Below are 57671 nucleotides of genomic sequence, written 5' to 3' on the forward strand. Positions count from 1 at the left end.
CGTACCTTTGTGCCGTCATATGACACGGAGGCCATGTTTTTTTCCGTTAAGACAGTCTCCTTTTTGGAGCTCTGTCTGAGTTGTTCGCCATATACTTGTTAAGTATAAAAGAGGTATTATTTTTTTATATCTCGTCTTTTAAAAGATTCATTTCTTTTTCATGATTGCTCTTCATCGAACTAAGAGTAAAATGTATTTATTATCAAGTTGATTGAACAAGAAGTAGGTCTACGATCGAACTCAACTTTAGGGATATGTTTGTGTTATTAAAAATAACATGAATGTATTTGCTATTTAAAATATGCCCAATGTGACGTGACAATTTGTTTCATATCAAAAAAAATAAAAATGGATAAAAACAGAAAAGTTAAGATAAAAGTTGAAGACTTGACAATTGTGTTCGGTAAACAAAAGAAGTTGGCTCTAAAATTACTGGGTGAAGGTTGTACAAAAAAAGAGATTCTAGAAAAAACCGGTTGTACGATCGGTATTAATGAAGCTAATTTTGAGATCTATGAAGGAGAGTTTTTTGTCATTATGGGACTTTCTGGAAGTGGTAAATCGACTTTACTAAGATGCCTGAACCGATTGAACGAGCCTACCATGGGTAAAGTTTTTATCAATAATGATGATATCACCAGTAAGAATAACAAAGAGCTTTTAGAAGTGCGGAGAACTGAAATGAGTATGGTCTTTCAGAAATTTGGATTATTGCCTCATCATACCGTTTTGACCAACGCTGCTTTTGGTTTAGAAATTAGAGGCGAGGACAAAATGTCTCGTGAAGCGAAAGCTCAAAAAGCGCTTGACATCGTCGGTCTGAATGGTTTTGAACAGCAGTTTCCAATCCAGCTGTCGGGTGGGATGCAACAACGAGTAGGCTTGGCTCGCGCTTTGGCAAATGATCCGGAAGTCTTGTTAATGGATGAAGCATTTTCAGCACTAGATCCTTTGATCAAAACCGAGATGCAGGATCAGCTATTGGACCTTCAGGATACTTTGCAAAAAACTATTGTATTCATTACGCATGATTTGGATGAAGCCATCAAGCTTGGTGACCGTATCGTGATTATGAAAGATGGTATAATTGAGCAGATTGGTACGGCAGAAGATATTTTAACCAACCCTGCGAGTGATTATGTGAAAGCTTTTGTGGATAAAGTCGATCGAAAATCTATTATCACTGCGGGTTCATTGATGACTGAGAAGCCGACATTGGTCAGATTTAAAAAAGATGGCCCTGAAGGAGCGCTCCGTAAGATGAGAACAACTGGATTGGAAATATTACCTGTAGTGGATATTCATGATACTTTCTTAGGCTTTGTCAATATTAATGAGGTTATTCAAGCTGCCAAGCGTAAAGATCCAACTGTAGAGTCTATTATTCATATGAATGTGCCGTCTGTATCAAAAGATGTGACGGTGGAAGAGATGTTGCCATTGATTTCTGAGACACGATCTCCAATAGCGGTGGTCAATGATCAGAATAGATTGTTGGGCATAGTGACACAAACGTCGCTCATTATCGAAGCAACAAAGTTTAACGAAGAGGAAATTAACGAATTAAAAGAAAAAGCAAATAATCAATAACAATGAGTAAAATAATAGATATAGGTCAATATATTGAAGTTGCAATTAATTGGCTTACAGAAAATTTTAAGCCTTTATTCGATTTTATAAAACATACCGGTAATTCATCCATTATCGGATTAGAGTGGATATTTTTAGCGATACCATTTTTTGTGGTGATTGCACTTTTTACAGGTTTGGCATGGTGGAAATCCGGCAAAGGAGTTGCGATCACAACTTTATTAGGACTGACGCTGATTTACATGATGGGGTTTTGGAAGGAGACGATGGAGACTTTATCATTGGTTTTGGTTGCAACGGCTACAGCTTTGATACTTTCTGTTCCCTTGGGTATTTGGGCTGCAAAAAATAAACTAGCTGCGAAGATTATCCGCCCCATGTTAGACTTGATGCAGACGATGCCTGCTTTTGTTTATCTGATACCGGCAGTGTTATTTTTTAGTATCGGTAAAGTTCCTGGAGCATTTGCGACTATTATTTTCGCTATGCCGCCAGCTGTTCGTTTGACGACTCTGGGTATCGATGCTGTGCCAAAGGATATTGTTGAAGCAGCACGTGCTTTTGGAGCTACCAATCGACAAATCTTGTTTAAGGTGGAACTGCCTTTAGCGATGAAAACTATTTTAGCAGGTATAAACCAGACTATATTATTGTCCCTATCCATGGTCGTGATTGCCGGAATGATCGCAGCAGGAGGTTTAGGAGAAAAAGTACTTGAAGGAATCAATAATCTGGATATAGGACTTGGATTTGAAAGTGGTTTGTCTGTCGTCATCTTAGCCATTATCTTAGATAGGATAACACAGGGTTTTGTACAGAATAAAAAATAATATGAAGAACATGAAATTAGCGTTAATCTGGGGCATTGTCTTATTGCTAAGCGCTTGTCAGCCAGATGGCAACAAAAAATATATCAATGTAGGTATGGTGGATGGCTGGGCAGAAGGTGTTGCCATGACCTATGTTGCAAAGGCGGTTCTAGAAGAAATGGATTATCAACTGGTGATCCAGCGCGCTACACCCGATATGATATTAGCATCCATGAACAATGGCGATACAGATCTTTATATGGATGTTTGGCTTCCTTTGACTCATGGTTCTAAAATTGCAAAATTTCCCAATCTTGTTGATATCGGTACGAGTTATGCGCATGCCAGAAATGGTCTGGTTGTACCCGATTATGTGCCTATCAATTCGATAGAAGAGTTAAGAACACACGAAGGTCAATTTAATCATCAGATCATGGGTATTGAAAAAGGAGCTGGTATCACGGCTGCGGTAGATCGTACCATAAAAGACTATGATTTAAACTATCGACAGGTCAATTCATCCACCGTAGCGATGATCACTGAATTGCAGAATGCGATTAAAGAAAAACGCTGGATTGTCGTCGCGGCATGGCAGCCACACTGGATGTTTGGCAAGATGAAGTTGAAATTTCTAGAAGATCCGAGAGCATCTTTAGGAACCGCAGAGCAGATCAAGATTTTTACGCGCAAGGAATTTCCTGCTGAGCAGCCCGAGTTGACACGTTTCTTTTCTCAGGTTCATTTTGATATGGGCACTATGGCCAATTTATTGATGAAAATGGAAGAAAGTAAAGATAAAGAATCTACCGCAAAACAATGGGTTGCAGACCATCGATCTTTGGTCAATAGTTGGTTGCGATAGTGAATATCTTGATGATTTTAATGGACTGAATTTTGTTTAATCTTTGGATTTTTGAATTTCATATAAAAAGCAAGTACTTTCGTATAATATTAAAATTTCTTCCTACCTTAAAGACTAGATTTGTTTAGCAGCATCGTTAATGTATGATGATTAATAATGCGGTATGGTTATATCTTAAATTAAGAATAATGATGGTCAAGCAGGTATTAATTTTTAAAAGCTCAGTAAAAACAAACGAAAAGAAAAACTTTTTAATGCAGATCTTAAAGGTTAATATGCCGGAAGTACAATCTGCAACCTTGGATCTGGATGACGAAGATTCTATCTTTCGTATAGAAACCGAAGGATGTTGTATGGATCGATTAATAAGTCTTCTACAAATTCATGACATTAAAATTGATTTCTTGGATCGATTTATAGTTGAAAATAGGAAAGCTGATACGGCATAAGGATACTTTTATGGTGTTTTCGCATAAAGATCTTTTTGTATGAAGATTGGATTTTCATTATTAATGCATAAAAATGCTTATTTTGTATTCGTATTTTTTTATTGGATAGTATTAAAACATAGAGGCTGCACTTTGGCAGCCTCTATGTTTTAATACTAAAAACGGTAGGCGATACTACCTAAGATATTTCTTGGCATTTGCGGATTGACCGTTGTCCAACCTTTAAAGTAAGTTTGGTTGGTCAGATTATTTGCTTTAACAGCAAACTCCATATGTTTGTAACCATAAGACAGGCTGGCGTTCAGTAATGTATAAGACGGCAGTACAAAAGTTCCTGTAGGGACACTGTTGGTAATGATATTTTCACTAGCGTGATTAATTCCAAAACCAATACCTATACCTTTTAACGTTCCTTGTTGTAAAGTATAATTTGCCCAGATATTCGATAGATTTTTTGGGCCAGCTTCAGTAGGACGAAGGTTGTTCACAGTAGCTGCAGCTTTTGTTGTTTTACTATCGTTGAAACTATAGCTTAAGATGACATTTAACCCTTGAATAGGAGCTGCGGTTAAGTCCAAGTCAACACCACGACTTAAACGTGTTCCATCCTGTACACTGATGTTGTAGCTTTTGCCATCTATTTCTACTGTTTCAGGACGGATCATATTGTCTACACTGATATCGTAGTAACTGGCAGTAAGACCGATTTTATCCTCAAGTAGATTGAATTTTACACCAGCTTCCCACTGCGAAGCCTGTTGAGGTTTGAAATCACCAGATATACTAGGGTGTGGTTGTACCACAGGTGATACGTTTTTAAAACCATTTTGATAGTTTGCGAAGAAGGAAACCTGATCTTTGATCGCTTCATAAACGAGACCGGCGCGTGGCGAAAAGGCTGTTTGGTTAAATGCTCCGGTAGTCGTATCCTTATCGATGTTATAAGTTCCTTTGTTATTGAAATAATCCATGCGTAAAGCAAGGTTTAAATGCAATTGTGAAGTTATGTCCAATACATTGGAAACATATGCACCAAATACTTCGGTGCGGCCGCGATTGTTGGTTTTTGAACCATTGGAAGCAGCAATTGCGGCGTCAATAAAAGCAGCGTTAAATTTGTAGTAATCCGGATCGTCGTATGAAGTATTGATCTGATCCGTCTGTACATAAGGAGAGTTGTGCGTTTCTGTTTTTTGAGAAAGAAAATCTAGGCCCACAAGTAATCTATTGCGCATACCACCGATATGAAAATCACCTGTAAAATTTTGTTGTGCATTGAAGTTAGTTGCTACATAATTTTGAAGAGCTGCATATCGGTTAATCAAGGTGTCGTTGGTATTTTGCAAGTACATAATGTATTGAAAGTAACCATCAGATTTACGTCTGTTATAATTGACAGTTGTGTTGGATGTCCACTTCTCATGGATACGGTAGGTCACATTTCCACGCAAGTTGGTACTTGGGTTTTTAAACGTTACATCATTGTTGGTGTAAGACTTGTTAAAGTTAAATTGTAATTCATCAGGCGTTCTTGCAAACAATTGACGGGAACGATTGAGGAATACCATCATAGGATTAGTCGCTTTGCTCTGATAAATTTCCGCATCCAGTTGAATGTCTAATTTGTCATTTGGTCTGTAAAGTAAAGAAGGTGCAACAAAAAATGATTTATTAAATCCTGCGTCCTGGAATGTCCCAGTGTGCGAATATGCTGTATTGATACGGCCGAGAAGTTTTTTGTTTGCTGTCAAAGGGCCGTAAACATCTGCTGTCACGCGATGTTGTGCATAGCTACCAAAGATATAATTGACACGTCCACCTATAGTATCCAACGGTTTTTTAGTGATGTTATTGATCAATCCACCAAAGCCAACTGCAGCACCACCATACAAAGAACCTGAAGGACCTTTAATCACCTCGATTGTTTCTAAATTAGCGGGATCAGGATTCGTGCTGGCAATGCTGACTACACCATTGACCATCGCTGCCTGTGTCGTAAATCCACGTAAGGTGTAGTAGGAGACTCCATCTCCGGGGCGACCGGTCGCTGCCCATAATTTGTCAATACCCGAAACATTGGCCAATGCATCGTCATAATTTGTATTTACTTGACTTTTTAGCAATTCTTTGGTAACAACAGCATAAGATTGCGAGTTTTCCATATTGCGAAGAGGCATTTTAGATACGTATAAGCTTTGTTTGCGCGTATACTTATTCTTGTTAGTGCCATTGATCACTATTTCTTCTAGTGTGGATTGGTTCTCGGTAAGATAGATGTCAGCAATGGTATTTCTTTTTTCTTCTATCTGGATCTCTCGGGTCTGAGATTGAATGCCAATGGCTGAGATATAGATTTGTGCAGGACCGGGTTTTACTGATTTTATGAGATAAGAACCGTTGGTTCTAGTAGAAACGCTGATGTCCTGAGGAAGTAGTTTGACCGTGATGCCTTCAACTGGCTTTCCATCCGCTGAGAATATTTTCCCATATATTTCTGTTTTTTGTTGCGCTTGCGCATGGAGAGAGCATGGAAGCAGCAGCATGAGGTAAATGATAATATTATTCATAGTGTTTATTTCTTTTATTTAGATTAATTATAAACAGTGCAAATATATTATTCATGTTACACTTTTCAAAGCGTAATTTTATTATCCTTTATTTTTATTGAAAAAGACAGTTTGTGTTTTTTGGACGGTCACAATCGCGCTATATAAAATGCCCGAAAAGCTTATGTGGAGATCATGAGTGTGGTGAAGCGTTGACAATCATTTTATTTAAGATACTAATATTTTGTTGTCGTCTATGAAAATAGAGTCAATATGATCTATGGAAGATAAATTGACTCTACTTTTTAATCAACGATCTAATCAGAATATCGCAAGTAGCTCAATTACACTCCAATGCTTTTGTAATGCAGTTGCGTTAATCCTGTTTTGAACTGTTTGGTTGAGACAAGTTTTAGGTTTTGCTCCGGTCTCCCGTCCTGAAAGAGTTTGGTTCCATTTCCAACTAAGATCGGAATAATCGAAATCACAAATTCATCAATTAAATTGTCCCTTAAAAGCGCATTGACGATTTCAGCTCCACCATCAATAAAAATTTTTTTTCCGGCTTCACTTTTCAATTTTAATATGAGGTCCTTTAGATCCGCTGTGTAGAAACTGGTGTTGCCAATAGCTGGTTTTGGAGTTCTCGTTATGATGTAAGATCGCTTATCTGCATGGTGAAATTCCGGAACGTGCCTCATGATCCAATCATATGTTTTTCTCCCCATCACTACCGTATCTACAGATGCTATAAACGTTGCATAACCGTAGTCTTCACCTTCCTGTTCTACTAGGGATAAAAAACCCAGGTCATCATTTGGTTTAGCGATATAGCCATCTAAACTCATAGCAATATATAGGATTACTTTTCTGTCTACCATATGCTGTTTCTTTATTTTAAAATTATACTTCTTTCATTTACATACAATGGAAGTCAGGTTTCACTACTTTGATCTAGCATAGTAGGTTGAATCACGAACTTCTATATTTGATCATGGACTTAGTTATCTTTTAAGTTGACCTCTTTTTTTTCTCCATTTTTGTCTATGGTCACTCGTTTTTCTATATGAGCCTGATCCCTGTAATGCTGTCTAGCAGAGGCATAGTTAGTATTAGATCCGGTATATCCCCAGTAATTATAATAATTAGTATATCCAGTTACATACGAATAGTTATACGAGTTGGTAAAATCAAAACTGGCCATGATCACATATGTCCCAGGGAGAAGATCCGCAAATTCAAAATGTCCCTCATCATCATAAACCTTCGCTTTCTTAATTCCTGCTCCAAAATTTGAATCTAATGGTACCTCAGGTATTTTCCCTTGTTTTTTTATCTTTTTATTAACGGCGGTCCACTCTTCGTAGTATGCAGAATTTGGGAAAAGTGTGATTTCTGTACCCTTTGGAGCAAACTGTTTTTTGGCCGTATTGACCAGTCCGCCCAGTTTCTTGCCCGTGTTATCTTTTGCATAGGCTGTTCCTGTAATAACACTACTACCTGTTGTAATCTGCTGTACCGCCTGTTCTTTATTGAACTGACTTTTTATCGGTTGGTAGTCTAGTTCTTCATTGGTACAGATTTCCCACATGCCATTGCCCAAGGACATTTCCCGTTGCCATAAACGGTGATCTTTTTTGTCAATCACATAGTTGTAGATCGCTCCTGTGCTTTCTTCCAATACGGAGGCTAACCACGTATCATGGTTTCCGGTTTTAGGTGAACGATAAGCATAACTTTTAACCTCTTTGATGATGTAGTTGGAAGTTAAAGTATCCGAGTTGTCATCGTAATAAAACTGCGAAAAAGTTCCTTTATAGCCTACAGTGAGAGGTAAGGTGGTCATCATATTATCAGCTAGGTTGAAATCAATAAATGAACCTGGTGATTTTAAATTCAATATTTTATCCTTTTTGGTTTTTTTTGAATAATAATTCCCTCTTATGGTTTCTCCAAAATCGAGGTTGAATTTACTTCCGCTGCTTTCAGATTGGTAACTGATCGATCTTAGGGTCTTAGCATCTGCAACAGACGTTCGGATATTAGACCACTCATTACTTTTGTCTGTGTATTTGTAATGGAATATCAATTGATTGTTTTCGTAAGAGATGTCATAAGTCATCGTTCCTTTCTTTGTCCAGCTAGTATCCTTTACATAGTATACCGTGTATAAAGATTTTTGAGGTTTAAGATAAGACGTATTAATATCAGGACTGCCAGGTGCAATCATTTTTTGACAAAGTGCTATAAAAGGAAGCAGATTAAGTACGAGTATAAGAGTTTGTTTATTCATGTGCATTTTTACTATAAAAAAGATAAAAAGGGCGTTAAATATTCACTCATTTAATTTTTATCTAAGATAATAAAAATGTAAAAAAATAGAAGCACTTCAGTTCTTCGTATTTATCAAGCCACATTTATAGCCTATTTCTTTTTTTTCGGGTGCTGGGGATGTAATGATACTTATCTGAAGATATACTATGTTTATTACTTAATAGATATCTTGATGTTGCACCGTTTGATTTTGAAGTAATTAGATAATAGGATTATTAAAGTGAAGTACGCGGAGTGCAGAAGAATTTTAAATTTAAAAATTTATTTTTGATAGGTACAAGTCAGGTATAGCGTGTTAAAACTGAAATAGAGGTAGGCTGATATAGGACTTAATTTCTTTTGCGTATTGTTATGATAATAAAAATGAGGATGGTCAATAACAGAATTTTGCCTGCCAAAAAACCATAATCAAAACTGCTCATCGGAGTATTGCCGACAAATAGGATATTTAAAATACTGAATAGTATATATACACAAATTGCAATAGCTGTCCAGAAAAATACTTTTTTCATGATATAGATTATAGGATAGATTTAAAAGGCTGCCAGTAGACAGCCTTTCAAATTAAATTTAAGCGTTACTATTTCGTAACAGTCGTCACTGTTGGTGTGTAGATACCAAATGTGATTGCAGATAATAGACCATTTACAAAAGATTGTCTAGTATGTACGGTGTAATTTTCAGCACCTTCAGCCATTGCTTTAGAATCTGAAACTCCAACTGGAGCCAAACCGGCGATCACATAATGGTTCCATTTTGTTACTTGTTGACTTCCTTGTGCACCTTTTCCTACTACACTGGTGTAAGAATAACAAGAGGTTAGCATAGCAGAAACTGTTAAGACAGCTGCGAATTTGAAAAACATTTTCATTTATTTATAATTTAGTAATATATGTAGCTGATTTATTGTATATCTATATAGTTTAATTCCAAATATCGGTAGTCATTAATTTTTGGGATTATAAAATATAAATAGTGCAGCAAGATATTAATTTTAATTAATATTTATTGATAATCGTGATATTGAATTTAAATCTGTTATTCTACTGTAGTTGATAAGCTACAGTAGTCATATGAAGATGAAAGCTCAATTCATTTTTATTTTACTTTAAAATAGCCTATTATTCTTTTCTTATTTCTCTGAATTTTAACACATTTCGATTGTTAAAGTGTGATTATATCTGACATTTTCGGTATCCCACCGATACCGCGTACAAAACATAGATATCCGGATTTTTTGTCTCATCACTGCTCTACTTTTGTAGTAGATATTTCAAACTAGTATAAAACAAAAATGAAAGAGAAAATTTCAGCAGCCCTTACAGCCCGATATAAAGAGCTGGGTTTTGAAGCAAAAGCAATTTCGGAAGTAGCCCATTATTTGGCTAAAAAGGTAATCTATGAAGAAGATATTGATGGTGCGATCCAAGATGTAAAAGGGCTGCTGGAAGCCTTTCAGCGTAATGCAAGTACACCAATTCGATGTGCTGTTATTAATCACAGCAAGTGTATCGGTCAAACTTCCATTTCATGCAAATAATCTAGGCGTTGGAATAGACGGCCATTAATTACAGATAAGCTCTCCGTCAGGGAGGGCTTTTTTTGACAAAAAGAAATGATTATGAAGATAGGACAAAAAGGATTACAACTGATAAAGGATTTCGAGGGTTGGTACAGCAAACCTTATCTCGATCCTATTGGGATACCCACTATAGGTTATGGATTTACCTATTATCTTCCCAGCAGACGGCGGGTCGCCATGCAAGATATTCCACTCACAAGAGAAGAAGGTGATCGGATGTTAACCGATATCCTTACATATTATGAAAATGATGTGCTGAGACTAGTGATGAAACCCCTCAAGCAATCACAATTTGATGCATTGGTATCTTTCACATACAATTTGGGTGCGACAAACTTAGGTAAATCAACATTGTTGAAGAGGATCAATCAAGATCCAAATGATAAGCGTATTGCAGACGAGTTTATGAAATGGGACAAAGCAGGAGGGAAGGTTTTACCTGGTTTGGTACGACGTAGAGCGGCAGAAGCAAAATTATATTTTAGTTAGGCATGATGGAACTATTGGAATTAGTGGAACGATTTGGTACGCCTGTGATCACCGGAATAATTGGTTATTTCGTTGGGCGTCCAAAGCAGCAAGCAGAGGTGGAAGCCACCAATGTCGAAAATGCAGGAAAGGTGATTGATAAATGGGCAGGTTATGCAGATCGCTTGGAGAAGAATATCGAACAGCTACGCGCTGTCATTGAAGATTTAAACGATGCTTTGCGCATTGCAAATGATGAGCATATAGCTTGTGCAAAAACATTAGCGAAGCTACAGGCGGAATATGATGACCTCATGAAACTTTTTAATGAATTACAAATTGAATGAAAGAAAATTAAAAATGAAGATAATAGCAGGAATGATCGTAGTCATACTTTTAGTTAATGGCTGTGGTTTATTTAAAAAAACCACAAAAATAAAGCAATCGGAAATAAATGAAAACATAAGCGCCATAGAGCTTGATTTAAAAAAAGAGAATGAAACACTGGTGACAACGGAAACAGATTTGCAATCTTTTGTATGGCTGGATGGAGAGACTATGATACAATTAGAAGGAGAAAATGTTAGGATTGAGAAAGATGGTACCGTCCTTATGGGTAGAGGTAAAGTCCATCAGAAAAGCCGAGAGCAATCCAGTGCAGTGCAGTTGATGAGTAAAGCTACAAAATTGGAACAACATGAAAAGAAACAGACAGCGATTGAAACAAAACAAAAAAACACTTTCGAAAAGAAAGCTTCCAGTCGTGTCAGTAAGCTAGAATCGAGTATGATATTCTGGTTTTGCATCACTCTTTTTATACTAATTTTCAGTTGTGTACTCTGGATCAGGAAAAAGATCAGATAGAAATTGCACGATGTAAAAAAAGACCACTTACCTTTTGTTAAGATGGTCTTTTTTTTGTGTTCATGGACTACGAGTTTTGGACTTCTCGGGTTTTTACTTGCTCCATATTTCTGATATAATTTTGGAGATAAACTCATTTTTAATTGTATATAATGGGTGTTATCGTCTTCCGTTTCAGATTAAAAGTACCTGATGTTTTCGAACGATCACTTAAGGGCTCTATTTACTGTTATACCGCGTATGTATGAGGTAATAATTTGCGATCTGTTTAATTTCTTTTTTAAAATCACCGTACATGTCGTATTGATTACAGGCACAGATAATGGATTTTTGTAGAGTATCGTTACTAATATTCAGGTACGGGATAGTTTCCTTATAGATCGTGCTTTTTACTTTAGTCTTCAACGAAACCAATTTTTCTGGCTGAAAGATTCTGAGTACTACAGAAATGGCTTTGTACCGATGTTGGATGTCTTTATAGTTGATGAATTCACCTTTGATCTGTTCAGGATTGATTCCAACAAATGCGCAATAGCAATCTATTACTGCATGGATTTTGGATAGATCAGGTTCGTATATGCTATTGATCGTTTTGAGTACATCCGGGTAATTTTCTGTTAAAAAGTTCATAATAAAAGAATGATATAGTGTGTTCATGTTTCAATTGTTAATGGTTTTATAACGCAGTTAGTGGGCTAAAAAGCTTTGGTTATAGTACGTATGCTGATCGCTTTGCTTGTTCAACTAATGCCCGCAATAGGAGGAACATATTTTTTGAAGCTGCTTTCATACAAGGATGTTATTAATTCTTTTCATCTGCTTATTTTTTTTGTGATGTATACTGTTTTTATCGTTCAATGTAATTATTGAGTTAAACAAAGTTAAACAGAAAAGTTAAACTTCAAAGATTTTTTTAAATTATTTTATACACATATAGTTTTAATATAAATAATATTAAACTTTTTTGTTTATATTTAATATTCTTATAATCAGTATTTTGTATGATTATTATTGCTTATTGTTTGTTTAGGTTAACTAGATTGTGTAACTTAGCGTCAGGTTGTTATGTTTTTGTGTAACAATTGATTAAATACTATGAAAATCATGGAAACTTACCTAAATAATAATTTTGAGGTATTACGCTTGGAAATGAAAGTGACCAATCGCGAATTTGCGGCTATTTTAGGTGTGCGGGAACAGGTGTATTCGCGCATCAAAAAAGGCGAATATCCCATAGGTTTGACCATGAAAACCCGTATAGAAAATGCATTTCCGCAGGTCAATTATGATTGGTTGCTTTACAATCGTGGAAATCGTGAAAAGCGCGAATCCTTTGTTCAGTCGGATGCGGTTTCTATGGTCAGTGTAGGAAACGGAAAATCCATCGGTTATTTTTCTGATGAAGTGAAATTTATGGATGAAAATAAAAACAACATCTTTTTTGAAGTTTCCCCTGGCCGCTATTTGATGCAGACCAAATTGGTGACCGAAAAAGCAAAAGCGGGTTACTTATCTGGTTTTTCCGATTCTGAATATATGGATGAGCTGCCCGCACATTTTATCACGGTCAATGAGTTTCATAGGGGTGTATACCGTTCTTTTGAGGTTAGTGGTGATAGTATGACTGACGGTACAGATGCAAGTGTCTTGGATGGCGATATCGTTACCGGACGTTTGATCAAAAGGGAGTTGTGGCTATCTAAATTCCATACCCATAAATATCGCTATTGGGTTATTGTACATCGTTATGAAGGGGTCATTATTAAAGAAATCAGCCATCATGATGTAGAAAAAGGTATCCTTACACTGCATTCCCTGAATGCCGATAAAGTCAAATATCCGGACTTTACCATTACACTCGACGATGTCGATCAGATTTTTAATGTCGTGGATATCAGTCGGTCTTTATAATTCGATATCATAAAATTGCTTATTTATGCACTGAGATCCGATTGATTGTGCTGTAGCTGTTGTTGTATTATAAATAAAAATACATCGATTTTAGAGCTGTCTTGCTTTCTTAAATTAATTATTAAATATGTGGAATAAGCAGCATCTCTATTTTATCAAATAAATATACAGCAGGTGCAAGTTTGGGGTAGTCACTCGTAGATTATATGTTATTTGTAAATTTATTAGTTATAGACGAATGAAAAAAGAGCTGTTTTATAACCTTATCTTACTTTTTATTATCATTCCATAGAGTGGCTTGTAAGCCACAATTTTTGATTTAAAACTAGGATATTTCCGAGCTTTATTTAGTTTTGCGAAGATTTTGAATGAATATAAATCTTTGTGAAAGGAAATGGATTTAGTGATCAATATAAAATTAAATTAACCCCTATAGTATATATGAAAAAAATAGTAACAATTATTGTTCTTTTTGTAACGGTGTTTGTTGCATCTTGTTCAAAAGATGAGGCTTCCATAGATGGATCTGAAAGTATTGTTGGACGTTGGGTTCTGCAAGAGATGCAAGAGTTAAATACAATGAAAAAAGTTCCTTATACCGATGGAATCGAATATTCGTTTAAAGCTGACGGTACCTTCACAGGTATTACAGTCGAAATCGATTTTGACGAAATTGAACCCGTTTGGATAAAAGTCCCAGTTTCGGGTAAGTACAAATTTTCTTCGGATAGACAAGAAATCACAATAACAGAAAATGGTCGTCAACAAGAAGTATTTGATGTCTATACTCTGACAACAAAAAAGATGATTCTACGGGGTAAATATCAAGATTTTGAAGTGCAATCTACATTTACTAAAAAATAGATTAGCGTATCAAATTTTGTATAATTCTTAAATTTCATCAGTTATATTTCTTAAAAAAATCTTAGGCTTACTTCTGCATTAATATGATTTTTGGAGAGGTGACGATTGCTTACGCTAACTTCGATAAACATATCTTTTATTTTGATCATACATATTTAATTTATCTATATCATTGGTTTATATATTATTGTAGAATAATAGGGGACTATAAAAAGTACAGTAATTTGAAGATGTTGAAGAGAATGTATTGATAAGGCTAAGTACGTGTGACTATTCGAACTTGATCAGATCCGGTTCAAATCGTTTTTCAAATTAGAAAGTGCCTCAAAGTTGGACTACTTTTTAGCTTTGTCCATCCCTTAGTTGTGAAATAGTAAAACCTTTTTACAAATTTGCGAACACTTCTTGTGTAGAAGGGGATGATTATTTAGAAATTTCGATCCTTTATGGTAAAGTAAGGTTTACTATTTCCTAAAGTTGGTTCCCTATTTCTCAAAGTTGGTTCCCTATTTCGCAAAGTTGGTTCCCTATTTCGCAAAGTTGATTCCCTATTTCCTAAAGTTGGTTCCCTATTTCCTAAAGTTGGTTCCCTATTTCCTAAAGTTGGTTTCCTATTTCCTAAAGTTGGTTCCCTATTTCCTAAAGTTGGTTCCCTATTTCCTAAAGTTGGTTCCCTATTTCTCAAAGTTGGTTCCCTATTTCCCAAAGTTGGTTCCCTATTTCTCAAAGTTGGTTCCCTATTTCTCAAAGTTGGTTCCCTATTTCTCAAAGTTTGTTTGCTCTTTCTCAAAGTTGGTTCGCTGTCCCGATAGTTTATTCCGACTTATTTTATCTAATGAGTTATTTACATGTTAGTTGGGTAATTGTTTCTATGCTTTTACCCCACCATATCAAGACTAATACATGTTGTTAAATATCAGTAGATGAGCATTAATTGTCATCGTACTTTTTAGAGGTCGTCTTTATAAGGATTTTTCATATGACCTATTAAAAGTTTAATAGACAAAACGAAGATTATCCTATTTCGTGAAACAAAATTCAAGATTTGTGCTATTTTACTTCTCATTTTTTGCTGTAAATTTGTTGAATTAAAAACAATGAGTTTTTAGAATCGTTATTTATGATGTTGAGACTAGTTATTTTTGTGCTGTCAGTATGGTTTTTTCCTTTGCAATCTTTAGGATCAACCACTCATGCTACAGTACGGAATCGTGCTAGTTCTAGCTCCTTCCAAAGGAGATTTGATCCTGTGGATCAGTTGATCGATCATGCAGACGACAAGCTATCTGACAAGAAAAATTCTCTTTTTCAAGAAATGTATTTTTGGGATATCGATTTCGATCTGGATAAGGATTTTAAATATGACACATTATTTGCCATCTACGATTTAACTGTTCGCTTGTTATTTCCCCATCAGACAGCATATCTGGATACCTATTCATCACAAGCTGATCTTCCGGTCCAATCCCGTAAATTCCTACTTTTTGAGCAGATAAAGATACCTTTTTAATCTGCTATCCTGACGTATATGTTATAGCGTCAAAAACCTGAATCGCTACACACAAAAATCAATTCTATATTATCTAAGATTAAACACTATTATGCACGAGCTTAGTATTGTAAAGGATATCTTCGATACACTGGAAGGCCATTATGGTTCTCGAGTGGAAGATGTTCAACAGATTCAAGTAACCGCAGGTCTGCTGTCAAATGTGCAGCCTGTTCTGATCCAGAATGCTTTTGATGCCTTTATTACTGAGAATAGGGGGTATGCAGATATGGAACTGGAAGTTATCGTTAACGATATCTTAGCATATTGTGATGACTGTCAAAAGAATTTTCCAGTTCATTACCACCGTTTTGTATGTCCCTGCGGACGCTCTTCATCAACAATTGTTCAGGGAAACGAATTGTATATTTCAAAAGTAATTTTTAAACAAGAAAAATAAGAAATTATGTCAACTAACTCATCTAATCCAAAAAGTGCTGGAAACCGCGTCGGTTCAGTACAATGTGATAACACCACATTACATTTATTAAAAGCCAATGATTATGTTGCAAATGCTATCCGCGAACGTTTAAAAGACGTTTGTGTCATTAATGTTTGTTCTTCTCCAGGTTCCGGTAAAACAACTCTGATGCAAGAAACTGGAAAACTACTTGCAAATGATCTTAATATTTCGGTATTGGTCGGTGATCCTGAAACGGAGCGCGATGCGATCAGAATGCGTGAGGTTGGTCTCAATGCCTTGCAGATCGTGACTGGTGGTATGTGTCATATCGAGGCGCAGATGATTTTGCAGGCGCTTGACCATATTGATATCACAGGGACAGATCTCTTATTTATTGAGAACGTCGGTAATTTACTTTGTCCTTCAGCTTTTGATTTAGGCGAAGATTACCGTGTTACATTATTAGCAACAACTGAAGGTGATGATAAACCGAAAAAATATCCACGTATGTTTCTAACGAGTGAATTGATGTTGGTATCAAAATCTGATTTATTGCCCTATGTGCCTTTTTCAGTAGATGCTGTAACGAAAGATGCTCGTGAGGTAAATCCGAATATTGAAGTGATTACTATCAGTACATTAAAGCATGAGGGTATTGAAGAGTGGTGCAACTGGTTGAAAGAAAAAGTGAAGCAAAAAAAAGAATCGAGACTTCAACCGGAAGTAAAATAGGAGCTATGCAAGCAGAGTCTGTATATATTGATGCTGTACTGCCACAGGGAGAGTTTGTTCAGGTTACTGAAGCGCTGCTTCAGCTGGAATGGTTTGAAGTGAATAAAAAAAGATTGACCAGGACAACAACTACTGGGCAAACTATAGTGATGGAATTAGGGAAAGGTAACGAATGGTGTTTTGGAGATGGTCTTTTCCATGACGGTAAATTGATTGCTACTATTGCGATCAAACCAACGTTGACCATTTGTTTTAATCCTGTCAATGCTGTGCAGGCAGCGGACTTTTCTTATTATTTAGGGAATAGGCATTTACCATTGTTTATGGATCCCGAAAGAGAGATGTACCGTGTTCCTTATGATGGTCGTTTATATGAACAGCTGCTGGCAAAATTTCAATCTCAGGTACAGTTGGAAGATGGGGTGTTACTGTCAGAAAATCTCGTTAGGCAGTTGATAAAAAAATCAAGAAATGAAAATGAGTTATAAATTATTTTGCCTAGTAATCCTGTTATCAATAGTGACTATTGGTGGGTGTCGTCATGCTACTAAAAATGATCTATCGAAACCGATTAGTGCTACAGATAGTCGTGGAAAAGTAGTCAAGTTACCGGAGGTGGCGAAAAGGGTAGTGGTTTTATTTCCATCTTTACTTGATGAGGTGTATATGCTTCAAGCCGGTGATCAGGTTGTTGGTATTCCACAGCAGGTATATCAAATGGAAGATACTTATACCTTTTTATCAAAACTTGATCCGAGGATAGCCGCTAAAACATTGCCAACACCAACTTATGGGGGGCAGTCCAGTAATGTAGAGCGTATTATTGCTTTACAACCTGATCTGGTGATTACTTTCAATACCGATCAGGATCATATTCAACAATTAGAAGATCTTGATATCCCTGTTTTTACCTGTTCTTCTGCAGATGATAAAAGTATCATGGCTGAATTGCTTGGTATGGGAAAGCTTCTTGGAAAAGAAGAAAGAGCACAGGAAATCGTTGATTATGTTGATGCTGAACTCGATCGCATGCAGGTTCCATCGATTGAGAATGCGAAGTCCGTTTACTATGCTTGGTCAAAAGGTCGTGTGATGTCCACTTCTGGGAAAGGAAGTCTGATTGATATGGCAATCCGCCTTTCTGGGGCTGAAAATGCGTGTCTTTTACCGATGGAAGCGCCAAATATCAGTGCAGAAACGATGTATAAATGGAATCCTGATCTCATTATCTTGTGGAACTCTAAATTGTCAGATGTTTATGATCTGAAAGAGTTAGCAGATCTTCCTGCCGTGAAAAACAAACAGGTTTTCGTCATGTCACCATCGTTTCCTTTTGATCCACATACCGTTAAGTTTTTATTGTTTTCGAAACAAGTGCGTCATTGGAGCTTTCCAAGTTATTCGGAAGGTCAATTGAACACAGAAATGCAGGAAGCTTTTGAAGTCATGTACGGTAAAAAGGGTTTACTATAATCATGAAAAATATAAAAATCATCGTCCTGTTGATCCTATTTCCACTGCTGCTTTTTGTGCTGTCGCTTACCATTGGCTCTACACAACATATCGGTTTGGTCGAATTGGTCCAACGGATGTGTGTGCAATTGGGGTTGATACAAGATCAACATCTACTTGCAGATCGAAGTCTGAATACCATCTTATGGCAGGTGAGATTACCGAGAGTGCTGTTGACTTTTATGGTTGGTGCAGCTTTGGCTTCGTCAGGAGGAGTTCTACAAGCTATTTTCCGTAATCCAATTGTCGATCCGTTTACATTAGGTATTTCTTCGGGATCTGCTTTTGGAGCAGCACTCGCTATGTTGTTCCCGATTATGTCTGTTAATCTCTCCGCCTTTATTTTTGGGGTTTGTGCAGTGGGGCTGACTTATTTGGTTTCGTACTCTGGAGCAAGGACTTCCATTGTAGGGATGGTATTGGCAGGGTTGGTGATTTCGGGTGTTTTCACAGCTCTTTTAACCTTACTACAGTATTTAAGTGATCCATATAAACTGCAAGCTATTGTCCAGTGGACAATGGGTAACTTACATACGGCTTCTTGGTCTAAGGTATATCACGCTATCGGACCAATTTCAGTTGGTTTATTTGTGATCGTACTCTATCGATGGAAGTTAAATCTTTTGTCTCTAGGCGATCAGGAAGCTTTAGCTATCGGTGTCAATCCTAGAGTGATCAAATTGATTTTGATCGGAGTAGCCACCATGATAACAGCATCTGCAGTAGCTGCAGTAGGGGTGATCAGTCTTTTTGGGTTGATTGTTCCACATATCAGCCGTATGATATTTGGCCCTAATAACAATATTTCGGTATGGGCTAATATCAGTATCGGTGGTAGTTTTCTACTCTTAATTGATGATTTTTCTCGTGCTGTCATGCCATTTGAGATTCCGATCGGTGTGTTTACCATGATCGTTGGAGCGCCCTTATTTATTTATTTGATGCGTCGAAACGCGATGAACTGGAACTCATGATACCTACGATTGCTACACAACAATTATCTTTCTCATATGGCAACGACGTCATATTGCGTGATGTAAATATCTCTTTTCCAAAGGGAAAATTATCGATCATACTGGGTCGAAATGGCAGTGGGAAATCGACCTTGTTTAATGTGATTGCGGGGTTGGAAAAACAATACAGCGGTCAGGTATTTATAGGTGATGTGGAACGGAAAAAGATCAAGGTCGGTAACAATGATCAGTTGCGCTTGGGTTTTCTCAATCAATTTCATCAAATGACTTTTCCTTATCAAGTGTTTGATGTGATCTTGACAGGAAGGGCTTCTTTTTCGCGGTTCTCACCAAGTCAAGAAGATCGTGAAGCGGTACATGCGATTTTAAAAAAGTTTGATCTGGAGCATTTGAAAGATAAACCGTATACCGAACTGTCTGGTGGAGAACGGCAGCTGATCTTGTTGTGCCGTGTGTTGGTGCAGCAACCTGACGTGCTGATGTTGGATGAACCTACCAATCACTTGGATCTCAACTATCAAATGGCGGTTTTACGAACAGCTAGGGAGCTTGTTAAAGAAGGTACAACAGTTTTATGCATTATGCACGATCCTAATCTAGCTTTTATGTTCGGTGATCAATTTTACCTCATGCGTGATCAAACTGTTCTTGATATTAACGGTCTGGAACGAGAAGAAGTGAAAAATTTGTTGGAAGAAACATATGAATTGCCTTTGTTGAGTTTAGAAAAACAAGGGAAATGGATTTTTGTTCCAATGCTTAATGAAAATCAATAATGAAAAATATTTCAATATATCATGTTGGATCCGAACATGTCGCGGAGGTACTACCCTATGTTCTGAATTTCAGAAGAAAACTATTTCCGATGTTGGATCCGAATCAGGTGCCAAAAGACCTAGCGGTATTTGAATATGTTTACTTACAGAACAGCGCCGGAACTTTTTTACAGGCAAGAACAGAGGATGGTAGATTAATCGGCGTGATCGGTATGCTCAATTACGATTACCGTTTTCCACACGTGGATATTGATGCGAGAAAAACGGTTGAAGTAGCCCGTTTATTTGTAGATCCTCACTATCGTAGGACTGGACTGGGGACAGCGTTGTTTCAAAGCTTACTCGTGGTAGCAAGGGAAAAACAGATCGAAAGACTTTATTTACATACCCATCCATTTTTGGAAGGTGCATATGAATTTTGGGTGCGGCAGGGTTTCCGACTGATAGAGTATTGTGATGAATCCGGATTTCCCACTATGCACATGGAGCTGATGGTGAGTGGATTGAAAGATCTTAACGCGTCGGATGAGGATTTGAAACTCGGAAGCATGCCATCAATAGAAGTTTGTAAGCTCGTGAAATAAGGACGATGTGTAGTATAAAAACAAATAATAGATAATTATCTCCCAATGAAATATAATATAATGACCTTGGCTTTTTCAATGGCTACAGGTGCTCTTTTCCCAATGGTTTTGCATGCGCAAAATAGTACTCAACTATTTGGCAAAACATATGATGAGGCAGGAGCTCTTGTCTCTGGAATAACATTGACTGTTAACGGTTCAAAGCAGGTGACAACTTCCAACGAGTCAGGGGAATTTACTTTTGGCGAAGCGATCACTTTTCCAGTCATCATCCATGCTTCTGCAATTGGTTATGTGGATCAAAAAATAACACTTTCTGCGAGTAACTGGAATGTAAAAAAAGGTCTATCTCTTGTCTTGATTAAAGATAATAAAACTTTGGATGAGGTGTTGATTACCGGGAGACGTAACAAATCATATCTCACCAATGATCTGGAATTGGGGGGTAAGTTTTCTGGGAAATTAAAGAATCTACCACAATCTGTTTCTGTTTTAAGTCGAGCGTTTATTGAAGATAAACAGGCTTTTACGACAGGTGCATTGTTTCAAGATCTGGCAGGGGTGACCGAAGCATCTTCTTATGATGACGTGGTTATCCGTGGTTTTAAAAGTGGATATGAAACCGGTGTGCGTTTGGTTAATGGTCTGCGTTCGGGATATGGTTATGGTAACAGTTACTACAATACACCATTGACATTGAACCTGGAAAGTCTCGAAGTCTTGAAAGGTCCGGGAGCTTCTTTGTTTGGTGATGTAGTACCAGGTGGTACGATTAATATGACCACAAAGAAACCTTTGGACACTTTTAAGGGGAATATCGGTTTTGCATCTGGAAGTTTTCAGACGATGCGTACAACACTGGATCTGGGAGGGCCTTTGGATAGTGCTAAGCGTATTTTATACCGTTTCAATGCGGGTTATGAGGACACGAAAACTTTTCGTGATGTCAATCGTCAAAAAAGAATTTTAGTCGCACCATCTTTTACTTTTAAACCAGTAGCTGGTACACAGGTGGACGTTGATGTGGTTTATAATCAATTTAATGGTTATCTCGATCGGGGTATGGGAATTAAAGCAAATGATTTTTATGCTTTACCACGTTCATTTACATTAAGTCAACCTTCGGATTTTTATAATGCGAAGACATTTTCACTGAGCGGTAGGTTGTCGCAAAAGATTACGGAGAATTTAAGCTTACACTTGAGCTATATGAAATCGGTGTATGAAGAAGATGTTAATGAACATCGGACCTTGAATACATTTGCTGATGCTCCTAAAAATACAATCATGAATATGCGTTTTTTTGATCGTCATGGTAAAGATTATACGGATAATGTCGTTGGTTATTTTAAATGGGACCATTATGGTGCTGTGGTAGATCATCACATCGTAGTGGGAGTTGATTTTGCGGAGTACAGAGGTGATCAGGAAAATCAGTTGCGGGAAGCTAGACAAAAGACGGTGAACGGACAGGTTGTACCTCTGACATTTGATTTAAACAATCCAACTTATACGACACATGATCTAACTTCTTACGTCTGGCGAGAGCATGTAGCTTATCCATTTTTAAGTCCTTATAAAACTACAGGAAAATACATACAAGATCAGATGTCGATTGCTGATAAACTTAAAGTTATCGTAGGATTACGTCACGAGCATTATGCTTCCGAGACTATCGACGGGCAGAAGCGCTTCCATGCGACACAAAATGTCTGGTTGCCACGTGCGGGATTAACGTACGAACTGAATAAGCAGATCAACTATTTTGCGAGCTATTCTCAGGGTTTCGTCCCAGTGGGTGCCAGTTATATCCAGAATTATCAGGATTATGGTGCAGATAAACCTTTTGTTCCAGAACGTAGTTTTCAATTGGAAACTGGCTTTAAAACTGGTTTTTTTAAAGACCAGCTGCAGATGGATCTTTCTCTATTCCGTATAGAACGTCAAAATATGATGATCGCAACGGGTGTGATATTAGATTCTGGATTTTCTGAATATCGTCAATCTGGAAAAGCAATTTCTGAGGGTGTTGAACTGGATCTTCGTGGTCAATTGACCAAAGAATTTCAGATTATGGCAAACTACACTTATAATCATACTGATGTGAAGGCATCATCGATCGCTTCTGAGGTTTGGGAATCATTACCGGGAGCTCCTGAAAATATGGCAAGTGCTTGGTTAAAATATGTGTTTTCACAACATGCTTTGAAAGGCCTTGGTTTTGGTGCAGGGGCGTATTATGTGGATAGTCGTCGCATGGATAATAGTATCGGTAAAGATAGTGATGGTCAAGCGATGTGGGGTTACTGGCCTTCTTATACTACCGTAAATGCTGCGGTATATTACCATATCGGTGCATTGAAGATGGCTGTTAATGTCAATAATGTGTTTGATAAGTATTACTTTTTGGGTGGCTTTGATTATACACGTGCATTTCCTGGAGCACCGCGCAACGTGATGGTTTCGTTAGGTTATGCTTTTTAATAAAAAAACAGTTAAATCGTAGTTTAATACATAATATAGACTATTTTATTCAAGATTTGTGCTATTTAAAACTTGTTTTAGTTGGTACTTTTGTCTTGGTAATTAATTTAAAAATGAAAGCAATGTTTCGGAATGTATGGATACTTTTTGTGATGCTGTTCGCTTTGGCTACTGTCAATGGGAATACGCGATTGCATCTAGATGTCGATCAGTACAAACAGCTGGAGTTTTTATCAACACCTAATACTTCAATTCAGCTACCTGAAATCAGTTCCAATAGCCATCATATCGCATTATTTTCAGGTATGCTTGAAGCATGGGAGTGTAGTGATGCGCAAGAGCTCAAGGAAGTTGACCAATTGCTTTATTTTACCATCATTCCTATCTGGCTATCGGCAATGGGAGTCAGGTATGACAAAAAACAGGATTTCAGTTTCCCGACTGAACACATAGGTGTCATCCTCAATCCGAGATACATATTGTTCAAGTGTATCAAAATACCCATCTAATTTATTATCATTTTTTTCTTTTGCTAGGAGTCATGGAGGCTGATTAGGTCTTGTCATGTACTGTCTGGCGCTATCTGCACGTTTTTTTGCTCTAAACATCAAATCAGGATGTTGTGGATCAATGATATATATTTTAATTTTTACATATAAGTTAATATAAAACAGTAATTAAATGCATTTATTACCTAGAGAGACGGAGAAGCTGTTGCTTCATGTAGCTGGTGAACTCGCAAAAAAGCGTATGGCCAGAGGTGTCAAATTAAATTATCCAGAATCTATTGCGTATATCAGCAGTGAACTTATGGAGGGTGCACGTGATGGTCGAACTGTTGCAGAACTGATGCAATATGGAGCCACTTTGTTGACTCGTGAAGATGTGATGCAGGGTGTTCCTGAGATGATCCACGATATACAGATCGAGGCAACTTTTCCTGACGGAACCAAATTGGTGACCGTACATAATCCTATTCGTTAATTTAATAAGAACATTGAAAGTATGATTCCTGGAGAATATTTCATTACAGATGGTGATATCATCTGTAATGAAGGTAGAGAAGTAACAACGTTGACAGTTGTCAATACGGGAGATAGACCGATTCAGGTGGGCTCTCATTATCATTTTTTTGAGGTCAATAAAATGATGGAATTTGATCGTTCGCTAGCGTTTGGAAAGCGATTGAATATTATCGCGAGTACTGCTGTTCGTTTCGAACCAGGGGAATCCAAAATTGTAGAATTGGTTCCTTATGCTGGTGCAAAAAGAGTATATGGTCACAACGATCTGGTGAATGGCGATACGGAAACAGAAGTAGGGAAAATGAATGCTTTGAAAAAAGCAGATGCAAATGGCTTTAAAAATAAAAAATCATGAGCTTAAAAGTTAGTAGATTAAATTATGCGGCGATATTTGGTCCAACAGGAGGAGATAAAGTTCGCTTAGGAGACACAGAAATCATCATTGAGGTCGAGAAAGATTATGCATACTATGGTGATGAGGCAAAGTTTGGGGGCGGTAAAACTATTCGTGATGGTATGTGTCAATCTTCGGTGCATACGCGTGATGAAGGTACATTGGATTTAGTGATTACAGATGCGATTATCATTGACCACTGGGGTATTGTAAAAGGTGATATCGGGATCAAAGACGGAAAAATCGTTGGTGTAGGTCGTGCTGGTAATCCGGATACGATGGATAATATCACACCAAATATGATTATTGGTGCTTCGACTGAAGTGCATGGTGGTGCTGGATATATTGTCACTCCAGGTGGTATCGATACACATATTCACTATATCAGTCCTACCCAAACAGAAACAGCTTTATACAGTGGTATTACGACTATGATCGGTGGTGGTACTGGCCCTGCTGATGGTACGAATGCGACAACGGTAACACCAGGTAAATGGAATATCCGGAAGATGATGCAAGCAGTGGAGGCTTTACCGATGAACTTTGGTTTCTTCGGTAAAGGTAATGTGGGTACAGAACAACCGATCGTCGAGCAGATCGAAGCGGGTGTACTGGGAGTGAAAATTCATGAGGATTGGGGCGCTACTCCTGCTACTATTGACCGTGCGCTTTCTGTAGCCGATAAATATGATGTGCAGGTAGCGATTCATACCGATACGTTGAATGAAGCTGGATTTTTAGAAGATACGATGGCAGCGATCAATGGTCGTGTCATCCATACTTTTCATACGGAAGGTGCTGGTGGTGGTCACGCACCGGATATCATTAAATCGGCGATGTACCCGAACGTATTGCCTGCGTCTACAAACCCGACTCGTCCGTTTACGAAAAATACGATTGACGAACATCTGGATATGTTGATGGTCTGTCACCATTTAAGTAAAGATATTCCTGAAGATGTTGCTTTTGCAGATTCTCGTATTCGTCCTGAAACGATTGCTGCGGAAGATATTTTACAAGATAGAGGTGTTTTCAGTATCATGAGTTCTGATTCTCAAGCCATGGGACGTGTAGGTGAGGTGATTCTCAGAACATGGCAGACTGCTGATAAGATGAAAAAACAGACTGGTGCACTTCCAGAAGATGAGGGTACCGGAAATGATAATTTCAGAGTTAGACGTTATGTGGCTAAATATACGATCAATCCTGCCATTGCACATGGTATCTCTAAATACGTGGGTTCAATCGAACAGGGTAAAATAGCGGATATGGTGATCTGGCGCCCAGCTTTGTTTGGGGCTAAACCTGAAATGATCATTAAGGGCGGAATGATTATCGCTTCGAAAATGGGAGATGCTAATGCTTCTATTCCTACTCCTCAGCCCATCATTTTGCGCACGATGTATGGTGGTTATGGTAAAGCATTGACGGAGACTTGTTTCAACTTTGTTTCTAAAATTTCAATTGAAAAAGGAATTAAGGAGGAGTATGGACTAAATAAAACATTACTACCTGTGGAAAACTGTCGGAATATCTCCAAAAAAGATATGATCCACAATGATGCTACTCCAGAAATCATCGTGAATCCAGAAAACTATGAAGTGAGTGTCGATGGTGAGGTGATCAAATGTGAACCGATTGATCAGGTTGCTTTGGGACAATTGTATTTCTTGTTTTAACATGATCGCTAATTTTTATGGTGTGACACTAGGTCACACCATAAATTGTGAATAAATAATAATGAAAAATTTGAAACTATTATTAGCAAGCTGTTTAGCAATAGCATGCTTTTCGATACCATCTGCCTACGCACAAAAAGGTGGTGTTATGCTTTATGGTTCATTCAACTACCATGAAACTGAAGCAGGTCATCAGCTCAGTGCGGCACCACTGGGGATCGGTTATTTTTTTAATGATAATATGAATGTGGGGCTGAACTATGGTTTCAGTACTTCGAAAAATAAGGCATTGGATTTTACTGATCATTTTCATGAGGTCGGGCCATTTTACAGCAATACTTGGCCTCTAGGTAAATATTTTAATTTAATCGGTCAGGTTGAGGCTCATTATATATGGGGAAATGAGCATGTTGTCAATGCTGCAGATGTGATGACTGACGGTAGCTATAACGGCTATTTGCTAAGAGCTTATCCTTTGGTGGGTATTAGCTTGGGTAAAGGTTGGGCATTAAAAGCAAAGGTTGCAGAGCTTTCTTATAATAAAAAACACAGTAAAGATGCTTCTATCGCAAATGATCATGAAATTATCACTGGCATCAATGGTTCTACGGTTGGTCTTGGGATATCAAAAAATCTATTTATTAAGGGATAATAATGATTATTACAGAAATCACAAGAAATATCAAAAACGAGGTGGTCAATAAGCGTTGTGATCTGCTCATGATTGAATGGTACGAATCTACCAAACGTATTCAACGTTTGCGTACGGAGGAGGGTATGGATATCGCCTTTAAATTATTGGGAAACACTTCGCAATTGCATGATGGAGATATTCTGTACGAGGATGCTGACAAAATTGTTGTCATCGCCATCCGTGCTTGTGATGTGATCTGTATACAAATGTTGAATTTTTTGGAGATTGCTTTTATAAGTTGTGAAATCGGAAACAAGCATTTGCCCTTATTTGTGAAGGGCAACGAATTACTGATTCCTTTTGAGCGAACGATGAAAAGCTGGCTGGATAAGCAAGGTATTTCTTATACACTTGCTTCTCGCCAATTACTGCGTCAGTTGAATGCTCATGTCGATGCAAATTATCATCGTCGGCTCAAATCTTCAACAAAGGGGATCCCTTTATTTATTAAAGCATAAAAAATATGGAAAATAAATTTCTAGGTAAGCTTCTTCATTTGTCAGATCCCACGTTACCGATTGGTGGATTTACCCATTCTAATGGATTGGAAACCTATGTGCAAAAGGAGATCGTGCATAATAAAGCTACCGCGGAGTCGTACGTGAGACACAATTTGTGGTATAACTTGAAGTATAATGATGCGGCTTTGATGCGCCTTGCTTATGATGCTACCCGCAATCTTGATATCGATCTGTTGCGGTCTTTGGATGAGGAGTGTACGGCATTGAAGAGTCCGAAGGAAATCCGTGAAGCGAGTAAGAAATTGGGTGTGCGCTTGTATAAGATTTTTTCACGATATAAGCAGCAACCGATATTGATTTCTTGGGGTGAATTGATTAAACAGAAGAAAGTGGATAGTCATTACTGTTTGGTGTATGGTATGTTGGCAGCTTTACTTGACATCCCAATCCGGGAAGCCTTGCATGGCTACTATTATAATGCCGCCATAACGATGGTGACCAATGCTGTAAAATTGGTGCCTCTTGGACAGTTGGATGGTCAGGATATTTTGTTTTATCTGCACGATGATCTGATGACTTTATGTGATGAAACGCTGGAAGTGGATCGTGATCTGATCGGTCTTTGTAATGTTGGATTTGATATCCGCTGTATGCAGCATGAACGGTTGTATACACGGGTTTACATTTCTTAATTAAATATGAACAAATGGAAAATAGAAAATATGTTAAGATAGGTGTGGGTGGTCCAGTTGGATCTGGAAAAACAGCACTGTTGGAGTGTTTATGTAAACGTTTGAAACATGAATTGAATCTAGCGGTTATTACCAATGATATCTATACGAAGGAGGATGCCGAATACATGGCTAAAAACAGCACGTTGTCTCCTGATCGTATTATTGGAGTAGAGACGGGTGGTTGTCCGCATACAGCTATCCGTGAGGATGCGAGCATGAATCTGGAGGCTGTGGAAGAACTTGCTGAGCGCTTTCCAGATCTTGAATTGATCTTGATCGAGAGTGGCGGTGATAATTTGACCTCAACTTATAGTCCTGATCTTGCGGATATCACCATTTTTGTGATCGATGTGGGTGAGGGAGAAAAGATGCCCCGTAAAGGTGGACCGGCGATTACCCGTTCAGATTTATTGCTGATCAATAAAATGGATTTGGCTCCTTATGTTGGTGCTAGTCTGGAGGTGATGGAGCATGATGCTCGTAAGATGCGAAAGGGGGCTCCCTTTTTATTTTCGAATTTGAAAACAGGAACGGGATTGGATGAAATCATTGGATGGATCAAAAAATATGCATTGCTGCATGATGTAGCTGAACCTAATTTATTGCGTTAATATGATCTGTTCTTTAAATATCAACGTTGCCCATCGTGAAGGAAAGTCTTATCTCAAGGATGCTTATGTCACACAGCCTTTTCGTATCGTTCCGGTAGGACAATACAGGAGGGATAAAGGGGCATACTTGATGATTATGAGCTCATCACCGGGGTTACTGGATGGTGATGATCATCGGATCCAAATTACGATAGATCCTGGTGCTAAATTGCAATTGCAGACCCAAGCGTATCAGCGTCTTTTTCATATGAAAGGTAAATCGGTACAAAAAACAGAAGTGACGCTCGGCGAAGGTGCGGTGTTTTCTTTTGTTCCGCACCCTATTGTTCCTCAAAATTCTTCTCATTTTTTCAGCCATAATATTATCCACATGCAAAAGAACTGTCACCTCATCTTGAGTGATATCGTGACTTGTGGACGGAAACTGTCGGGAGAGGTTTTTGAGTATAATCATTTTCAGAATCTGACTCAATGTTATGTAGATGGCCGACTGATATTGAAAGATAATGTGCTGCTGCAACCCGACAAAATGCCGATACAGGATATTGGGATATTGGAGGGTTTTACCCATCAGGGAGCATTTATTTATCTCAATACTGCTGGGAAAGCTGTTGGGGACTGGATCGAAAAATTCCATCAGCAGTATGAGCATCTTACGGATATCGAATTTGGAATCAGTGCGCTACAGCAGGATGGGTTTATGATCCGAATATTGGGTTATGGTGCCGAGCAGTTGTTTACTATTTTTCAGGAGATCCAGCAGGAACTGTGGGATGCTGAACTCCTTATTTAATTATTTCAATGGGGCTATATTTTAGTCTTATCTTATCAATTTATCTCAAAATGAGGGATCAAGTTTTAGCTTATATAAAAGCTTTTTTTAGAGGTTTCGGACAGATCATGTTGCAGGCTAATGCTTGGACAGGCATATTATTTATCGGTGCTATTTTATATGACTCGACTTTGATGGGTACGGCTGGTATATTGGCCAATATTGTCGGATTCGCAACAGCGAAAATCTTAAAATACGATGAAGAGCATATCAATAATGGATTATTTGGTTTTAATGCTTCTTTGTTTGGTGTTGCCCTGGTTTTCTATTTTGAAGCGAATATCTGGATCTGGATGACATTGATTCTTGGTTCCATGTTGACCACTCTGATGATGGGTTTTGCGCTCAAAAGAAATTTACCTGCTTTTACTTTTCCTTTCATAGCTGTTACCTGGATTTCACTGTATATTCTGAGTATCCCACAGCTTGCAATGCCTACTGTATCGCAACATTTTGTTGATATCCAAGAAATGGATGATTTCTTGATCGAGGGACATGCTTTTGGACAAGTGATCTTTCAAGGAAGCCTGATTGCGGGATTGATCTTTTTCCTTGGGGTATTTATGAGCAATCCGATGGCTGCACTTTATGCTTTCGCAGCGGTGATCATCAGCATTTACCTATCTCATTATGGTCATGAATCGGAAACGATGATCAGCAACGGAACGTTTAGTTTCAATGCTGTACTCTGTGGTATTGCTTTAAGTGGTACTCGTGTACGGGATGGATTATATGTTCTTATTGCTGTCGTGATTGCTACTTATTGTGATCATGTGCTTGTGCACTACGGTTGGACGACATTGACTTTTCCGTTTGTAGTGGCTATGTGGGCTATGGAACCTGTTAAACGTCTGGATAAATGGATTGTGGGGCGGTTTGAAGAAACGTTTAAAAGCAGATTATCATAAAAATAACAAATGCTAGCTACTATATAAGCTGATCAATGGTGGATTCGCCATTGGTCAGTTTGTACGGGTATAAAACAGATCAATGTTCATAAAATAAAACTATTTATCGATGAAAAAAACGCTTTATAAAATATTATCCTTACTCTTCCTTGTTATCAGTCCATTTTTATTACTTCATGCTCAGATTAGTCCTCCTGGATTGGGAAAAGCAAAAACGGCCTCCTGGTCTGCCATTGGTCTTAAAAGGCAACTGGATAGTACTGGTACGAAAGAAGCTTTGACTTACCTCGGCCTAGGAACCAAAAGTACACCTGATGATTCCAATCCTTTTCATAAACAAGCTATTTTTGTCCTCAATCATGAGGTATATCACAAGTTTGCTAAGAACCAGCAATATAGTTATGCGTTGAGCTATCGTCGTCAGAATGTATATGATGCAGATGCTCCTTATCATGGTGAAGGGGTCGAGCAGGAGTTTCGCTTGTATGGCCGCTATGCTTATACGTTCAGATTCGGTGAGCGCTGGAAATGGAAAAATACAGTTAGACAGGAATTTCGTAAATTTTTTACTGCGGATTTTAAGAAAGCAGAGGAGAATTTTCAATTGCGAACTAGACTTAAAACACAGGTGAATCTGAAGCTTTCGGATAAGAATAAACAGGAACTTGCGTTTAGTGCTGAGGGCTTGTTTGCGGTAAGTAAAATGTATGAGCCGAAAGATGAATGGTCAAAATTTGCTTATAAGGAATCGCGTTTGGCTTTATATTACATGACGGATATTCCGAATACTCCTTTGCACCTGGATGTAGGGTATATGAATGATTTAATTAAAGGCTATCGTCAAGCAGACTTTGGTGTTCATTATCTCGCTGTTGATCTGATCTGGAACCTTCCTTATAAAAAGAAACACTAATCGGATAGAAATTTATGTTTTCGATAATCACTGGGTGAATAACCGGTGACTTTCTTGAATAAACGGGTAAAGTAGGAGGGTGATTTATATTTCATTTCAAATGCAATGCCTGCAATATCCCTGGTAGCATCCTGTAGTAATATCTGGCTATGTAGGATACTGATTTCATTGATCCATTGTTTAGGAGGTTTATTGGTTGCTTCTTTCACACATTTGTTAAGGTAGTTTTCCGATATGTGCAATAAGTTGGCATAAAATAAAACATTCTTATGATCGGTGTGAAATTTCTGTACGAATTCTCTAAATCGAAATGCAATATCCAATTGTCTACTCATCGGTGCTTTTACTTCATAATCGGTTTTAATTATTTTTAACAAGACACATTGTAGCATCGATACACAGATTTCCATGACCTTTCCTTCGGTAAAAAGTTCTTCCTCTAAGAGTTCAAGCATTTTTTGGATCCATACAGAAACATGTTCTGAAAGAGGAGTAAAGGGATGTGAATTAAAAAATCGGATATCATTGATGCCTAATTCAATATCTGTCACGATTTCATTTTCATAAACGATAAAAAAACCTTCGGCGTCATCAGAGATCGCTAACGTAGCGGTAATATTTCCTTGTTTTACATTAATCACCTGATTTTCTGCTAATGTATAGGATCCTGACTCGAGATGTTGTGTCAAGGTTCCTTTGGTTACAAAAATTAAAAAATTGAAGGTGGTACGGTATGGGATAACGGGCATGAGAATACTCCGTAGGTAATTTTCGATACGGTAGACTTGTATTTTGCTTTCATTGAAGAGGTTATGTTCGGTTACATCAGGCAAAAAAAGCTTTTTGTATTCGTAATTGTTGATAATCTTAATCGACGATTTCATAGTGCTATTTCTGTAAAAAACCTTTTCATATGATGTTCATGAAAGAGATGGTGTATGTACAAATATACGATTTAGCGACCTAATTTACAGTGTAATCGTATCGATAAAATTTGTTTTAGTTTGAAGTGCTACGATATAATGGAGATAAAAAAAGCTCCAAATACTTGGAGCTTTTTTCTGTTTATTGTTTTTATTTGAGTTGATATTTTATTTTTTTTGAAAACGCATCATCGCAATATCCCCCATGATCAAAGTCAATGTAGTTCCATTGACATCGAATGAAGTGATTTTGCCTAGTGTGCTGAAATAAACGCTTTCTCCAGAGCCCTCACATGCCATTTTAGTCGATGCTAATGGACCAAAACTAATGTGATTATTTTCGGTTTTAAATGTACCATTGTAATTATTGCAGCTACTATTTCCTGATACTTTCTTTGTACTTAGATCAAATGTGATCGTAGGTTTTTCATTTGGATATAAACCCTGGAATGCAATACGTGGTCCAGAGATATAATCCAGTTCCCAAGTCCCAGCTAATGCTTGTTCGCCTTTTTCAGGTTTGATAAGTGTAAATTTAGCTAAGGTCTTACTACCTTTATTCAGACTCAATATTTCTCCAGCAATGGTGTAGCTATCTACAGCAATAATAGCTTTGGATAAGGATTGTTCGATATCAAATTCCGGACAAGCCATCATGGTAGAGATACCTTGTTCGAATTTAATTTTATTTTTTCCTACGCTATTTACTACTCCACCTAGCGTATTACAACCTGCATTGGCAGCATATCTGTTATCTTCAAATTGTAAGTAGGGAACGCGACCATTTACTTTTGCGGGTACTGTCTTGCCATCTACTTCGATTAATTGCCACTTGTTTCCTTTTAGCTGTATCACCTCTGCTGATGTTTCTTTATTCGTATTATTCTTGTAAATGGAACAACTGCTTAATCCCACGATCAACGTCGCCATGATTAAAATCTGATTGAATTTCATCTTTTATCTTTTTTGATATGTTTGTTTAACAATAGTTAGAACGTTTGGTTTGAACTTATGCTACATTTCATACGAAAAAAGAGGAAACCTATTCAGGTTTCCTCTTTCAATCAGCGATATAAAGTTCGCTATTATTTTTTATTTTGTTGTGCTTGACGCATCGCTTCTTCCATTCTTGATTGGAATGACGATTTTTTTTGCACTTTAGGATTCTTTTTATTGTCTTCTAATTTAGCTAAGATCTTATCATCATTAACCATTGAACGGATGATCAATTGTGTTAAGAAAGTAAGGATCGCACTCAAGAAGTAGTAATAGTTTAAACCTGCAGGGAAACTATTCAAAACGAAGAAGAAAATTAACGGCATAATATAACCGATATATTTCATCTGTCCTGTAGCACCTGAAGTTGCATTGTTATACCAAGTCGTCAATAGTGTAGTTAAGGTCATCAATACACACATTAAAGATACGTGATTCACGCCAAAAATTGGTGAGAATGAGAATAAGGTATCGTATGTCGACATGTCTTTCATAAACAGGAAGCTTTCTCCTCTCAGTTCGAATAAATTCGGGAAGAAGTAGAAAAAGGCAATTGTAAACGGCATCTGTAATACCAATGGAAGACAACCTCCTAATGGATTTACACCAGCTGTTTTATACAATTTCATTTGCTCCTGCTGTAGTAATACGGCATTGTCTTCACCGACCTTAGCTTTGATTTCATCCAATTGTGGTTTCAACACACGCATCTTTGCCATGGATAGGTAAGATTTGTATGTCAATGGTGATAAGACCAGTTTTAACAATAATGTCAGTACTAGGATCACGATACCATAGCTCAGGTGGAAATTGTCCAAGAAATCAAATACAGGTACAGTAATGAATTGGTTGATCCAGCGCATCGGTCCCCATCCCATATTGATGATCTTGTGAAAATCATGTCCCTCTGCTTTCAATGTTTTATATTGATTAGGGCCGAAAAAGAAATTTAACGAATAACTATTATCTTTTTGGGTTGCATAATCAAGGCGTGCTGTTGCGCTATAAAGTTTAACAACGTCGGCTTCGATTGTCGTTTTTACATTTACATCTGCTGTAGAGAAGCCTGTTTTGCTGGAAAGGATGTTGGAGAAATAGTGTTGCTTGAATGCAATCCATTCTACTTTTTCTTTAAGCTCTTTTTCTTCGTCTTTTGCTTCTGATAAATGATCTACATTACCTGCTTCTTTAAAATAGATGGTAGATTTTTGACGTTCAGAATCGATATTTTGTTCTTTCTGTAACAAAATTGTCTCCCAATCTAAAGCAATCGTTTTTTGATCGATCTTGTTTTGAATACCTTTTGTGTTGATATCAAGACCTAGGTTGTAACCATTACCTTTTATCGTATATATATATTCAATATACTGATCAGCTCCATAAGCCAATTGTAATTTAATCGATTTTGAATCTTCACCTGAAACTTTTACATCAGCATCTTCTGATGTGAAAAATAAATCATTGGTATTGATGTTCTCACCAGCGACATTGAATTTTAATCCAAATCTATTGTGGTCACCTTCGAATAATACTAATGGCTTGCCATTAAAATTTGTTTCACCTTTGAGTTGTACAGATTTTACACGACCACCTTTCGAACTTATTTTGGCGATGATTTTATCATTTTCTACGGTAATGATTTTTTCAGTTCCAACTTTTGTTGCTCCAAAAGGAAGTTTCAATGCTGCAGAATCAAGAGGTTTGGCCGCTTGTGCTGCTAGTTGTTGTGTATTCGCTTTTGTCGAGTCTGCCAAAGGCGCTAAACCTTTTTTAACGCGTGCTAACGAATCTTGTAGAACTTGTTCTTTCTTTATTTCTACTTCGGACGGTTTCATCAAATAAAATGAACCGGCTATGATTCCGAACATCAGAAGTAAACCAATAAGGGTATTTCTATCCATTTTTTTAAATTAAACTTACTTAATTGTTTCCTGCTTTTGTATCTTATTTTTCTTATTTGACAAAGCAGCGGCTACAAAGCTAACAAAAAGTGGGTGAGGATTTGCAACAGTTGACTTTAATTCTGGATGAAATTGTCCTGCCACGAAAAAAGGATGGTTTTTCAGCTCTACAATCTCCACTAAACCTGAAGTTGGATTGATACCTGAAGTAATCATACCTGCTGCCTCATATTGCTCCAAATAGTCATTATTGAATTCATAACGGTGACGGTGGCGCTCTGAAATTCTTGTTTTGCCATAAATGGCATATGCTTTTGTTCCTTTTTTGATATCACAGTCATAAGCACCCAAGCGCATGGTACCGCCCATGTTGGTGATATTTTTTTGATCTTCCATCAAATTGATTACTGGATGTGGTGTATCTGGATTCATTTCTGTGCTATTTGCATCTTTTAAACCCAATACATTACGACCAAATTCAATAACTGAACATTGCATACCTAGACATATACCAAAGAAAGGAATATTGTTTTCACGAATATATTTGATAGCCGCTAATTTTCCTTCTAATCCGCGTTCTCCAAAACCTGGAGCAACGAGTACACCATCCATTTCTTTCAATTTATCCTGAACATTCTCATCATTCACACTTTCTGCTGCAATGTATTTTAATTTTACTTTACATTCATTGGATGCACCTGCGTGAATAAAACTTTCAACGATAGATTTGTATGCGTCTGGTAACTCCACATATTTACCCACCAAACCGATGTTTACTTCATTTGTCGGATTTTTTAATTTACCTAAGAAAGCCTTCCAGCTATCTAAATCAGGTTCATTTTTGTTCGAAAGTTTCAATTTAGCAAGAACGGTCTTGTCCAATTGCTCTTTCAACATATTTAAAGGAACGTCATAAATAGTTGGTGCATCAATAGATTCAACGACAGCATTGATGTTGACATTGCAAAACAAAGCTAATTTTTTGCGAATCTCTTGTGTCAATTTATGTTCTGTACGACATACTAAAATATCGGGTTGGATACCGTATTCTAATAATGTTTTAACGGAGTGTTGTGTTGGTTTTGTTTTTAACTCACCGGCTGCAGCTAAGTAGGGTACTAATGTTAAGTGTATAACAACAGAATCATGTGTGCCCAATTCCCATCTCAACTGACGAACAGCCTCGATGAATGGTAAAGATTCGATATCCCCTACAGTACCACCTAATTCTGTAATAACAATATCGTAATTTCCTGTTTCACCCAATAAACGCATGCGGTTTTTGATCTCATCTGTAATATGGGGAACAACTTGTACTGTTTTTCCTAAATATTCACCTGCACGTTCTTTTTGGATTACAGATTGATAAATACGGCCTGTAGTCACGTTATTGGCTTGTGAGGTAGGGACATTTAAGAAGCGTTCGTAATAACCTAAATCAAGATCTGTTTCAGCACCATCTTCCGTTACGTAACACTCACCATGTTCATATGGATTTAATGTTCCTGGATCAATGTTAATGTAAGGGTCAAATTTTTGAATCGTAACCTTGTAGCCACGTGCTTGGAGAAGTTTAGCAAGAGAGGATGCAATAATACCCTTCCCTAACGACGAAGTAACGCCGCCCGTAACAAAAATATATTTAGTCATATCAATAATGGATTTCAAAATATAAGGCCTAAAATGGCCTAAATATCTGCTTTATGTACGGGATACAAAGATAAGAATATTTGTGGAAGACAACGTTTTTTTTGTCTTTAATTTTTAAAAATTACTTTTTCTTATCATGCCACTGTTGGATTTATACTTTCTTCTAGTTTAATTTTGATCTGAATTTCATGAAAAAGTCCTCGAAATATTTTTTCGATAGATGTGCTGTAAGAAAGGTTCCTGTTATCACCAAAGCATAGAAAATTAGGAAGCTGAGTTGTGAATCGAGTGCCAATAGGTACTTTTTTCCTAAGTGAATAACGGCAAATATCACGATCATATGATACATGTAGATCCCATAGGATATTTTCCCACCATAATCTAGAAATCGACTGCTAAATAAAGATGTTGTGTTTAATTTTACTCCAATATATAGGATAAGGTGAAGAAAGAGGGCATTAAGAATGATATAAGAAAAGACCCAATGCTCAAAAATATCGTATCCAATTAATGCCGTACAGGTATTTCTGAAAAAGAAATATACAAAAAGCAAGGCAAATAAAAGATAATTGACCAGGGCATACTTTTGATACCATGCTTGCAAGTTTAGGGTCGTACGGTATAAGAAATAAGCCCCAAGAGCCCCTATTGCCATAGATTCGAAGGCAAAAGTTTTAATGAGGTGTATGATTAATGGGTCGGTAATGATGTTGTTGAAACAAAGAACCAATAATAGGATCTTGATTAGAAATACGCTTATAATTAAAGCGAGCTTATTATTGATCCATTTAAATAAGGGAGCCCATATCATATAAAACCATTCTTCAACACCGATGGACCATAGAGGTTCCAATAGGTGCGAACCATATTTAAAGGTAACGAGACTGGGTAAAAATAGAATAAACAACAACCAAACTTGTCCTAGGGTATAGGGGAATGCATAGTTGATATGTAAGAACTGAAATAGAAAGGGAAAGATAACGATGCCTATGACAACCAATAAAAAATATAAGGGCCAAATGCGGATCACTCTTTTGAGGTAGAAATTTTTAATAGATATCGTGTTTTTATGATCTTTTTCTTTTAGCAACAAATAACTGATCAAGAAACCACTCAATACGAAGAAAAATTTGACAGCTGTGGTTCCATTTTGAAAAAAACTGAAATGTTCATAGCTAATGAAATCATTTTTTGCACGAATCACTTCTCCATGGTGAAAGATGACAAGCAGTGCTGCAAAAAAACGGAACGCATTTAGATTTGGAAAAAAAGATATATTCTTATACATTGTTGCCGTAAAAATAGTAATATTAGTTTATTTTCAGGTGTTATTTTTGTTCTTACAAATGGGCCTAACAGCCTTTTAAACACGATGTATTTGAGCCGATACGAGTATTCGGCTCAAACTAATAAGGTATGAACAGCATATTTTTTAGGATTGGGACACCCTTGAACCGTTGAAGGTACACTTTCGTATTTCTAAAGTATACTAGTAAAGATCAAAATTACCTCGGCTATCTAAGGATACCTGAATTTTTTTGAATGTTTGTCCATAATTTTCATACTATAGCTCTGCTTATCTTTATTTATATCCAAAGTGACTTGAAAATCTTTTAAAGCAGGTAATAGGTATTGATTATACAGCGAAAGTGTAGTCAATTGATCACTATAGCGACGATTTTCTTTTTTAAACAATTGTTGTAAATAATGGATATTCCAAGCTAATTTGGTGACAGCGTAACTATCTGGAAGTGCTGGTTCTTGCTCTTGAGATTGTTCTACAAATTGTAGATATCCCCATCTCTCAGGATAGTGCATATTAATTAAACCGATGGGTGACCATACCCAATTGTCTTCTGGAAGGATTTTATTGTTTTCTTTTTTTCGACTATAACGGTTATTGTTGATGTCATGTTGCCACTGCACGCGCGAAAAGTTGCATAACCAATAATCATCTTTTTTTGGCATCGGAGAGTTTCCGAAGGCGTAGAGTGACTGATGTGGAATGGCAAATTCAACGGACCAGAAAGAATCGATATCGTGTGGATTGTTGAGCGAGCCATGGATATGTACGGCTGATTTTAGGTTTTTTACGTCCCAGTGTGTGATGGCTTGTCCGCCGAAGCGATAAGGTTTTGGTAGCATCAGATCAAAGATCGTATTTAGGGGATTGACTTCTATTTCATAATATTCCGCCTGTTTAAGGTTTGGTTTTAAAAATATTTCAAAGTCATTGTTGAGATAAATAATCTCGTCGTGCTGATCAATATCTCCCCAGATATGTGGCTCATATAATTTTGCATACACATATAGATAAGTGGAGTCCCAAAGCATTTTTACTTCGGTTTTATAGGAAGGTTTTTTAAAGTCACCGCCTTGTATATCTTCAAAATTGTTGATGGTCTTTGCTTTTGTCCAACTTTTTTCATCGTCTTTACCATCAATTGTTAGAGATTCGGTCGTTTTGAGGACTGCATAAGTTTTCGGAATAGATTGTAACGCTAAAAAATCTTGAATAGCGTTTTGAGCATAACTGTTATAAAAACAGCATAAGAATAGGAGACTGAAAATAGATTTGTTCATAATATACTTTTCTGTCCATAAGATAAACTAAAAAGATTTAGCATGAAAATGATTTTTGACATGTAAAGAAAATGTTGCTCATATTTAATGAGCTGCGGTAGTTTAGAGCTTGAATTGATTGGGGTTGAGACAGCGGGTTATACCATCCAAAAAAATAGGTAGACCAGTGGTCGAATGATACCTGATCATGTTTTTTAACCAAAAATGTCTTAGATTGAGTTGAAATAGGAGAAGCTAGAACCTCAGGTGTTACGATGTAAAAGTAGGAAGGGAAGAAAATAAAAAAAGGCATTTGAATTAATTCCAATGCCTTTTTTTATACTTGCGTAGTCGTGATTAGATTCTTTTAGATTTAATACGAGCAGCTTTACCAGTAAGACCACGTAAATAAAATAATTTAGCGCGACGTACTTTACCGTAGCTGTTTACTACAATTTTTTCAATGTTTGGCGAATTTATAGGGAAGATACGTTCCACACCAATGCCATTTGAAATTTTGCGTACAGTGAAAGTTGAATTAACACCTTCGCTGTTCAATTGGATAACCACACCTTGGTAAATTTGGATACGCTCTTTATTTCCCTCGCGAATTTTATAATGAACGCTTATGGTGTCTCCTGCTTTAAATGCGGGAACTTCATTTTTGATTACCGCTTGTTCTTCTACAAATTTTACTAAATCCATGATTTTGAGTAATTAAATACGATTATTAGCCTGTAAAAATCGGAATGCAATATTACAGCTTTTTTTTTACTTTAAGAAATACTTTTTTCAAAAAGATGTAAGCTGCCTTAGTTTGTTGCAAAGATAGAAAAACCCTTTTAATATTTAGACCCCTAGGCTTGGATATATGATAAAAAGTTTTGCACATCCTGATTTTGATCTTTCCACATTTTATTAAATGTGGATATGATATTTTATTTCTCAATAAATCAGCTCTTTAATGAGGGAAGTGAAAAATAGTGTTGATACATTGAAAAATCGCTGTATATTTGCATCACAATAAAAAAAGGTGATACCTTTTCGGGGTGTAGCGTAGCCCGGTATCGCGCCTCGTTTGGGACGAGGAGGTCGTAGGTTCGAATCCTGCCACCCCGACAAAAGCCACTGATTATCAGTGGCTTTTTCTTTTTTAGACATTTTTCGGACAAACTTAATTGTTTTGGGGCAGTTTCAAAAGCTGTTGACCAAGCAAATAATCTAGTAATTCTGAACATCAATAATTCATGTCACCCCCTTCTATAAATAGGCTTCTTGAGATTTTTTATTCTTGCATGGAAAGATTCAACAGATGCATGTCCGATTTTGTTGTCGAAGTAGTTCCGTATGTTCTTGTGGTGTAATGGTATTGTGCTTGCCAAAGCGTTAAGGATTTAAAGCCTGCCTTTTCTACTTTTTTGATCCATCGTGATAATCGGATAAATCTGTGCTTCTTGTCCGTGGTTGTGCTGAATATCCAGGAAAGCTCCTGAGAATGCCTATATGTTTTTTTAATATTTAGATGATCGTTCCAGCAGCATCGTTACCCTTTTTCCGCTGTTATACTGTCCACCCCTAAGAGCAATGATTATCCCCCCCCAGCTTTCTGATAAAAAAGTATCAATACTAACACTTTCTCCTATTTCTGTTAAAATATGAGCATGAGTTGGTAAAATTCGATGGAAATACTGTCTGTCCAAACACTAATTTTGGTCTATCAGAGTACAACTAATCAATTTAAGAAATACTATAATCGGCCTGATAGATTGGTATTTATATCGTGCTGTCCGTACAAAATAGATGAAGTGACTGAACCTATGAAGAGCTGAATTACACCTGTTTAATAAATTATGAATATGTATGAAAATCCACCAAAAAAAAACCTATTTGGTATTTTAGTATTGTTGCTATTATTGTGCCAGCAGCTCAATGCGCAACAACAAAGAACGATAACTGGAATCGTTAAAGATGAAAAGGGAAAACCTTTGTCTGATCTGAGTATTGTGGAAAAAGGAATGGGAAATGCCTCCAAATCTGATGCTGATGGTAAGTTTTCCATGAAGCTCAAATCGGCAAATCCGACCTTGGTATTTAGCTATGTTGGCTATCTTAAGCAGGAGAAGCTACTAAGTGCTGGTGAAAATACGCTGCGGATCACGATGCAAGAAGATGGTACTGGGCTAGATGAAGTAGTTGTGATGGGGTATCAGGATGTGCAGCGTCGAAAGACAACCGGAGCGATCGCTACGGTAAAAGGTAAAGATTTTGAAAATACTCCTTATGCAACTTTTGACGCTATGTTACAGGGGCGTGTAGCTGGATTGACGGTATTGAGCACATCGGGCGAGCCAGGAACCAATAACATCGTTAATATACGCGGAACGAGTAACTTGGGATTGGCGGATAATGTCTTGCAGGCACCTTTATATGTGATTGATAATATCATCTACGATGTTAGTGATATTCAAGCAGCATATGGTAATACAAGTCCTTTGCAGGCTATAAACCCCAACGATATTGAGTCGGTCGATATATTAAAAGATGCATCTGCTTCGGCTATCTATGGTGCACGTGCTGCAAATGGAGTCATCATCATTAAAACCAAACGTCCAGCGCATGGTAAGCCTGAGATACGTATCTCTGCATACAACGGCGTTTCAAATCGCCCGGCGATGAAACCGATTACCGTAGGAGCTGCGGAAAGAAGAATGAAGATGAACTTACTGTATAATGGAGGAGCGTATGACTGGTTCAACAACGGATCGATTAGCCAGATGTTGACCGATAGTTTGAATCCTTCCTTTAATAATAATGTCGATTGGCAGGGACTTTTTCTGCAGTCTGCCAATATCAATAATGTGAATATGAGCATTGGCGCGACCATGGAGAAATTTATGTACCGTTTCTCTGCACAACGGTATTATGAGCAAGGGGTGATGATGGGATTTGAAAATGAGAACTTAACTCCTCGCTTGATGTTACAGGCCAATCCGACAGATAACTTCCAATTTGAGACCAATTTATTTGCAGGTTTTACAAAAGCTAAACACGGTTCTGGCGATGATCAGAAATACCCGTTCAGTACTTGGGGATTTCCTTCTTCTTTCTATGAAATTACCGATGTTGAAGAACGGATTTATACTGGTCGTTATGATGGAATGATGGATCGCGACAACTCCTTCAGCCTGAATGGTAACTTTGCGGCTACACTTAAAAAATTTCTGATCAATGGGCTTACTTTGCGGTCGCAATTTTCATTCAACGTAAATAACAATACACGCGATCTTTTTCGTCCCAAACTTCTGACGGGAAACCGCAACTTTGCTCAAAATTGGGTTAATCAAAATAAACGATGGGAGTGGGAGACTTATTTCAACTACATCAAAAGTATTCGGAATATTCATAACCTAAGTGCAGTTTTAGGGACTGGTATCGAGCGTAATACTTCCAACAATAATTATATGTATGGATATAGTGATAATGGGGATTATGTGAAGACAGTTACCGGAATTCCTCCAGGATCCGATCTTTATGCGGTAACATCCATCAGTGAACGATCAAGGGTATCATTTTTCGGGCGCTTTGGATATGACTATAAGGATAAATACTTGGTTTCGGCAAGTTACCGTATGGATGCTTCCTCACGCTACAGTAAGGACAATCGGTGGGGTATTTTTCCTTCGATCTCGGCAGGATGGGTACTTTCGGAAGAGCCATTTTTTCAGGAAGTAAAAAATGTGGTGTCATTTTTTAAATTGCGAGGTAGTTATGGGTTGACTGGGCGCGATCCAGGATCGGTATATGCACGTTATAATACGTTGACATTTGATGCCTCCTACAATGGTTCGGTACTGGACAATGGTATCGAAGGTTCGTTATTGTCTTATAATGGTGTGCGAACCACCTATCCCAACTACGGTTCACCAGCGACGTCTGCTACTATTAAATGGGAACGGTCACCACAGCTAAACATTGGTTTTGACATGAATCTATTGCACGATCGGCTGACCGTGACATCTGATTTTTATATACGTGACTCAAAGGATCTGGTCTATGACCTGATGATGCCGATTACATCAGGCTATAGTAGTATCTCGAACAATTTTATTAGTGTCAGAAACAGTGGTGTCGAACTAACGCTTGTATCCCGCAATATGGCACCTGGATCGGCATTCCAGTGGACTACAAACTTCAATATTGCCTATAACAAAAATTACGTGACCAGCTTGCCTGATGGTGGAAAGGAAATACAGGTGGGCCCACCCTGGATGCAACGTGCATTGAATGTTGGCCAGCCTATTTTTCCGTTCAAGGTCTGGGATGTCGATGGAGTATATGCGACTAATGCTGAGGTACCTATAGATCCCCTGACCGGAAGAAGAATTTATCATTTCAATCAAAGTGTTCCTTATCAAGCTGGAGACCCTAGACGTAGGGATGTCAACGGTGACTATGTGATTGATTATAATGATAAGATTGACATGGGAAATCCCAATCCTGATCTTGTGGGTGGATTTATTAACCAGTTTTCTTATAAAAACTTTAGCCTATCTACGCTGATAAGTTTTGTTGTTGGACGTTCTTTATGGAATGGTTATTTATCCGATAAGTTGCAGGATGCAGGATCTTCGTCTTTATATAATACATGGGGAACTAATTCTGCGATTGCTGGGGATTTCAAATCTAGTGATTTTTGGATGAAAGAGGGTGACCAGACCAAGTTTCCGAATTTGTTTCGCAACACGGTGGACAACTGGCATATTGCCAACAGTACTTTTGTAGAAAATGCCAGCTTTGTGCGTTTGAAAAATATACAACTGAGCTATACGTTTCCACAGGCAATGATCCAGAAACTTAAATTGAAAATGCTCCGCATCTATGGCGTGGTCGATAATGTGGCAATTAAGTCGTGGTCCTCAGTACCTGATCCTGAAGCTGTACAAGCCAATGGTTATTCAACAGGTAATGGCTATCCGATCCCAAAAAAATGGACGATAGGTTTAGATGTAACGTTTTAATCGTAGTCAACTCCGTCTGACCGATGGAAATAAAATTATTTACAGATGAAAAGAAAAATATTGTTTTTGATGCTGACTTCACTGTTGTATGTGGCATCCAGTTGCTCTAAGTTTTTGGATATTGAGCCTATCAGCTCTGCTACAGATGAAAACTTTTGGAAGACGCAGGCCGATGCCAACGATGCAACGGCATCGATATATGCACTTTTGCGTAAGGCACTAAATCAGGCGAGTGGAACAGCCTTTTATGCATATGGTGATCTATTGACTGACGAATTTACCTCTTCTTCGGATCAGGATTTTGCTCCGATTATCAATATGCAGCTGAATACGCCTGTGCCAGCGGGTGAATCCTTTAGGCCTATGTATCCACTACGTCGTTATGACATCTTCTATCAGGTGATCGATCAGGCTAACCGAGTGATCCAGAAACTCCCTGAGATGGATGAAAGCTTGTTTGATGACTTATCAGTACGTGATTATTATATCGGTGAAGCGTATTTTATGCGCGCATTTGCTTATTTCTATATGGCAAGAGTATGGGGAACTGTCCCTATTATAACAGAGTCCGTGGCGCCAATCAATGCAGTCAACCTTGCCGTGAGTCGAGAAAGTGACGTGTTGGACCAGAGCCAAGCAGATCTGACCAAGGCTTTGACCTTGCTTAAATGGGAGAATATTGATAAGAATGATTTTGCGGTACGTGGCAGTATGGGAGCTGCGCTTGCACTGCAGGCACATCTAAGTGCCTGGAGAGGAGAATATCCCGACTGTATCAAAGCTGCAGAATCCGTATTGGAAAGTGGTCTCTATTCTTTTGTGGGTAGAGACAGCATCGGGTACCGGAGCATTTATCAGGGGAAATCTAATGAAGGAATTTTTGAAATCTCACAAAATGGAGTAAATGAGGGTTCGAGAAACGGAATAGGTTATTACACCTTGGCAGGACCTTACTATCGTATCCTGACCGATCCATTCTTTAGAATCAGTCAGGATTATATTAAAAATCTATTCAAAGACACCAAAGACAAGCGTTTTAAAAGTGTATTTGATGTGGAATATAATAGCAACTACGCACTTTGTACCAAATATGCAAACGTCAGATATTCCAGTACCACTTCCAATGCTAATGCCGTATTTAAAAATAACATGGTGATCTTTCGGTATTCGGATATCAAATTATTGCTGGCCGAGGCTATGGCGGCCATCGGTAATAATGGTGCTGCGGAGACCATCTTGAATGAAATCCGTACACAAGCAGGATTGTCTGCTTACGACAAGGACGAACCACTAATTCAGGCGATCTTTAATGAGCGTGCACGCGAACTATTTTTAGAAGGGCACCGCTATTACGATTTGGTGCGACTATATAAGCATTTTGGTGTGTTTAAATTTCCAGAAGGCAAAATGAACCAATCGCAATTTAATGCAAAAAAATATTTTTGGCCCTTTGATCAAAGCTTGTTAGACGCTAATCCTATGCTTAATCAGACGCCATTCTGGGGAATGGTAAATATGTAATCCACTATCTAAACTTGAAATAAATGAAAACCTTATATCAATTAGCCCTACTGCTGTTCTTTGGCCTGACCATGGTCGCCTGTAAAAAGGCAGCGTACCTTACGGATGACGGGATCCATGTAGCTGAAGTGAATTTGTCTACTTATGACTACCTCGCAGCACATCCCAACGGGATGTTTGACACCTTGCTTTTGGTTATTGACCATTTTAAAATGAAAGATGAGATTAACCAGGCGAAAACATTTTGGGCACCATCGGATTATTCTGTCAATCGGTATTACAAACAAAAGGCAGACTCTGTGAAGTTTGTGGATGAAAATGCACAATATTCTTTTACCCAATTTTTAAATGAAATTCCTGTTGATTCAGTCCGAGCTTACATCTATAATGATGCAGCCTATAATCTTGAGACAGCAACGACGAGTTACAAGGGGATTAGTAATTCGGGTAATTTTAATGGTTTTGTTTATCATAAACAAAAGCAAGGCAAAGCTGCCTGGTCTTCGCAGCCTGTCTATTACTTGTACTACGTTAAAGTACGGGGCGAGGCAGATCAGATTGGACCTGATGGTACCGTCACGGTCAAAGAAGATGATCAGTCAGATGTGCGTGTACGCTGTCAGACCACCGGTATCAGGACATCCTCAGGTACCATGCTCAACGTATTGGCTAATACCCACACTTTTATTGGTGATTTTGTGCCACGTCTACTTACAGGTCCCAAGATTGTGGAAAATGAGGCTGAAATTACGTTTGATTATGATTTGACTATCAAATATGATGCAGTCAGTTATACAGGAACTGCCGTGGATCTGTTATTGCCGCGTCTGGCCCGTTTTTACGGGATTCAAGCGAATCAGATTTCATCACTTGTGGGCAAAGATATCACTTACTATGCTGTTGAACCCAATGGTACATTAAATCCGAATAGTACCGCGAATGCACCGGGAAATTGGTTTGATTCAAAAGGTCAAACCTGCTTTTGGGGTACGGATGCACGAGTGGTCTCGGAGTTGGCTACTACGGCTGCAACAGGTGTCATGACCTTTAATATCCTGCAATATCCAGGACAAGCTGCCGTGGGTACAACCTATACCATAAAACAAGCGCTCGTGTATAAATCGAAATCAAAAGGCGACCTGAAAGCTGTTTTTGTTTTCCACATTAAGATCAAATAAATTATGAAAAAACGAAGTTTTATACTAGGCATAGCCAGTTTATCCATTTTTGTGTTTCAAGCTTGCAAGAGCGATCAAATTGGTTATTTGAGTGAAAATATGCGCTACAATGTGGCTAATTTACAGGTGAACCAAGGGATGGTTGTGTATACACAGTCTTTGATCGCAAATGGAAGTACAACTCCCTTGACAGTTAATTTACTGAACGTAAGAAATAAAGAAACAGGCGAATTGACAACCGAATTTTTTAAAGAACATGAGATTTCTACTTATTTGTCAGAAATCACGTGGCGAGATACGACGCTCGATCAACTGAACGCCAAGATTGGTAAAGCCAAATATGCAGCGATGACACTCAATACCATTGGGGGAAGGGTTGGTTTTTCGCCAGCCACACAATTTGTTAAACCTGGACAATACAGCATTGATGTGGAGGTAAGTAATATTGCAGGAAGTAGAACATTTAAAAATATCCTCGATTTTAATGTCATAGGAGCAAAAAAAGACTCGGTATTTTTTAAATCTTGTACGAGTTCGGATTATGGTGCGGAAGCCAACTTCTTACCTTATACAGATTATGAAATAACTATTGAACATCAACCTGAAGGGGGAAATAAGATTGTGTACATATGGGAAGATAAAAATGGGAAACCTTTTAATCCAAAAAAAGGAGAGGTCATTAAACGTGGTGACAGACCAACCTTCAAAAATTGGTCTCCTTATTATCCCGAACAAGTCAGCGATACAGCCTTGGTATATCGTTACCCAGACGTTTCGGGTCTAGTGTACCCCATTATGAATGGTACTTACGTTGGTTCAGAATATTGGTCTGGAGACCCAATTTCTTATTATCGAGTGATTGGTACTGCCACTAGTCTGGGGCGTAACCTTAACCCAGTATCCACTATCAAATTTTATAGAAGTGGTACTTACATTGTTCGGTTCAGGTTTTTAACGGTGACGCATAGTTGATCTCTAATTTATTAATAGCACAAATTATGAAAAGTATATTGTATAAAATCTTGATGCTGTTTATTGTTTCTTTTTTGCTGATTTCACAGGGGTGTAGCAAAAAGATGAATAACCTCAATGAAGAATTGCCTATCCAACCTACGGAGCCTTCTGTTGACAATAATGATTCGTTGAAGATCTATAAACCGAAGGAGTTTGCCGGCATGGATTATAACAATAAGGATAGTAAATGGGCGTATGCGCGAAGTCGTCAGTCGGAGCATTTTATCGTCTTTTGGGGGGCAAGCTATGGGAAAAATGATCCGAATGCCAGTGCTGTTCCCGAAGTGTATCGGGTCGATATAGATGATCTTCTTGCCAAAGCTGAACAGTTTTACCAATTGAATATCACAACCCTAAAATTTGCCGAACGTAAAATGAATCGGTCTAATCTAGATAAATATAAGATGATGATTTTTGTTCATTATACGACCGATTGGATGGCTTATGGAGGTGGTTATGACGATACAATTGGCGCATTATGGATCAATCCAGCGACCTGTAAACCAGTGGGGGCTGTTATTGCACATGAAATTGGCCATAGTTTTCAATATCAGGTGTTTGCAGACCTGAAAGGAGGACATGGTTTTCGATATGGCTTTGGTGGCAAAAATGGTAACGGATTTTGGGAGCAGACGGCACAATGGCAGGCTTATCAAACCTATCCAGATCAGGCTTTTTCAGGACATGATTTTACGGTCTATACCGAAAACTATTATCGTCATATTCATCATGAAAAGTATCGTTATGCTAGCTATTTTATCCATTGGTATTGGGCTAATAAGCATGGAATAGATATGATTGGTCGGATTTGGCGCGAGGCTTTAAAACCAGAAGATCCGGTTCAGGCCTATATGCGTATAACAGGTATTAACGTGAATCAGTTCAACAGTGAAATTTATGAAGCTGCTACCCGTTTTGTGACCTGGGATCTAAATAGTATCAGGGAGTATGGGAAAAATTATATTGGTAAACTGACTACAAAATTTACAAGACAGTCCAATGGAAGTCTTCGCGTTACTTATGATCGTTGTCCAGGTACAACCGGTTACAATGTGATTCCTTTGGATCTACCAGCTGCCGGCACTAAGGTGACGACATCTTTTAAAGGATTGACCAACGTCCCAGGATTTAATACCGTAGATCCTACTCGTGCGGGCTGGAGATATGGTTATGTTGCTTTACTCAAAGATGGTACTCGGGTGTATGGTGAGATGGCACAGGGTGCTGATAATGAGGTGTCGTTTACTGTTCCTGTAAATTGTTCTAACTTGTGGTTTGTCGTTACAGGTGCCCCAACAGTTTACGAGCCACATGCTTGGGATGATGTAGATACCAATGATGAGCAGTGGCCCTATGAGGTCAAATTTACCAATACAACTGCAATAGGATATAATGATGTGATTAGTCAGCCGAAAGATATTACTTTTAATTATGATGTTAGTTTTGCTGCTGATGCGGCCTTATACTCCGGTACAAAAGTAAACGTTAATGCAACTCAACTCGGTGAGGCTTTTGCTATACCTTCAGCAGATCTAGCGGATTTGATGACCAGTGGAAAAATAAAATTTTATGCTGTGGAGTCGAATGGAAGTTTAAATCCAAATAATACGGCCACGGGCTACGGTCATTGGTTTACTGAGAAAGGTAATGTAACCCAATGGGGAGCTGCTTCAGCATTCTTTTCCGAATTTAATGCAGGTACAATCGGATTTTCAATAGGACAGTATCCAGGGGCTTTGACCGCTGGACAAAAATATACTTTCAAGCAAGCCATGGTGTATAATTATAATGGAACAAAGACAGTTCAAGCAACTTTTGTATTTACCCTCAATATCAAATAGCTCTGTTTTTAGTGATAATAACTTGGTTAAGTTTATTTTGTGAAATCATGTTCGTACAGTAAACAATAGTAAAACGCTCCACACCTGTAATAATTTTACAGGGTGGGGCGTTTTTTTAGCCGATTATATGATGAATTTATTTAGGAGCATTTTACTTGCAAAAAATGAGTGAAAATATTATCTTTGCCTTTGTTAAAAAGGTGATACTTTTTCGGGGTGTAGCGTAGCCCGGTATCGCGCCACATTTGGGATGTGGAGGTCGTAGGTTCGAATCCTGCCACCCCGACTAAAACGACAAATGGTGCCATTGGAAGACAAATGGTGCCATTTTTCATTTTAATCCCTTTTTTATTGCTATTACAAGGCTTTCTATAAAAATTCCCTTTAATTAAAGGTCTGATACCTGCTGCTAAAATCTCTACATTGATACAGGGCATATTTGTGGTATCTGTATCTGATAATTTCGATGAACGAATAGATAAAAAGATTTTCCATGCAGAAATTGTGGTGGACAATGATAAGGTTGCTGCTGAAGCCAAAGCCTACAAAAAGATACCCGAAATTTTATCCTTTGTAGATAGCCATGGAGAAGATAAGATGAAACAGGAAATTGAAGCTAACTACAGGCAAATTAAATTGGATATTGTCGATGTCATTGAAAGTGAACTGGAACGTATTAAGAATGATTCGGATTTACAGCATTTGGTACAGAGTTACAAAGCAAAAAGTATTGGCGGTATTGTCAATCCTTTTTGCTTTCAACATGATTATTTAACTTCGATGGATTAAAGGTTATGCCGGCAATTCAGCTACAGCTTTTCCTTTCATTCCCTCATTAACCAGATAACCAACAAAAGCAGCAAAAGGAGCAATATCCTGATCTACGCTTGCTTTTTCAAGCGCTTGCATATATTCATCTCTTCTTTCCACGGGTATCACTGTCCAAGGATAACCTCCAGAAGCCAACATGGCATTCATTAAGAACCTTCCTATACGTCCGTTACCGTCCATGTAAGGGTGAATGAATACAAATATAAAATGTCCTAAAACAGTCCTAACAGAAGCTTCTGGTTCTTCTTCGAGCATTTCAAACAATATAGGCATAGCATCTCTCATAGCGTCTACGCTAAGTGGAACATGCTTGGAATTACCTATATATACCTGATGGTTACGATAACCGGCAAGATCTGATGCTTTCAGTATTCTAGCAGTTACGCTTGGGTCAAACAGCTCTCTATACCATTTTGAATGATCCATATCTGCTTGTATACCGGCATTTTTCCCTTGTAAAACAGCTCTTATACTTTCTTTTACAGACAGGAAAGCTTGATAATAGCCCCTGGCGGCCATCGCATCACGTTGCTTTCGGTCTTCCTCATTTTCTTTGGCATTCCATTCGCCTGAACTTACCTTAGCAATAAGCTCGGGCGTTACTCGGTAACGCTCAATGGATAGTGAGTGGTAAGCATCTGTCAAATATATATCGTCTATATTTTTAATATACAAATCATGATTGGCTGGAATGCCGGGTGAAGCAGGAAAGTTTTTGATCACAACTTCACGCATTTGTGTCCACATCAGGCGTATACGGTTTGCGTAGGGTGAACGTTCACGGGTGGACAACTTTAGGTCCAGTTTGCTTTCAAAAGGGTCTTCTTCACGGATATCATAGTCTGCCTGCTTAAAAGTGTCTATAATTTGATCGGCTATCTTGTCCCTGTCAATATTACGGAAAGCGCCGGCAAGGCGTCCGGCTAAAGTAGTATGTCCGTTCTCTAGAAGTACTGGTAAAAGCTCCGAAGCATCGCGTATCAGCGACAATACTGTACGTGCATCAATAGCATTACGGGTATAGGTGCTGGCAGAACTGTATATTAATGCCGACTGTAGATTGTACATCCGGATACCGTTTGGAGTTACCATAAGCTGATCTGCAGATGGCAGTTCTCCACGCATATTGAACAATGAAGTATTATGTGGCAACGGCGTAGGATTGTTGTTTCCTTGTGGCGAACGAACAAGCAATTGCTGTGGTACCGACTGATTGGCCGCATGTAGCAATAGTGATTGATCGGCAGACAGGCACCAATTATCACCATACTTTCTTTCTAGAAATACAGCAACAAAATTCCAATAAGAGCTATACCAGGCTGTTGTCTCACCATCCTTTTCCTCCGGACTAGTGGTGATATACCATCCTTTAGCTACCTCTCGTATAAAACCATTTTTGGAAAGTATCTCACGGTATTTCCGGTTCGGCATATCATCGGTATGAATGCCTACAATCCCCTTTTCCTGTAGTTCTTGCAAGAATTTTAGGGCTTCTACAAATCTTTCACGTGGTGTTGCCATAACCTTATAAATTTATTAAACACTACTGTGTTATTTTTATTAAAAACAGATGTGATAAATTTAGTAAATATTGTTGTGGTAATTATATTAAACCGTGTTATTTTTTAAATTAATACAGAGCTTTCGTAAACTTTACAATTCTGTAAAACTCATACTAAATGGAGGCATTTGAGCAACACCCGGAGAAGTTATGAAAGCCAGAGCACCGCCTTTACGGAGCATGTCCGTTCCCTTTGAAAAAAAATAGTTGTGAACACTGCGGACAGCTTTCGCTCTTGCAAGATCTTTCCCCTAGAATAGGAAAGGTCAAATACTGTAGTATCACCAAATGGAATATTGCTGGTAACCACATCGTAGCTTCCCTTTTCTTTTTGAGGTATCTCTTCAAATCCACATACACGGATCTGAAGTTCTTTTTCGAACGCTCCGCCTAAATCTCTTTTCTAAATCGGTGTGGATTAATTGAAAAAAACAATAAACAAACGATGGGTGATAAGAAAAAAACATTAAATGAGGTTACAGCAGGGGATCTTTCTGAGATTTTTGAAAATTTAAGAAAAGATGGATTTATATTCCGCGCAGATTTTTCGCAAATTTCGAAACATCTGTTAAAGGGATGTTTATCGATAAATCTATTTTCAGAAGACTTCCAAACGCTGGTTATTTCATATCTCGAACATATAGAATTTGATAAAAAAAGGGAAGATAAATTCGAAGATGAAATTTTCAAAGATTTTCGGAATGAGGAAAGAAAAAGAATATTGGCCGCAATTGAGAATGAAAAAGATTTTCATAAATACATCTGTAAGAACTATTTTGATTTAAAAAGAGAGCCCAAAGAGGAGCTGCTTGAAGCTTTTAATAAGTCGAGTAATCTGTAAGAAATAGACGAAACATTAGAAAAAATCCAAAAAATGATGGATGATATTTCGAAGAGGAATGATTCGGCAGAGCTTCAAGAGAAAAAACCAATTCTATATTACTATCAGGAACATAATGAAAAAGCAAAGAATGAGATCCTTACTTTTTTAAAGAACGTGTCACGTCCTGATATTACGGTGTTATATATCCGTTACATATTTCCCGTATTATATTTCCGTGATCGATCCATGATGTTATCAATTTAATGTTGTATGCGGCAGAGATCTCAACAATATATTATTCTATAATTGTAGCTTGGTTAAGTGCTCTGAAGCTGTGACTCACGGTAAGCAATTGCTCTTGTATAAAAGTCCTCTACGATATTATAATAAGTATCTGCAAATTCAGAAGAGGATCCGTTTGTATTAATCTGGAATACAAGATCATGAAAAGAGCCGTCCCATTCAAACTCCTTACTTTCAATAAATGTAGGATCAAAGTTTTTTATCACACTGATGTGCGTATTGCAAGGCTTTTCTTTGGTTAATAATAACGCTTTCCCAGTATTTAATAGGGCAGTATAGCAATAATAAATACCTTCGACCCATTCTCTTTGGTTTATAGCCTCTTTAGCCCGATTTAAGGTTTCACGTACTTCTTCAAATACAACACCCACCATATCCATCATCGGAACGGCGCATTCACCAATACCAATTTTAGTTTCGTAAATTTTTTCATTTCCCCAATCCATTAAATGGAATTGGTTAACTTCTTTCAGCTCGCCAAGAGGTTTTAAAAGAGTGTAAAAATGGTTCTTTCCCATTCGATTGTAATAATCGTTAAAGTTTTCATCGTCCTTCATGTTTTCCTGATAATTATTCAGTAGAGATCTTACAGCATCTGGAATACATTTGGATGGAAGTTTAATTATTTTTTCCGCGATGGCACCATTTCCGCTGCTATCCAGGCCTCCGCCTAACAATACCTGCATGGCAGGTAGGATATATTGGCCGATCTTCATGGACATTCCGTGAAAACCGATTGATGCGATTGCATGATGTGCGCAACCGTTCATACAGCCAGAGATCTTTACTTTGATTTCCTTCTCAAAAACAATATCACCATATTCTTTTGTCAGCACTTTCTCAAGTTCCTCTGCCAATCCCACTGAACTTGCAATTCCGAGATTACAGGTATCCGTTCCCGGACATGCGGTAACATCATATAGAGTATCAAAACCAGGTTCGGCTAAATTTATTGTATCCAGCGCAATAAACAACGATTTTAAAGCCTCGGGTTTTACATATTTTAATAAAATACCTTGATTAACTGTAATGCGCATGTCCGCAGAGGCATGATCACGTGCTATTTTAGCCAGTTTCCGTGCATTTTCGGCATTGATATTACCTGAAGGAAGTTTAATCTGTACAGCACAATAACCTTTTTGTTTCTGTTCATATTGGTTGAGTCTTAACCAACGTTCATATTTTTGAAAATTTACAGGATCTTCAGAGCTCCATGCGGATCGTTCGGGAATCTCAGATGCGGTATAATCGTTCAGGTCAATAGGGAATGTTTTAACAGACAAAGATTCCCATTCGGTTTGAACCAGTTCAAGGAATGGGTCTATACCCATATCCTGGATCAAGTATTTTAGTCTTGCTTTATGCCTTTTGGCACGTTCACCATATCGGTCAAAAATTCGTAAACAGGCTTCTGTGATAGGAATAATCCTATCTTCTTCCATGAAATCCGTTATTCTATGTGCCATGAAAGGCTGTGCACCCAATCCACCCGCAAGTACAACACGGAAACCACGAACCAACTTTCCATTAATTTCCTTTTGTCTTGGAATAAAACCCAGATCATGGATAAAAGTAAATGCTGAATCTCGGTCAGAAGAAGAGAAGGCAATCTTGAACTTTCTTCCCAAATTCTGACATACAGGATTACGGAGGAAATAGTTGAATACAGCATTCGCATAAGGAGAAACGTCAAAGAGTTCTTCAGGATCGATGCCGGCATAAGGTGAAGCCGTTAAATTACGGATGGTATTTCCACATGCTTCTCTTAAAGTAATACCTTTTTCCTCAAGCTTTGCCCAAAGTTGAGGGGCACTGCTTAGATGTACATAGTGAAGCTGAATGTCCTGTCGTGTAGTAGCATGTAAATTACCACTTCCATAAGCTTCTGATATATCAGCTATCCGTTCAAGTTGTTCAGGTGTAACGCGACCAAATGGCAGCTTGATGCGGATCATGTTGACACCATCCTGTCGCTGTCCATAAATTCCTCGGGCAAGTCTAAATGCCCGAAAACTTTCATCATTGATTTCTCCTTTTTTAAAGAGCTTGATCTTTTGATCAAGTTCTAATATGTCACGTAATGCTTTTTTATCAATATCTTCTGAAATTTCTAGGCTACTATTCATCGTTTATAAGTGTTTGTTATTTCAAAAATAAGTTCTTATAATCCTGATCCGTAGTAATTAATGTGGATTAAATAGTATTTATTACTTAAAGTACATAGAATAGGTAGATTATGTATGAAACAACAATAGTTTTCACGACTATTCTGCATGATTTATTGTAATAGTGTTTCTAAAATGCCTCCGGAGCAAGTTGCCTCTATTTTTTAAAAAATTTAATGAAATAGAGAAATTGATGGTAAAAGGAATGCTTGTGCACTTTTTTATTGGTGGATTGTTCAATAGATAGCCTTTAAATCTATCTGTATTAAGAAGATTATTATATAACTTATTGATTATCGAATTTAGATGCCAAAAGTAGGGGATGTTCTATTCCTTATTTAAGTAGGATTTTAATTCTATTTCCATCCAAATTGTGCAGGCATAATGGCCTGAATTACCAAGACATTTATCAATCGTCACAAATCCAATTTTTTCATATAAAGATACAGCCTTTTTTAGTTGTGGGAAACTCTCCAGATATAGTTTAGAATAGCCTAGTTTATTGGCACTTTCAATTGATTTTTGCAATAGTAATCTACCGATGCCCTTTCCTCTTGAATCAGGAGCAAGATAGAATTTCACCAATTCCGCATATCCTGAAGGTAGATCAACAGTGGGGTAAATACCACAACCGCCCAATAACACGTTATTTTGTTCAGCTACCCAGTAAACAGCATTTTCCTGATTAAAAAGAGAAAATAAATCATCTGTTGTAGGATCTGTATATACAGTACCTTCTTTTGTGAGCATAAATTCGTCAAAAGTGTTTCTGATAAGCTTTGCAAGTATCGGATTATCAGTTTTTTCAATGCTGCGTATATTGATTTTTTCCTTCATTTAGTATTGTTGATTTATTATTTTAATAATTTTGAAATATAAGATAAATGAAAATTTTAATGAAGTGTTAGATCTATATTAAATTGTACTTTTTAGGTATTTGTCATTGAGTTAACGCAGGTTACTGCTTTTTATAAACCTATTTGTTGCAATTCCAGTCTGTTTTAAAAAGGACTAATAAAAATGACTTGAATCTGTAAACCCAAAATCCTGTACGATTTCTGAAACAATGCCTCAAGCTGAATCCGTTTTATAAAAAAATATGGTTAAATGTACAAAAAAAGTAATCTTTTATACAATTTTTCCGTCATTCGGATTTCTAAATTTGCAGTCAAATAATCGAATAAATGTTAACGAAAAATAAGAGCCGACTGGTAATACCAATAATGGCGTTTTCAGCCGGGACAATTGTTGCCAATGTTTATTATAGTCAACCTATCTTAAAGGATATAGCGGATACACTCGGTAAACCCGAAGAATCAGTTATCTGAAATATATTTGGGACAGAAGTGATCGATTTTAAATCTGTATGAAAAAGTTGTGAAGACCTCATAAATTTTACTAGTTTTGTTCCATAAAATTCGCGTCTCGTTTACTCGTTTGAATTGTATTGCAAAGAAGTGATGTGCACCTATATCGTATGCTCATCTTCATTCTGTTTAGCAGCAATAGTATGGATGTTACTATTTGCAAAGTATATAAAAACAAGTAAAGTATAATGAGAATTGCATAGCTATATGATTTAAAGCTATAACGAACTACCTAAAAAAATGTTCATTTAATGACCACTACGTTGTTTACATTCGTGAAACAAACCTTTAATAAACTCACGAATGTGGGGGTTTATCCAGATATGCCATATGTGGAGTCAAGATATACTAAATTGATCAACATATTGAATTGGATTGGAATGTGCTGCATGTTTACCTATGTTATTATCAATTTCACTAATGAACGCTATTTTCTCTCTTTTTTAAATTTGTTAAATGTATGTGATGCTGCT

General features: G+C 37.6%; 56 protein-coding genes, 2 tRNA genes and 1 pseudogene (1 of these 59 only partly in view). 41 read left to right on the forward strand and 18 right to left on the reverse strand.

The window, feature by feature from the left end; genetic code table 11:
* Positions 1-348: 348 nt before the first annotated feature.
* The 4 genes from MUB18_RS09555 (at position 349) to MUB18_RS09570 (ending at position 3710) form a co-directional block, all read left to right on the forward strand.
* A complete protein-coding gene (locus MUB18_RS09555) occupies positions 349-1590 on the forward strand; it encodes a glycine betaine/L-proline ABC transporter ATP-binding protein (protein WP_248755734.1) in 1242 nt (413 codons plus the stop codon).
* A gap of 2 nt (positions 1591-1592) precedes the next feature.
* Positions 1593-2420, forward strand: coding sequence for an ABC transporter permease (locus tag MUB18_RS09560; protein ID WP_248755735.1), 828 nt, complete (start codon positions 1593-1595; stop codon positions 2418-2420).
* Between the two features lie 10 nt (positions 2421-2430).
* Positions 2431-3261, forward strand: coding sequence for a glycine betaine ABC transporter substrate-binding protein (locus MUB18_RS09565; RefSeq protein WP_248755736.1), 831 nt, complete (start codon positions 2431-2433; stop codon positions 3259-3261).
* A 143-nt stretch (positions 3262-3404) separates the two neighbouring features.
* Positions 3405-3710: a hypothetical protein gene (locus MUB18_RS09570; RefSeq protein WP_045754700.1), complete on the forward strand. Its 306-nt coding sequence runs from the start codon at positions 3405-3407 to the stop codon at positions 3708-3710.
* A 155-nt stretch (positions 3711-3865) separates the two neighbouring features.
* On the opposite strand, the gene MUB18_RS09575 is transcribed toward MUB18_RS09570, so the two are convergent.
* The 5 genes from MUB18_RS09575 to MUB18_RS09595 form a co-directional block, all read right to left on the reverse strand.
* The gene (locus tag MUB18_RS09575; RefSeq protein ID WP_248755737.1) at positions 3866-6277 is read right to left on the reverse strand and encodes a TonB-dependent receptor; all 2412 of its coding nucleotides are present in this window, start codon (positions 6275-6277) and stop codon (positions 3866-3868) included.
* A gap of 323 nt (positions 6278-6600) precedes the next feature.
* Positions 6601-7137 carry a dihydrofolate reductase family protein gene (locus tag MUB18_RS09580; RefSeq protein ID WP_108158543.1) on the reverse strand — a complete coding sequence of 179 codons (537 nt, stop codon included), beginning with the start codon at positions 7135-7137 and terminating at the stop codon, positions 6601-6603.
* A gap of 119 nt (positions 7138-7256) precedes the next feature.
* The gene (locus MUB18_RS09585; RefSeq protein ID WP_045754702.1) at positions 7257-8549 is read right to left on the reverse strand and encodes a hypothetical protein; all 1293 of its coding nucleotides are present in this window, start codon (positions 8547-8549) and stop codon (positions 7257-7259) included.
* Positions 8550-8919: 370 nt separating this feature from the next.
* On the reverse strand, positions 8920-9102 hold the full coding sequence (locus MUB18_RS09590; RefSeq protein ID WP_045754703.1) for a hypothetical protein: 183 nt from the start codon (positions 9100-9102) through the stop codon (positions 8920-8922).
* Between the two features lie 68 nt (positions 9103-9170).
* On the reverse strand, positions 9171-9455 hold the full coding sequence (locus MUB18_RS09595) for a Bor family protein (protein WP_248755738.1): 285 nt from the start codon (positions 9453-9455) through the stop codon (positions 9171-9173).
* Between the two features lie 429 nt (positions 9456-9884).
* Here MUB18_RS09595 and MUB18_RS09600 point away from each other — a divergent pair, with 429 nt between their 5' ends.
* From MUB18_RS09600 to MUB18_RS09615, 4 genes are all read left to right on the forward strand, one after another.
* Positions 9885-10130 carry a hypothetical protein gene (locus MUB18_RS09600; protein WP_248755739.1) on the forward strand — a complete coding sequence of 82 codons (246 nt, stop codon included), beginning with the start codon at positions 9885-9887 and terminating at the stop codon, positions 10128-10130.
* Positions 10131-10211: 81 nt separating this feature from the next.
* Positions 10212-10661: a lysozyme gene (locus MUB18_RS09605; RefSeq protein WP_045754706.1), complete on the forward strand. Its 450-nt coding sequence runs from the start codon at positions 10212-10214 to the stop codon at positions 10659-10661.
* A 2-nt stretch (positions 10662-10663) separates the two neighbouring features.
* Entirely contained in the window at positions 10664-10987 is a 324-nt protein-coding gene (locus tag MUB18_RS09610; protein ID WP_248755740.1) for a hypothetical protein, read from the forward strand.
* On the forward strand, positions 10968-11504 hold the full coding sequence (locus MUB18_RS09615) for a hypothetical protein (RefSeq protein WP_248755741.1): 537 nt from the start codon (positions 10968-10970) through the stop codon (positions 11502-11504). The genes MUB18_RS09610 and MUB18_RS09615 overlap by 20 nt, the downstream gene beginning before the upstream one ends.
* Before the next feature lie 219 nt (positions 11505-11723).
* On the opposite strand, the gene MUB18_RS09620 is transcribed toward MUB18_RS09615, so the two are convergent.
* On the reverse strand, positions 11724-12161 hold the full coding sequence (locus MUB18_RS09620) for a hypothetical protein (protein WP_248755742.1): 438 nt from the start codon (positions 12159-12161) through the stop codon (positions 11724-11726).
* 447 nt (positions 12162-12608) lie between these two features.
* Here MUB18_RS09620 and MUB18_RS09625 point away from each other — a divergent pair, with 447 nt between their 5' ends.
* Entirely contained in the window at positions 12609-13415 is an 807-nt protein-coding gene (locus MUB18_RS09625) for a helix-turn-helix domain-containing protein (protein ID WP_248755743.1), read from the forward strand.
* 441 nt (positions 13416-13856) lie between these two features.
* Positions 13857-14279, forward strand: a complete 423-nt coding sequence (locus MUB18_RS09630) for a lipocalin family protein (protein ID WP_248755744.1) — start codon at positions 13857-13859, stop codon at positions 14277-14279.
* Between the two features lie 427 nt (positions 14280-14706).
* Here MUB18_RS09630 and MUB18_RS09635 read toward each other — a convergent pair whose 3' ends face one another.
* Positions 14707-15048, reverse strand: a complete 342-nt coding sequence (locus tag MUB18_RS09635; RefSeq protein ID WP_248755745.1) for a hypothetical protein — start codon at positions 15046-15048, stop codon at positions 14707-14709.
* A 351-nt stretch (positions 15049-15399) separates the two neighbouring features.
* Here MUB18_RS09635 and MUB18_RS09640 point away from each other — a divergent pair, with 351 nt between their 5' ends.
* From MUB18_RS09640 to MUB18_RS09735, 20 genes and pseudogenes are all read left to right on the forward strand, one after another.
* On the forward strand, positions 15400-15789 hold the full coding sequence (locus MUB18_RS09640; RefSeq protein WP_094771383.1) for a hypothetical protein: 390 nt from the start codon (positions 15400-15402) through the stop codon (positions 15787-15789).
* A gap of 91 nt (positions 15790-15880) precedes the next feature.
* Positions 15881-16228: a hydrogenase maturation nickel metallochaperone HypA gene (locus tag MUB18_RS09645; RefSeq protein ID WP_045755029.1), complete on the forward strand. Its 348-nt coding sequence runs from the start codon at positions 15881-15883 to the stop codon at positions 16226-16228.
* 6 nt (positions 16229-16234) lie between these two features.
* Entirely contained in the window at positions 16235-16963 is a 729-nt protein-coding gene (gene hypB, locus MUB18_RS09650) for a hydrogenase nickel incorporation protein HypB (RefSeq protein WP_248755746.1), read from the forward strand.
* A 5-nt stretch (positions 16964-16968) separates the two neighbouring features.
* Positions 16969-17451 carry a hypothetical protein gene (locus MUB18_RS09655; RefSeq protein WP_248755747.1) on the forward strand — a complete coding sequence of 161 codons (483 nt, stop codon included), beginning with the start codon at positions 16969-16971 and terminating at the stop codon, positions 17449-17451.
* Entirely contained in the window at positions 17441-18436 is a 996-nt protein-coding gene (locus MUB18_RS09660) for an ABC transporter substrate-binding protein (protein WP_248755748.1), read from the forward strand. Before MUB18_RS09655 ends, MUB18_RS09660 begins: the two co-directional genes overlap by 11 nt.
* Positions 18437-18438: 2 nt before the next feature.
* On the forward strand, positions 18439-19449 hold the full coding sequence (locus MUB18_RS09665) for a FecCD family ABC transporter permease (protein WP_248755749.1): 1011 nt from the start codon (positions 18439-18441) through the stop codon (positions 19447-19449).
* Entirely contained in the window at positions 19446-20225 is a 780-nt protein-coding gene (locus MUB18_RS09670; protein ID WP_045755025.1) for an ABC transporter ATP-binding protein, read from the forward strand. Before MUB18_RS09665 ends, MUB18_RS09670 begins: the two co-directional genes overlap by 4 nt.
* The gene (locus MUB18_RS09675; RefSeq protein ID WP_248755750.1) at positions 20225-20809 is read left to right on the forward strand and encodes a GNAT family N-acetyltransferase; all 585 of its coding nucleotides are present in this window, start codon (positions 20225-20227) and stop codon (positions 20807-20809) included. Before MUB18_RS09670 ends, MUB18_RS09675 begins: the two co-directional genes overlap by 1 nt.
* A 45-nt stretch (positions 20810-20854) precedes the next feature.
* Complete coding sequence (locus MUB18_RS09680) at positions 20855-23293, forward strand: TonB-dependent receptor (RefSeq protein WP_248755751.1); 2439 nt, start codon at positions 20855-20857, stop codon at positions 23291-23293.
* Between the two features lie 113 nt (positions 23294-23406).
* Positions 23407-23802, forward strand: a complete 396-nt coding sequence (locus MUB18_RS09685) for a hypothetical protein (protein ID WP_045755023.1) — start codon at positions 23407-23409, stop codon at positions 23800-23802.
* Positions 23803-23974: 172 nt separating this feature from the next.
* Positions 23975-24277, forward strand: coding sequence for an urease subunit gamma (gene ureA, locus MUB18_RS09690; RefSeq protein ID WP_021192450.1), 303 nt, complete (start codon positions 23975-23977; stop codon positions 24275-24277).
* A 21-nt stretch (positions 24278-24298) separates the two neighbouring features.
* A pseudogene (ureB, locus tag MUB18_RS09695) lies at positions 24299-24604 on the forward strand (urease subunit beta); the annotation flags it as partial.
* A gap of 65 nt (positions 24605-24669) precedes the next feature.
* Complete coding sequence (gene ureC, locus MUB18_RS09700; protein ID WP_094771386.1) at positions 24670-26391, forward strand: urease subunit alpha; 1722 nt, start codon at positions 24670-24672, stop codon at positions 26389-26391.
* Positions 26392-26452: 61 nt separating this feature from the next.
* Positions 26453-27043 carry a hypothetical protein gene (locus tag MUB18_RS09705; RefSeq protein WP_248755753.1) on the forward strand — a complete coding sequence of 197 codons (591 nt, stop codon included), beginning with the start codon at positions 26453-26455 and terminating at the stop codon, positions 27041-27043.
* A 2-nt stretch (positions 27044-27045) separates the two neighbouring features.
* Positions 27046-27543, forward strand: coding sequence for an urease accessory protein UreE (locus MUB18_RS09710; RefSeq protein WP_248755754.1), 498 nt, complete (start codon positions 27046-27048; stop codon positions 27541-27543).
* Between the two features lie 5 nt (positions 27544-27548).
* Positions 27549-28238 (forward strand): urease accessory protein UreF, encoded by a 690-nt coding sequence (locus tag MUB18_RS09715; RefSeq protein WP_248755755.1) that lies wholly within the window; start codon positions 27549-27551, stop codon positions 28236-28238.
* 14 nt (positions 28239-28252) lie between these two features.
* Complete coding sequence (ureG, locus tag MUB18_RS09720) at positions 28253-28891, forward strand: urease accessory protein UreG (RefSeq protein WP_045755017.1); 639 nt, start codon at positions 28253-28255, stop codon at positions 28889-28891.
* Position 28892: 1 nt separating this feature from the next.
* On the forward strand, positions 28893-29684 hold the full coding sequence (locus tag MUB18_RS09725) for an urease accessory protein UreD (RefSeq protein ID WP_248755756.1): 792 nt from the start codon (positions 28893-28895) through the stop codon (positions 29682-29684).
* 50 nt (positions 29685-29734) lie between these two features.
* Positions 29735-30631 (forward strand): urea transporter, encoded by an 897-nt coding sequence (locus tag MUB18_RS09730; protein WP_248755757.1) that lies wholly within the window; start codon positions 29735-29737, stop codon positions 30629-30631.
* Positions 30632-30740: 109 nt separating this feature from the next.
* Entirely contained in the window at positions 30741-31544 is an 804-nt protein-coding gene (locus tag MUB18_RS09735) for a DUF2490 domain-containing protein (protein ID WP_248755758.1), read from the forward strand.
* Here the strand turns inward: MUB18_RS09735 and MUB18_RS09740 are convergent.
* The 7 genes from MUB18_RS09740 to rplS form a co-directional block, all read right to left on the reverse strand.
* Positions 31541-32428: a helix-turn-helix domain-containing protein gene (locus MUB18_RS09740; RefSeq protein WP_094771390.1), complete on the reverse strand. Its 888-nt coding sequence runs from the start codon at positions 32426-32428 to the stop codon at positions 31541-31543. The two genes, MUB18_RS09735 and MUB18_RS09740, sit on opposite strands and share 4 nt — an antisense overlap.
* A gap of 207 nt (positions 32429-32635) precedes the next feature.
* Positions 32636-33421, reverse strand: a complete 786-nt coding sequence (locus MUB18_RS09745; RefSeq protein WP_045755012.1) for an META domain-containing protein — start codon at positions 33419-33421, stop codon at positions 32636-32638.
* 131 nt (positions 33422-33552) lie between these two features.
* A complete protein-coding gene (yidC, locus tag MUB18_RS09750) occupies positions 33553-35364 on the reverse strand; it encodes a membrane protein insertase YidC (RefSeq protein ID WP_045755011.1) in 1812 nt (603 codons plus the stop codon).
* A gap of 15 nt (positions 35365-35379) precedes the next feature.
* The gene (locus MUB18_RS09755; RefSeq protein WP_045755010.1) at positions 35380-37014 is read right to left on the reverse strand and encodes a CTP synthase; all 1635 of its coding nucleotides are present in this window, start codon (positions 37012-37014) and stop codon (positions 35380-35382) included.
* 163 nt (positions 37015-37177) lie between these two features.
* Positions 37178-38302, reverse strand: coding sequence for an acyltransferase family protein (locus MUB18_RS09760; RefSeq protein WP_248755759.1), 1125 nt, complete (start codon positions 38300-38302; stop codon positions 37178-37180).
* A 230-nt stretch (positions 38303-38532) separates the two neighbouring features.
* Positions 38533-39597, reverse strand: coding sequence for a carbohydrate-binding family 9-like protein (locus MUB18_RS09765; RefSeq protein ID WP_248755760.1), 1065 nt, complete (start codon positions 39595-39597; stop codon positions 38533-38535).
* A 336-nt stretch (positions 39598-39933) separates the two neighbouring features.
* Positions 39934-40281 (reverse strand): 50S ribosomal protein L19, encoded by a 348-nt coding sequence (gene rplS / locus MUB18_RS09770; RefSeq protein ID WP_094771394.1) that lies wholly within the window; start codon positions 40279-40281, stop codon positions 39934-39936.
* 340 nt (positions 40282-40621) lie between these two features.
* On the opposite strand from rplS, the gene MUB18_RS09775 reads away from it, so the two are divergent.
* Positions 40622-40695, forward strand: a tRNA-Pro gene (locus tag MUB18_RS09775).
* Between the two features lie 131 nt (positions 40696-40826).
* On the opposite strand, the gene MUB18_RS21975 is transcribed toward MUB18_RS09775, so the two are convergent.
* Positions 40827-40958: a transposase gene (locus tag MUB18_RS21975; protein WP_411028114.1), complete on the reverse strand. Its 132-nt coding sequence runs from the start codon at positions 40956-40958 to the stop codon at positions 40827-40829.
* A 474-nt stretch (positions 40959-41432) separates the two neighbouring features.
* On the opposite strand from MUB18_RS21975, the gene MUB18_RS09780 reads away from it, so the two are divergent.
* The 7 genes from MUB18_RS09780 (at position 41433) to MUB18_RS09810 (ending at position 50937) form a co-directional block, all read left to right on the forward strand.
* A complete protein-coding gene (locus tag MUB18_RS09780) occupies positions 41433-44594 on the forward strand; it encodes a SusC/RagA family TonB-linked outer membrane protein (protein WP_248755761.1) in 3162 nt (1053 codons plus the stop codon).
* 45 nt (positions 44595-44639) lie between these two features.
* A complete protein-coding gene (locus MUB18_RS09785; RefSeq protein WP_248755762.1) occupies positions 44640-46115 on the forward strand; it encodes a RagB/SusD family nutrient uptake outer membrane protein in 1476 nt (491 codons plus the stop codon).
* A 23-nt stretch (positions 46116-46138) separates the two neighbouring features.
* A complete protein-coding gene (locus MUB18_RS09790; RefSeq protein ID WP_248755763.1) occupies positions 46139-47293 on the forward strand; it encodes a DUF4859 domain-containing protein in 1155 nt (384 codons plus the stop codon).
* A 3-nt stretch (positions 47294-47296) separates the two neighbouring features.
* Complete coding sequence (locus tag MUB18_RS09795) at positions 47297-48265, forward strand: DUF5007 domain-containing protein (protein WP_248755764.1); 969 nt, start codon at positions 47297-47299, stop codon at positions 48263-48265.
* Between the two features lie 104 nt (positions 48266-48369).
* Entirely contained in the window at positions 48370-50148 is a 1779-nt protein-coding gene (locus MUB18_RS09800) for a DUF4859 domain-containing protein (protein WP_248755765.1), read from the forward strand.
* A 212-nt stretch (positions 50149-50360) separates the two neighbouring features.
* Positions 50361-50434: transfer RNA gene (locus tag MUB18_RS09805), tRNA-Pro, on the forward strand.
* 137 nt (positions 50435-50571) lie between these two features.
* Entirely contained in the window at positions 50572-50937 is a 366-nt protein-coding gene (locus MUB18_RS09810; protein WP_248755766.1) for a hypothetical protein, read from the forward strand.
* Positions 50938-50940: 3 nt separating this feature from the next.
* On the opposite strand, the gene MUB18_RS09815 is transcribed toward MUB18_RS09810, so the two are convergent.
* A complete protein-coding gene (locus tag MUB18_RS09815) occupies positions 50941-52500 on the reverse strand; it encodes a Fic family protein (RefSeq protein WP_248755767.1) in 1560 nt (519 codons plus the stop codon).
* Positions 52501-52985: 485 nt separating this feature from the next.
* Between MUB18_RS09815 and MUB18_RS09820 the strand changes: the two genes are divergently transcribed.
* Both MUB18_RS09820 and MUB18_RS09825 read left to right on the forward strand, forming a co-directional pair.
* On the forward strand, positions 52986-53381 hold the full coding sequence (locus MUB18_RS09820) for a hypothetical protein (RefSeq protein WP_248755768.1): 396 nt from the start codon (positions 52986-52988) through the stop codon (positions 53379-53381).
* A gap of 33 nt (positions 53382-53414) precedes the next feature.
* Positions 53415-53627, forward strand: coding sequence for a hypothetical protein (locus MUB18_RS09825; protein WP_045753512.1), 213 nt, complete (start codon positions 53415-53417; stop codon positions 53625-53627).
* Between the two features lie 53 nt (positions 53628-53680).
* Here MUB18_RS09825 and MUB18_RS09830 read toward each other — a convergent pair whose 3' ends face one another.
* Together MUB18_RS09830 and MUB18_RS09835 are read right to left on the reverse strand one after the other, a co-directional pair.
* Positions 53681-55792, reverse strand: coding sequence for a nitrite/sulfite reductase (locus MUB18_RS09830; RefSeq protein WP_248755769.1), 2112 nt, complete (start codon positions 55790-55792; stop codon positions 53681-53683).
* Positions 55793-56158: 366 nt separating this feature from the next.
* The gene (locus MUB18_RS09835) at positions 56159-56668 is read right to left on the reverse strand and encodes a GNAT family N-acetyltransferase (RefSeq protein WP_045753514.1); all 510 of its coding nucleotides are present in this window, start codon (positions 56666-56668) and stop codon (positions 56159-56161) included.
* A 781-nt stretch (positions 56669-57449) separates the two neighbouring features.
* Between MUB18_RS09835 and MUB18_RS09840 the strand changes: the two genes are divergently transcribed.
* Positions 57450-57671 carry the start of a sensor histidine kinase gene (locus MUB18_RS09840; RefSeq protein ID WP_248755770.1) on the forward strand. Its footprint extends 1068 nt past the window's final position, so only the first 222 of its 1290 coding nucleotides appear in the window; its start codon is at positions 57450-57452; the stop codon falls past the right edge of the window.

The sequence above is a fragment of the Sphingobacterium sp. PCS056 genome (genome assembly GCF_023273895.1).
Taxonomy (GTDB): Bacteria; Bacteroidota; Bacteroidia; order Sphingobacteriales; family Sphingobacteriaceae; genus Sphingobacterium.

What these genes read in the sequence shown, in the direction of transcription:
- MUB18_RS09555 (WP_248755734.1), top strand. Translation starts at nt 349, where the DNA reads ATGGATAAAAACAGAAAAGTTAAGATAAAAGTTGAAGACTTGACAATT.
- MUB18_RS09560 (WP_248755735.1), top strand. Translation starts at nt 1,593, where the DNA reads ATGAGTAAAATAATAGATATAGGTCAATATATTGAAGTTGCAATTAAT.
- MUB18_RS09565 (WP_248755736.1), top strand. Translation starts at nt 2,431, where the DNA reads ATGAAATTAGCGTTAATCTGGGGCATTGTCTTATTGCTAAGCGCTTGT.
- MUB18_RS09570 (WP_045754700.1), top strand. Translation starts at nt 3,405, where the DNA reads ATGATGATTAATAATGCGGTATGGTTATATCTTAAATTAAGAATAATG.
- MUB18_RS09575 (WP_248755737.1), bottom strand. Translation starts at nt 6,277, where the DNA reads ATGAATAATATTATCATTTACCTCATGCTGCTGCTTCCATGCTCTCTC.
- MUB18_RS09580 (WP_108158543.1), bottom strand. Translation starts at nt 7,137, where the DNA reads ATGGTAGACAGAAAAGTAATCCTATATATTGCTATGAGTTTAGATGGC.
- MUB18_RS09585 (WP_045754702.1), bottom strand. Translation starts at nt 8,549, where the DNA reads ATGAATAAACAAACTCTTATACTCGTACTTAATCTGCTTCCTTTTATA.
- MUB18_RS09590 (WP_045754703.1), bottom strand. Translation starts at nt 9,102, where the DNA reads ATGAAAAAAGTATTTTTCTGGACAGCTATTGCAATTTGTGTATATATA.
- MUB18_RS09595 (WP_248755738.1), bottom strand. Translation starts at nt 9,455, where the DNA reads ATGTTTTTCAAATTCGCAGCTGTCTTAACAGTTTCTGCTATGCTAACC.
- MUB18_RS09600 (WP_248755739.1), top strand. Translation starts at nt 9,885, where the DNA reads ATGAAAGAGAAAATTTCAGCAGCCCTTACAGCCCGATATAAAGAGCTG.
- MUB18_RS09605 (WP_045754706.1), top strand. Translation starts at nt 10,212, where the DNA reads ATGAAGATAGGACAAAAAGGATTACAACTGATAAAGGATTTCGAGGGT.
- MUB18_RS09610 (WP_248755740.1), top strand. Translation starts at nt 10,664, where the DNA reads ATGATGGAACTATTGGAATTAGTGGAACGATTTGGTACGCCTGTGATC.
- MUB18_RS09615 (WP_248755741.1), top strand. Translation starts at nt 10,968, where the DNA reads ATGAATTACAAATTGAATGAAAGAAAATTAAAAATGAAGATAATAGCA.
- MUB18_RS09620 (WP_248755742.1), bottom strand. Translation starts at nt 12,161, where the DNA reads ATGAACACACTATATCATTCTTTTATTATGAACTTTTTAACAGAAAAT.
- MUB18_RS09625 (WP_248755743.1), top strand. Translation starts at nt 12,609, where the DNA reads ATGGAAACTTACCTAAATAATAATTTTGAGGTATTACGCTTGGAAATG.
- MUB18_RS09630 (WP_248755744.1), top strand. Translation starts at nt 13,857, where the DNA reads ATGAAAAAAATAGTAACAATTATTGTTCTTTTTGTAACGGTGTTTGTT.
- MUB18_RS09640 (WP_094771383.1), top strand. Translation starts at nt 15,400, where the DNA reads ATGATGTTGAGACTAGTTATTTTTGTGCTGTCAGTATGGTTTTTTCCT.
- MUB18_RS09645 (WP_045755029.1), top strand. Translation starts at nt 15,881, where the DNA reads ATGCACGAGCTTAGTATTGTAAAGGATATCTTCGATACACTGGAAGGC.
- hypB (WP_248755746.1), top strand. Translation starts at nt 16,235, where the DNA reads ATGTCAACTAACTCATCTAATCCAAAAAGTGCTGGAAACCGCGTCGGT.
- MUB18_RS09655 (WP_248755747.1), top strand. Translation starts at nt 16,969, where the DNA reads ATGCAAGCAGAGTCTGTATATATTGATGCTGTACTGCCACAGGGAGAG.
- MUB18_RS09660 (WP_248755748.1), top strand. Translation starts at nt 17,441, where the DNA reads ATGAGTTATAAATTATTTTGCCTAGTAATCCTGTTATCAATAGTGACT.
- MUB18_RS09665 (WP_248755749.1), top strand. Translation starts at nt 18,439, where the DNA reads ATGAAAAATATAAAAATCATCGTCCTGTTGATCCTATTTCCACTGCTG.
- MUB18_RS09670 (WP_045755025.1), top strand. Translation starts at nt 19,446, where the DNA reads ATGATACCTACGATTGCTACACAACAATTATCTTTCTCATATGGCAAC.
- MUB18_RS09675 (WP_248755750.1), top strand. Translation starts at nt 20,225, where the DNA reads ATGAAAAATATTTCAATATATCATGTTGGATCCGAACATGTCGCGGAG.
- MUB18_RS09680 (WP_248755751.1), top strand. Translation starts at nt 20,855, where the DNA reads ATGAAATATAATATAATGACCTTGGCTTTTTCAATGGCTACAGGTGCT.
- MUB18_RS09685 (WP_045755023.1), top strand. Translation starts at nt 23,407, where the DNA reads ATGAAAGCAATGTTTCGGAATGTATGGATACTTTTTGTGATGCTGTTC.
- ureA (WP_021192450.1), top strand. Translation starts at nt 23,975, where the DNA reads ATGCATTTATTACCTAGAGAGACGGAGAAGCTGTTGCTTCATGTAGCT.
- ureC (WP_094771386.1), top strand. Translation starts at nt 24,670, where the DNA reads ATGAGCTTAAAAGTTAGTAGATTAAATTATGCGGCGATATTTGGTCCA.
- MUB18_RS09705 (WP_248755753.1), top strand. Translation starts at nt 26,453, where the DNA reads ATGAAAAATTTGAAACTATTATTAGCAAGCTGTTTAGCAATAGCATGC.
- MUB18_RS09710 (WP_248755754.1), top strand. Translation starts at nt 27,046, where the DNA reads ATGATTATTACAGAAATCACAAGAAATATCAAAAACGAGGTGGTCAAT.
- MUB18_RS09715 (WP_248755755.1), top strand. Translation starts at nt 27,549, where the DNA reads ATGGAAAATAAATTTCTAGGTAAGCTTCTTCATTTGTCAGATCCCACG.
- ureG (WP_045755017.1), top strand. Translation starts at nt 28,253, where the DNA reads ATGGAAAATAGAAAATATGTTAAGATAGGTGTGGGTGGTCCAGTTGGA.
- MUB18_RS09725 (WP_248755756.1), top strand. Translation starts at nt 28,893, where the DNA reads ATGATCTGTTCTTTAAATATCAACGTTGCCCATCGTGAAGGAAAGTCT.
- MUB18_RS09730 (WP_248755757.1), top strand. Translation starts at nt 29,735, where the DNA reads ATGAGGGATCAAGTTTTAGCTTATATAAAAGCTTTTTTTAGAGGTTTC.
- MUB18_RS09735 (WP_248755758.1), top strand. Translation starts at nt 30,741, where the DNA reads ATGAAAAAAACGCTTTATAAAATATTATCCTTACTCTTCCTTGTTATC.
- MUB18_RS09740 (WP_094771390.1), bottom strand. Translation starts at nt 32,428, where the DNA reads ATGAAATCGTCGATTAAGATTATCAACAATTACGAATACAAAAAGCTT.
- MUB18_RS09745 (WP_045755012.1), bottom strand. Translation starts at nt 33,421, where the DNA reads ATGAAATTCAATCAGATTTTAATCATGGCGACGTTGATCGTGGGATTA.
- yidC (WP_045755011.1), bottom strand. Translation starts at nt 35,364, where the DNA reads ATGGATAGAAATACCCTTATTGGTTTACTTCTGATGTTCGGAATCATA.
- MUB18_RS09755 (WP_045755010.1), bottom strand. Translation starts at nt 37,014, where the DNA reads ATGACTAAATATATTTTTGTTACGGGCGGCGTTACTTCGTCGTTAGGG.
- MUB18_RS09760 (WP_248755759.1), bottom strand. Translation starts at nt 38,302, where the DNA reads ATGTATAAGAATATATCTTTTTTTCCAAATCTAAATGCGTTCCGTTTT.
- MUB18_RS09765 (WP_248755760.1), bottom strand. Translation starts at nt 39,597, where the DNA reads ATGAACAAATCTATTTTCAGTCTCCTATTCTTATGCTGTTTTTATAAC.
- rplS (WP_094771394.1), bottom strand. Translation starts at nt 40,281, where the DNA reads ATGGATTTAGTAAAATTTGTAGAAGAACAAGCGGTAATCAAAAATGAA.
- MUB18_RS09780 (WP_248755761.1), top strand. Translation starts at nt 41,433, where the DNA reads ATGTATGAAAATCCACCAAAAAAAAACCTATTTGGTATTTTAGTATTG.
- MUB18_RS09785 (WP_248755762.1), top strand. Translation starts at nt 44,640, where the DNA reads ATGAAAAGAAAAATATTGTTTTTGATGCTGACTTCACTGTTGTATGTG.
- MUB18_RS09790 (WP_248755763.1), top strand. Translation starts at nt 46,139, where the DNA reads ATGAAAACCTTATATCAATTAGCCCTACTGCTGTTCTTTGGCCTGACC.
- MUB18_RS09795 (WP_248755764.1), top strand. Translation starts at nt 47,297, where the DNA reads ATGAAAAAACGAAGTTTTATACTAGGCATAGCCAGTTTATCCATTTTT.
- MUB18_RS09800 (WP_248755765.1), top strand. Translation starts at nt 48,370, where the DNA reads ATGAATAACCTCAATGAAGAATTGCCTATCCAACCTACGGAGCCTTCT.
- MUB18_RS09815 (WP_248755767.1), bottom strand. Translation starts at nt 52,500, where the DNA reads ATGGCAACACCACGTGAAAGATTTGTAGAAGCCCTAAAATTCTTGCAA.
- MUB18_RS09820 (WP_248755768.1), top strand. Translation starts at nt 52,986, where the DNA reads ATGGGTGATAAGAAAAAAACATTAAATGAGGTTACAGCAGGGGATCTT.
- MUB18_RS09825 (WP_045753512.1), top strand. Translation starts at nt 53,415, where the DNA reads ATGATGGATGATATTTCGAAGAGGAATGATTCGGCAGAGCTTCAAGAG.
- MUB18_RS09830 (WP_248755769.1), bottom strand. Translation starts at nt 55,792, where the DNA reads ATGAATAGTAGCCTAGAAATTTCAGAAGATATTGATAAAAAAGCATTA.
- MUB18_RS09835 (WP_045753514.1), bottom strand. Translation starts at nt 56,668, where the DNA reads ATGAAGGAAAAAATCAATATACGCAGCATTGAAAAAACTGATAATCCG.